Source organism: Apilactobacillus sp. EABW-1NA (genome assembly GCF_030398685.1).
GTDB lineage: Bacteria > Bacillota > Bacilli > Lactobacillales > Lactobacillaceae > Apilactobacillus > Apilactobacillus waqarii.
Window position 1 is genome coordinate 1 of sequence record NZ_JAPDKO010000006.1, and the last position, 57,671, is coordinate 57,671.

The 57,671-nt window shown below is 38.2% G+C and carries 56 protein-coding genes and 6 other annotated features (1 of these 62 running past the window's edge); of the genes, 23 read left to right on the forward strand and 33 right to left on the reverse strand.

The features are described from left to right. Window positions 1-3: 3 nt before the first annotated feature. Window positions 4-96, forward strand: coding sequence for an IS3 family transposase (locus OEZ61_RS08135; protein ID WP_080719905.1), 93 nt, complete (start codon window positions 4-6; stop codon window positions 94-96). Window positions 97-146: 50 nt separating this feature from the next. Here the strand turns inward: OEZ61_RS08135 and OEZ61_RS02660 are convergent, their stop codons facing one another. Then, window positions 147-599, reverse strand: coding sequence for a hypothetical protein (locus tag OEZ61_RS02660; RefSeq protein ID WP_290046854.1), 453 nt, complete (start codon window positions 597-599; stop codon window positions 147-149). A 481-nt stretch (window positions 600-1,080) separates the two neighbouring features. Between OEZ61_RS02660 and OEZ61_RS02665 the strand changes: the two genes are divergently transcribed. Continuing rightward, window positions 1,081-1,569, forward strand: a complete 489-nt coding sequence (locus OEZ61_RS02665; protein ID WP_034532351.1) for a hypothetical protein — start codon at window positions 1,081-1,083, stop codon at window positions 1,567-1,569. Between the two features lie 43 nt (window positions 1,570-1,612). Here the strand turns inward: OEZ61_RS02665 and OEZ61_RS02670 are convergent, their stop codons facing one another. Together OEZ61_RS02670 and OEZ61_RS02675 are read right to left on the reverse strand one after the other, a co-directional pair. Next, window positions 1,613-1,963, reverse strand: a complete 351-nt coding sequence (locus OEZ61_RS02670) for a CrcB family protein (protein WP_034534179.1) — start codon at window positions 1,961-1,963, stop codon at window positions 1,613-1,615. Next, a complete protein-coding gene (locus OEZ61_RS02675) occupies window positions 1,960-2,343 on the reverse strand; it encodes a CrcB family protein (RefSeq protein ID WP_034534177.1) in 384 nt (127 codons plus the stop codon). The genes OEZ61_RS02670 and OEZ61_RS02675 overlap by 4 nt, the downstream gene beginning before the upstream one ends. A 250-nt stretch (window positions 2,344-2,593) precedes the next feature. On the opposite strand from OEZ61_RS02675, the gene scrK reads away from it, so the two are divergent. The 3 genes from scrK to OEZ61_RS02690 all read left to right on the forward strand — a co-directional run bounded on the left by scrK (window position 2,594) and on the right by OEZ61_RS02690 (window position 5,152). Beyond that, on the forward strand, window positions 2,594-3,478 hold the full coding sequence (gene scrK, locus OEZ61_RS02680) for a fructokinase ScrK (RefSeq protein ID WP_034534175.1): 885 nt from the start codon (window positions 2,594-2,596) through the stop codon (window positions 3,476-3,478). Between the two features lie 261 nt (window positions 3,479-3,739). Beyond that, a complete protein-coding gene (locus OEZ61_RS02685; protein ID WP_034532357.1) occupies window positions 3,740-4,741 on the forward strand; it encodes a zinc-dependent alcohol dehydrogenase family protein in 1,002 nt (333 codons plus the stop codon). 18 nt (window positions 4,742-4,759) lie between these two features. After that, window positions 4,760-5,152, forward strand: coding sequence for a VOC family protein (locus tag OEZ61_RS02690; protein ID WP_160185017.1), 393 nt, complete (start codon window positions 4,760-4,762; stop codon window positions 5,150-5,152). Window positions 5,153-5,200: 48 nt separating this feature from the next. On the opposite strand, the gene lepA is transcribed toward OEZ61_RS02690, so the two are convergent. The 6 genes from lepA to OEZ61_RS02720 form a co-directional block, all read right to left on the reverse strand. Next, the gene (gene lepA, locus OEZ61_RS02695; protein WP_160185004.1) at window positions 5,201-6,994 is read right to left on the reverse strand and encodes a translation elongation factor 4; all 1,794 of its coding nucleotides are present in this window, start codon (window positions 6,992-6,994) and stop codon (window positions 5,201-5,203) included. 13 nt (window positions 6,995-7,007) lie between these two features. Next, window positions 7,008-7,652, reverse strand: coding sequence for a TetR/AcrR family transcriptional regulator (locus OEZ61_RS02700; RefSeq protein WP_160185003.1), 645 nt, complete (start codon window positions 7,650-7,652; stop codon window positions 7,008-7,010). Window positions 7,653-7,755: 103 nt separating this feature from the next. Next, entirely contained in the window at window positions 7,756-9,033 is a 1,278-nt protein-coding gene (locus OEZ61_RS02705) for a GH25 family lysozyme (RefSeq protein WP_290046864.1), read from the reverse strand. A 132-nt stretch (window positions 9,034-9,165) separates the two neighbouring features. Further along, a complete protein-coding gene (locus OEZ61_RS02710) occupies window positions 9,166-9,867 on the reverse strand; it encodes a hypothetical protein (protein WP_034532361.1) in 702 nt (233 codons plus the stop codon). Between the two features lie 76 nt (window positions 9,868-9,943). Then, window positions 9,944-10,738 carry a metal ABC transporter permease gene (locus OEZ61_RS02715; RefSeq protein ID WP_034534243.1) on the reverse strand — a complete coding sequence of 265 codons (795 nt, stop codon included), beginning with the start codon at window positions 10,736-10,738 and terminating at the stop codon, window positions 9,944-9,946. A gap of 8 nt (window positions 10,739-10,746) precedes the next feature. Continuing rightward, window positions 10,747-11,415, reverse strand: coding sequence for an ATP-binding cassette domain-containing protein (locus OEZ61_RS02720; RefSeq protein ID WP_225349273.1), 669 nt, complete (start codon window positions 11,413-11,415; stop codon window positions 10,747-10,749). Window positions 11,416-11,543: 128 nt separating this feature from the next. Between OEZ61_RS02720 and OEZ61_RS02725 the strand changes: the two genes are divergently transcribed. The 3 genes from OEZ61_RS02725 to OEZ61_RS02735 all read left to right on the forward strand — a co-directional run bounded on the left by OEZ61_RS02725 (window position 11,544) and on the right by OEZ61_RS02735 (window position 13,683). Next, window positions 11,544-12,407, forward strand: coding sequence for an N-acetylmuramoyl-L-alanine amidase (locus OEZ61_RS02725; RefSeq protein ID WP_290046865.1), 864 nt, complete (start codon window positions 11,544-11,546; stop codon window positions 12,405-12,407). Window positions 12,408-12,563: 156 nt separating this feature from the next. Beyond that, window positions 12,564-12,881, forward strand: coding sequence for a hypothetical protein (locus OEZ61_RS02730; protein WP_217303957.1), 318 nt, complete (start codon window positions 12,564-12,566; stop codon window positions 12,879-12,881). Window positions 12,882-13,371: 490 nt separating this feature from the next. Next, a complete protein-coding gene (locus OEZ61_RS02735; protein ID WP_057198677.1) occupies window positions 13,372-13,683 on the forward strand; it encodes a hypothetical protein in 312 nt (103 codons plus the stop codon). Window positions 13,684-13,710: 27 nt separating this feature from the next. Here the strand turns inward: OEZ61_RS02735 and OEZ61_RS02740 are convergent, their stop codons facing one another. Then, window positions 13,711-14,628 (reverse strand): DMT family transporter, encoded by a 918-nt coding sequence (locus OEZ61_RS02740; protein ID WP_041153217.1) that lies wholly within the window; start codon window positions 14,626-14,628, stop codon window positions 13,711-13,713. A gap of 103 nt (window positions 14,629-14,731) precedes the next feature. Then, entirely contained in the window at window positions 14,732-15,952 is a 1,221-nt protein-coding gene (locus OEZ61_RS02745; RefSeq protein ID WP_041153218.1) for an MFS transporter, read from the reverse strand. A gap of 269 nt (window positions 15,953-16,221) precedes the next feature. On the opposite strand from OEZ61_RS02745, the gene pyrF reads away from it, so the two are divergent. Together pyrF and pyrE are read left to right on the forward strand one after the other, a co-directional pair. Then, window positions 16,222-16,941: an orotidine-5'-phosphate decarboxylase gene (pyrF, locus tag OEZ61_RS02750; protein ID WP_290046867.1), complete on the forward strand. Its 720-nt coding sequence runs from the start codon at window positions 16,222-16,224 to the stop codon at window positions 16,939-16,941. After that, window positions 16,941-17,567 (forward strand): orotate phosphoribosyltransferase, encoded by a 627-nt coding sequence (pyrE, locus tag OEZ61_RS02755; RefSeq protein ID WP_198178150.1) that lies wholly within the window; start codon window positions 16,941-16,943, stop codon window positions 17,565-17,567. Before pyrF ends, pyrE begins: the two co-directional genes overlap by 1 nt. A gap of 35 nt (window positions 17,568-17,602) precedes the next feature. Here the strand turns inward: pyrE and cls are convergent, their stop codons facing one another. Beyond that, a complete protein-coding gene (cls, locus tag OEZ61_RS02760; protein ID WP_041153221.1) occupies window positions 17,603-19,054 on the reverse strand; it encodes a cardiolipin synthase in 1,452 nt (483 codons plus the stop codon). Window positions 19,055-19,160: 106 nt separating this feature from the next. Here cls and OEZ61_RS02765 point away from each other — a divergent pair, with 106 nt between their 5' ends. Next, window positions 19,161-20,123 carry a hypothetical protein gene (locus OEZ61_RS02765; protein ID WP_041153222.1) on the forward strand — a complete coding sequence of 321 codons (963 nt, stop codon included), beginning with the start codon at window positions 19,161-19,163 and terminating at the stop codon, window positions 20,121-20,123. Between the two features lie 43 nt (window positions 20,124-20,166). Here OEZ61_RS02765 and OEZ61_RS02770 read toward each other — a convergent pair whose 3' ends face one another. Continuing rightward, window positions 20,167-21,789: a peptide ABC transporter substrate-binding protein gene (locus OEZ61_RS02770; RefSeq protein ID WP_290046868.1), complete on the reverse strand. Its 1,623-nt coding sequence runs from the start codon at window positions 21,787-21,789 to the stop codon at window positions 20,167-20,169. 12 nt (window positions 21,790-21,801) lie between these two features. Continuing rightward, a complete protein-coding gene (locus OEZ61_RS02775; protein WP_198178148.1) occupies window positions 21,802-22,989 on the reverse strand; it encodes an amidohydrolase family protein in 1,188 nt (395 codons plus the stop codon). A 218-nt stretch (window positions 22,990-23,207) separates the two neighbouring features. After that, window positions 23,208-23,459: a binding site (T-box leader), on the reverse strand. A 247-nt stretch (window positions 23,460-23,706) separates the two neighbouring features. Here OEZ61_RS02775 and OEZ61_RS02780 point away from each other — a divergent pair. After that, window positions 23,707-24,096: a hypothetical protein gene (locus tag OEZ61_RS02780; RefSeq protein ID WP_034530580.1), complete on the forward strand. Its 390-nt coding sequence runs from the start codon at window positions 23,707-23,709 to the stop codon at window positions 24,094-24,096. 36 nt (window positions 24,097-24,132) lie between these two features. On the opposite strand, the gene OEZ61_RS02785 is transcribed toward OEZ61_RS02780, so the two are convergent. Together OEZ61_RS02785 and OEZ61_RS02790 are read right to left on the reverse strand one after the other, a co-directional pair. Then, entirely contained in the window at window positions 24,133-25,326 is a 1,194-nt protein-coding gene (locus OEZ61_RS02785) for a homoserine dehydrogenase (protein WP_198178147.1), read from the reverse strand. Between the two features lie 38 nt (window positions 25,327-25,364). Next, window positions 25,365-26,549: a PLP-dependent aspartate aminotransferase family protein gene (locus tag OEZ61_RS02790; protein WP_198178146.1), complete on the reverse strand. Its 1,185-nt coding sequence runs from the start codon at window positions 26,547-26,549 to the stop codon at window positions 25,365-25,367. Between the two features lie 56 nt (window positions 26,550-26,605). Beyond that, window positions 26,606-26,866, reverse strand: a binding site (T-box leader). A gap of 492 nt (window positions 26,867-27,358) precedes the next feature. Between OEZ61_RS02790 and OEZ61_RS02795 the strand changes: the two genes are divergently transcribed. From OEZ61_RS02795 to OEZ61_RS02810, 4 genes are all read left to right on the forward strand, one after another. Continuing rightward, window positions 27,359-28,630, forward strand: a complete 1,272-nt coding sequence (locus OEZ61_RS02795; protein WP_198178145.1) for an O-acetylhomoserine aminocarboxypropyltransferase/cysteine synthase family protein — start codon at window positions 27,359-27,361, stop codon at window positions 28,628-28,630. Window positions 28,631-28,644: 14 nt separating this feature from the next. Then, window positions 28,645-29,427, forward strand: a complete 783-nt coding sequence (locus OEZ61_RS02800) for a homoserine O-succinyltransferase (RefSeq protein ID WP_263527644.1) — start codon at window positions 28,645-28,647, stop codon at window positions 29,425-29,427. Next, window positions 29,426-29,669 (forward strand) — a binding site (T-box leader). Its footprint overlaps the gene before it by 2 nt. A 70-nt stretch (window positions 29,670-29,739) precedes the next feature. Next, complete coding sequence (gene metE / locus OEZ61_RS02805; protein WP_263527645.1) at window positions 29,740-31,998, forward strand: 5-methyltetrahydropteroyltriglutamate--homocysteine S-methyltransferase; 2,259 nt, start codon at window positions 29,740-29,742, stop codon at window positions 31,996-31,998. Between the two features lies 1 nt (window position 31,999). Further along, window positions 32,000-32,908, forward strand: coding sequence for a methylenetetrahydrofolate reductase (locus OEZ61_RS02810; RefSeq protein ID WP_057198709.1), 909 nt, complete (start codon window positions 32,000-32,002; stop codon window positions 32,906-32,908). Between the two features lie 64 nt (window positions 32,909-32,972). Here OEZ61_RS02810 and OEZ61_RS02815 read toward each other — a convergent pair whose 3' ends face one another. The 9 genes from OEZ61_RS02815 to OEZ61_RS02855 all read right to left on the reverse strand — a co-directional run bounded on the left by OEZ61_RS02815 (window position 32,973) and on the right by OEZ61_RS02855 (window position 43,414). Further along, window positions 32,973-33,329, reverse strand: coding sequence for a YisL family protein (locus OEZ61_RS02815; RefSeq protein WP_041152689.1), 357 nt, complete (start codon window positions 33,327-33,329; stop codon window positions 32,973-32,975). 18 nt (window positions 33,330-33,347) lie between these two features. Next, entirely contained in the window at window positions 33,348-33,530 is a 183-nt protein-coding gene (locus OEZ61_RS02820; protein ID WP_034530593.1) for a DUF6440 family protein, read from the reverse strand. Window positions 33,531-33,650: 120 nt separating this feature from the next. Beyond that, complete coding sequence (locus OEZ61_RS02825) at window positions 33,651-34,385, reverse strand: amino acid ABC transporter ATP-binding protein (RefSeq protein ID WP_041152688.1); 735 nt, start codon at window positions 34,383-34,385, stop codon at window positions 33,651-33,653. Continuing rightward, entirely contained in the window at window positions 34,369-35,859 is a 1,491-nt protein-coding gene (locus tag OEZ61_RS02830; protein WP_232347942.1) for an ABC transporter substrate-binding protein/permease, read from the reverse strand. Before OEZ61_RS02830 ends, OEZ61_RS02825 begins: the two co-directional genes overlap by 17 nt. After that, window positions 35,849-37,246: an argininosuccinate lyase gene (gene argH / locus OEZ61_RS02835; RefSeq protein ID WP_290046871.1), complete on the reverse strand. Its 1,398-nt coding sequence runs from the start codon at window positions 37,244-37,246 to the stop codon at window positions 35,849-35,851. Before argH ends, OEZ61_RS02830 begins: the two co-directional genes overlap by 11 nt. Next, window positions 37,239-38,540, reverse strand: a complete 1,302-nt coding sequence (locus OEZ61_RS02840) for an argininosuccinate synthase (protein ID WP_290046872.1) — start codon at window positions 38,538-38,540, stop codon at window positions 37,239-37,241. Before OEZ61_RS02840 ends, argH begins: the two co-directional genes overlap by 8 nt. Window positions 38,541-38,588: 48 nt before the next feature. Beyond that, window positions 38,589-38,810, reverse strand: a binding site (T-box leader). A gap of 33 nt (window positions 38,811-38,843) precedes the next feature. Next, window positions 38,844-39,072: a binding site (T-box leader), on the reverse strand. A gap of 49 nt (window positions 39,073-39,121) precedes the next feature. Beyond that, window positions 39,122-39,345: a binding site (T-box leader), on the reverse strand. Between the two features lie 51 nt (window positions 39,346-39,396). Next, the gene (locus OEZ61_RS02845) at window positions 39,397-40,722 is read right to left on the reverse strand and encodes a C1 family peptidase (protein WP_290046873.1); all 1,326 of its coding nucleotides are present in this window, start codon (window positions 40,720-40,722) and stop codon (window positions 39,397-39,399) included. Window positions 40,723-40,736: 14 nt separating this feature from the next. Then, window positions 40,737-42,053: a C1 family peptidase gene (locus tag OEZ61_RS02850; protein WP_041152685.1), complete on the reverse strand. Its 1,317-nt coding sequence runs from the start codon at window positions 42,051-42,053 to the stop codon at window positions 40,737-40,739. Window positions 42,054-42,076: 23 nt separating this feature from the next. Further along, a complete protein-coding gene (locus tag OEZ61_RS02855; RefSeq protein ID WP_290046874.1) occupies window positions 42,077-43,414 on the reverse strand; it encodes an aspartate aminotransferase family protein in 1,338 nt (445 codons plus the stop codon). A gap of 228 nt (window positions 43,415-43,642) precedes the next feature. On the opposite strand from OEZ61_RS02855, the gene OEZ61_RS02860 reads away from it, so the two are divergent. Further along, on the forward strand, window positions 43,643-44,383 hold the full coding sequence (locus tag OEZ61_RS02860) for a hypothetical protein (protein ID WP_034530607.1): 741 nt from the start codon (window positions 43,643-43,645) through the stop codon (window positions 44,381-44,383). 25 nt (window positions 44,384-44,408) lie between these two features. Here the strand turns inward: OEZ61_RS02860 and lepB (OEZ61_RS02865) are convergent, their stop codons facing one another. Together lepB (OEZ61_RS02865) and lepB (OEZ61_RS02870) are read right to left on the reverse strand one after the other, a co-directional pair. Next, window positions 44,409-45,044 (reverse strand): signal peptidase I, encoded by a 636-nt coding sequence (gene lepB / locus OEZ61_RS02865; protein ID WP_041152682.1) that lies wholly within the window; start codon window positions 45,042-45,044, stop codon window positions 44,409-44,411. Between the two features lie 15 nt (window positions 45,045-45,059). Next, complete coding sequence (gene lepB / locus OEZ61_RS02870; protein ID WP_041152681.1) at window positions 45,060-45,701, reverse strand: signal peptidase I; 642 nt, start codon at window positions 45,699-45,701, stop codon at window positions 45,060-45,062. Window positions 45,702-45,897: 196 nt separating this feature from the next. Between lepB (OEZ61_RS02870) and OEZ61_RS02875 the strand changes: the two genes are divergently transcribed. Then, complete coding sequence (locus tag OEZ61_RS02875) at window positions 45,898-46,377, forward strand: hypothetical protein (protein WP_155368156.1); 480 nt, start codon at window positions 45,898-45,900, stop codon at window positions 46,375-46,377. A gap of 43 nt (window positions 46,378-46,420) precedes the next feature. Here OEZ61_RS02875 and mnmG read toward each other — a convergent pair whose 3' ends face one another. The 6 genes from mnmG to rpmH all read right to left on the reverse strand — a co-directional run bounded on the left by mnmG (window position 46,421) and on the right by rpmH (window position 52,185). Beyond that, on the reverse strand, window positions 46,421-48,349 hold the full coding sequence (gene mnmG / locus OEZ61_RS02880; RefSeq protein WP_053793141.1) for a tRNA uridine-5-carboxymethylaminomethyl(34) synthesis enzyme MnmG: 1,929 nt from the start codon (window positions 48,347-48,349) through the stop codon (window positions 46,421-46,423). 41 nt (window positions 48,350-48,390) lie between these two features. Further along, window positions 48,391-49,782 (reverse strand): tRNA uridine-5-carboxymethylaminomethyl(34) synthesis GTPase MnmE, encoded by a 1,392-nt coding sequence (gene mnmE / locus OEZ61_RS02885; protein WP_041152678.1) that lies wholly within the window; start codon window positions 49,780-49,782, stop codon window positions 48,391-48,393. 178 nt (window positions 49,783-49,960) lie between these two features. Continuing rightward, window positions 49,961-50,689, reverse strand: coding sequence for an RNA-binding cell elongation regulator Jag/EloR (gene jag / locus OEZ61_RS02890; protein WP_041152677.1), 729 nt, complete (start codon window positions 50,687-50,689; stop codon window positions 49,961-49,963). Window positions 50,690-50,794: 105 nt separating this feature from the next. Beyond that, complete coding sequence (gene yidC, locus OEZ61_RS02895; protein ID WP_034530614.1) at window positions 50,795-51,628, reverse strand: membrane protein insertase YidC; 834 nt, start codon at window positions 51,626-51,628, stop codon at window positions 50,795-50,797. Beyond that, window positions 51,628-51,990, reverse strand: a complete 363-nt coding sequence (gene rnpA, locus OEZ61_RS02900; protein ID WP_034530615.1) for a ribonuclease P protein component — start codon at window positions 51,988-51,990, stop codon at window positions 51,628-51,630. The genes yidC and rnpA overlap by 1 nt, the downstream gene beginning before the upstream one ends. A gap of 60 nt (window positions 51,991-52,050) precedes the next feature. Continuing rightward, window positions 52,051-52,185, reverse strand: coding sequence for a 50S ribosomal protein L34 (gene rpmH, locus OEZ61_RS02905; protein WP_034530627.1), 135 nt, complete (start codon window positions 52,183-52,185; stop codon window positions 52,051-52,053). 487 nt (window positions 52,186-52,672) lie between these two features. On the opposite strand from rpmH, the gene dnaA reads away from it, so the two are divergent. The 5 genes from dnaA to recF all read left to right on the forward strand — a co-directional run. Beyond that, window positions 52,673-54,016 (forward strand): chromosomal replication initiator protein DnaA, encoded by a 1,344-nt coding sequence (gene dnaA, locus OEZ61_RS02910; RefSeq protein ID WP_034530628.1) that lies wholly within the window; start codon window positions 52,673-52,675, stop codon window positions 54,014-54,016. A 166-nt stretch (window positions 54,017-54,182) separates the two neighbouring features. Further along, the gene (gene dnaN / locus OEZ61_RS02915) at window positions 54,183-55,319 is read left to right on the forward strand and encodes a DNA polymerase III subunit beta (protein WP_034530629.1); all 1,137 of its coding nucleotides are present in this window, start codon (window positions 54,183-54,185) and stop codon (window positions 55,317-55,319) included. A gap of 131 nt (window positions 55,320-55,450) precedes the next feature. After that, complete coding sequence (locus tag OEZ61_RS02920) at window positions 55,451-56,545, forward strand: Xaa-Pro peptidase family protein (protein ID WP_250232978.1); 1,095 nt, start codon at window positions 55,451-55,453, stop codon at window positions 56,543-56,545. Window positions 56,546-56,747: 202 nt separating this feature from the next. Further along, the gene (gene yaaA / locus OEZ61_RS02925) at window positions 56,748-56,966 is read left to right on the forward strand and encodes a S4 domain-containing protein YaaA (RefSeq protein WP_171819640.1); all 219 of its coding nucleotides are present in this window, start codon (window positions 56,748-56,750) and stop codon (window positions 56,964-56,966) included. A 9-nt stretch (window positions 56,967-56,975) separates the two neighbouring features. Continuing rightward, window positions 56,976-57,671, forward strand: the 5' portion of a protein-coding gene (gene recF / locus OEZ61_RS02930; protein WP_034533759.1) for a DNA replication/repair protein RecF. It continues 420 nt past the right edge of the window; only the first 696 of its 1,116 coding nucleotides appear in the window; the start codon lies at window positions 56,976-56,978; its stop codon lies beyond the right edge, outside the window.

Consider the following 57,671-nt stretch of genomic DNA (forward strand, 5'->3'; position numbering starts at 1 on the left):
TATATATCTTATTACAACAATTATCGTATAAAACAAAAACTGGGAGGAATGTCACCGGTTGAATACCGGATCAATTCCTCCCAGAAAATAGCATAACCATCTTCCAATTTTAGGGGTTCAGGTCAGGTCTCTTTTTTTATATTCATTCATAATTCATTTCGATAATTTATATACTTTATTATAGGACCAATAAATAATCCGATTTCTCTAAAATTACTAGAGTTAATTGAATCAACTTCTTTTGTTAAGAGTTTATGACCTCTTCGATGCTTGTGAAGAGGAAGCGAGTATGATCTAAAACTAATTTCATTTGTTTTATTCAAAGAAAAGTCAAATTGGACCTCTTTATAACTAAACGAAATTAAAACATTGATATTATTTCGACAATATATCTTTACATCATCGGCATCGGGCAATTTTATTTGGATAGTTTTTAAAATATTTTGAATAACATTAGCCAAACAAATCAAATTACTTTGATTATTTACATCTGGAACATATTTTTTTGTAACAACATAATCTCTATATTTTTCATAATTATCCTCAACGTTTTGCTCATATGGTTCCATCGAGGAAAGAACATCAATAATATTTTGCATTAAATCATCTCTTTCAAAAAAATAATGTAGATAAATAATCATCTACATTGCAAATTGTAATCCACATATCTTAAGGGAATTTAACAAACTCATTAAAAGCTTAATAACCTTAATATTTTGAAATAATTATCTAAACACTGATATATCAACAAAACCCAAATAATAAATTTCATATATATTTCATTTTTTATTTATTTTTTTGATTATATTTTTTTATAAAATAAAAAACCAAAATGTTAATAATAAGGAAATTTCCACTTTGATTATATAACAAAAGTATAACTTTTCATCAATTTGTTTATATAACATTTAGAACTAATTCTTGGTAACGGTGTTAGAATTCAATTGTTGATAAAACAACAAACCCTAAGTCTATGAATATAACACCATTTATGAACACTCCTCTCTATTTTATCAACAATAAGAACAATAACACCGATGTCATATCGGTGTTATTTATTATCTATCGAGGTGATGCTTTATGTCGGAATTCAATGAAGCTGATTACAACATTAGGTTATATGCTAATGGCGTTTACTATGATAACGATTGTATTAAAGATCCTCCACTAACTAGTACCGCCGTGTGGGTATTCCTTATCCTTAAGAACGATACTTTCTATCACGTTTCTACCAAACAGGATGTTCTCACAGATAATCGACTTGAACTTCTCGGAATAATAGATGGTTTAGAGGATCTACTATTCAAAGGATGGCAACATGAACACATACATGTTCACATTATGGAAGAACATCTCGCTAAAACAATTCGTTTGGGGTGGTTATCATCTTGGGAAAATAATGGATGGAAAACAAAAGATGGAAACAAAATCGAAAAAATAGAGCTTATGATGCGACTGCAATGTTTAATGAAACAATTCGACAACTTACAATGCACTTGGGATCCTTTACATGATGATTTTGCATATAACAAATTATCATTTATCCTTAAAAGACTAACTAATAGATAAGACATAAAAAGCCATAAAGCTTTTGCTTTATGGCTTATATGTTTTAAATAACATATCCTAAGAATGCCATGGTAATTCCAATCAAAGCACTTAATACATAATAAAAACATGCAACCTCTTTTTTCTTGGTGCTTAATTGTACTGTTTCGTTCATATAGGTAGAAAAAGTGGTGTATCCACCAAGAACTGCAATGGAGAAAGCAAGAATAAAAGTATTCTTAGGTAGTTGTCCATTAACCAATCCTAACAGAAATGATCCGGTGATATTGATGAAGAAAGTAGCTACCGGAAAGGCGTTTTTCGAAAACATCTTTTTTAGTCCGTTGGTGACACCATAACGGATTAGAGAACCAACTGCGGCACCCAAACCAACGATTAAAACACTCTCAATCATAGTTGATCCTCCTTATTTTCAAAGCTTTGGCCTAATTTAGTTCCAATCTGAGCTAATATTAAACCTCCGATTAGACTCACTAATACGTATAAAAGACCTATACCAATTTTATGGTTCAAAAGCAAATTGACACTGTCGAATGAAAATGTTGAAAAAGTGGTAAACCCACCAACTAAGCCAACACTTAGTCCTGTCATTAAATCATTAGATACCTCAATTAAATAAGGAAGTGCACCAGTGATAAACGCTAAGACAAACGCACCAATTAAGTTAATTATGATGGTTGCGATAAAGTGATCATCGCCAGCTAAAAGCGTGAAGTATCCACGCAAAATACCGCCAATAAAGGCTAGAATAAATATGTATAGTACTCTTCTCATCTAAAATTATCCTTTCTATTTATAAACATCCATAATAATAAATCTTATCATACGTCGTATATTTACTATACCAATTAGCATTTTTACTTTGACATTTAGTCTGTTAAAACTTATCATAATTAGAGAGTGATAACTAAAATTAAAAAACATTAAAAACAAAACTTAAAATCTTAGATAAAAAATTTTTAAAACCATTTTAAAACCGATTTATAGATAAGATAAGAAGATATAAATAAGGAGCAATAACTTTATGTTACTGGGAAGCATAGAGGCTGGAGGCACAAAGTTCGTTTGTGCTGTGGGTAACACTGACTACCAAGTGTTAGATAGTTTGGTAATTCCTACCACTACCCCTGCTGAAACTTTTAGCAAAGCTATCGACTTCTTCAAGCAATTTGAAGATTTAGCCGCACTAAGTATTTCATCATTCGGCCCAATTGAAATTAGAAAAGATTCCACCAAGTACGGTTACATTACCGAAACTCCCAAGCCTGGTTGGTCAAATGAAAACTTTTTGGGAGTATTTAAAGAAGAATTCGATATTCCAATGTATTGGACAACTGACGTTAACGGATCAGTGTTCGGAGAATACGTTAATCTAAAAAATAGCGGCCAAAGATTAGATTCTTTGGTTTATTACACTATCGGTACCGGTGTCGGTGCTGGAATCATCATTAATGGACAATTTGTAGGAGACATGGGTCACCCTGAAATGGGTCACGTGAAGTTAAAACGTCACGAAGACGATCTAGATTTCGATGGAATCTGTCCATACCACAAGGACTGTCTTGAAGGACTAGTCTGTGGACCTACATTCGAAGCTCGTCTAGGTATGAAGGGGCAAGAAGTTGCGCAAACTAACCACGTTTGGGACATCATGGCCTACTACGTAGCACAAGCTGCGTTGCAAACTACACTAACCTTCAGACCTGCCAAAATTATTTTTGGCGGTGGCGTAGTTAGTGAAAAATTTCTCAAAAAGGTTAGATTTGAATTTTCTAAGCTATTAAATGGCTATATTGACATTAAGAACTTAGAAGAATACATTTCAACTCCAACCCTTGATGGAAACGGCTCTGCAACCTACGGAAACTTTGCTTTGGCAGATGCTTTGATTAAGCACCAAGTTAAATAAGTTCAGTTTTACACAATCTAAAATTGAATTGATCGAATATTTTTATAAAAAAAGTTACACGGCGTAAAACGTTATTACATCAACGTTATACGCCGTTTTTTCGTGACTTTTAAATAAACTTAAGAATTAAATTTCATCAAAACACTTTCATTTTTTTAAAAATGAGTTATTATAATACTTGTAAGTTTGTGAAAGTCTTAATTAATTCACAGCTGCATAAAAAATAATACTTAAAATTCAATTTGGAAAGGATCTTGAATTATGAAAGCATTAGTTTTAACAGGCAAGAAACAATTAGAAATCCAAAACACTGAAATGCCAGAACCAAAGGCAAACGAAGTTGTTATCAACGCAAAATACGCTGGTATCTGTGGTACTGACTACGCACTATACAATGGTCTACCAGGTTCAGCTGACGCTGTTCCTCCAATCGTATTAGGTCACGAAAACTCAGGTGTTATCTCAGCTGTAGGTTCAGACGTTACTGATCTTAAAGTTGGTGACCGTGTTACTGTTGACCCTAACATCTACTGCGGTAAGTGTGACTACTGTCGTACAGCTCGTCCAGAACTATGTGACAACCTATCAGCCGTTGGTGTTACTAGAAATGGTGGTCTAGAAGAATACTTCACTGCCCCAACTCAAGTTGTTTACAAGTTACCAGACAACGTTGACTTGAAGTCAGCTGCTACTTGTGAACCAATCTCATGTGCCGTTCACGGTATGGACTTATTAAACATCAAACCTTACCAAAAAGCTCTAGTTATTGGTGATGGTTACATGGGTCTAATCTTTGCACAATTACTACGTTCATACGGTGTTAAAGAAGTTGACTTAACTGGTCGTCATGATGACAAATTAGCTGCTGAAAAAGAAAAGCTAAACATCGACCGTGTTATCAACACTACTAAGGAAGAAATTCCAGCCGAATACGACGTTGTTATTGAAGCCGTTGGTCAACCAGCTACTCAAGAACAAGCAATCGAAGCAACTGTTAAGGGTGCTCAAGTATTGATGTTCGGTGTTGGTGCTCCAGATCAAAAATTCAGCATGAACACTTACGAAGTATTCAAGAAACAATTAACTATCCAAGGTGCATTCATCAACCCTAACTCATTCGAAGATGCTATTGCCCTACTACAAAGTGGTAAAGTTAATGTTGAAAAGATTATTGACAACATCATCTCTCTAGAAGACGTTGAAAGTGTCCTAAACGGTACTTCAAACCTAACTGGTAAGTGTGTTGTTAAAGTTTCTGACTAATTTTTGGAGGCTTAAATTATGGCTTTAAACGATTACTTTGATGGTCTACAACACGTAGGTATCCCATCAAAAGACTTAGATAAAACTATCGAATTCTACAAATCACTTGGTTTTGACCAAGCTGGTTTATTCCACAATGGTGAAAACCGTTGTGCCTTCATGAGATACGGTAACCTAACCGTTGAAACATGGGAAGGCGATCCAGTTGCAATGGAAAATGGTGCTATCAACCATATTTCAATGAACTGTACTGATGTTGATAAAGCATTCGCAGCCGCTAAAGAACAAGGCTTCGATGTTTTAGACGACGAAATCCAATCAATCCCAACTTTCTGGGAAAACGGAATTCGTTTCTTCAACATTCAAGGTCCTAATCACGAAAAGATCGAATTTTGCCAAATTGTAAAATAATATCTTTCGATCATAAAAAGCACCCAAGCTTAAGCTTGGGTGCTTTTTTTATTCAATATTTAAGATGGCATCGAATACCGATTGTGGTAGTTGAATGGCTTCAATAGCACTCTTTCGTTTATTCAAACTTTGACGACGCAATAGTGCTTGTTTCTTTGAAACACTCTTTTTATCGCCACTAACTGCTGCATTCTTTCTCAATGGTGGTACATCGACTCTAGCCACCACTCTTCCCTCAATATATCCCTGTACAGGCATTGGATATAGTTTGCGGGGAATTACATACTTTAGTTTATGAATGATTTCTTGAGCCAATTTTTCGGCACTCAAGCGGTGAACGATAAAGGTTAGTTCATCCACCGGTGCATAGTTCACATCAATCGTGATTTTAACTATATCTGATTCAACATACTCCATGAATTGACTGTCATAAGTCGCAAAACCATGGGTAATTGACTTCAATTGATTGAAGAAGTTAAACGCGATTTCGGCTAACGGAACACTGTAGATCATCTTAACCAATTGATCCGTGTTATCCATATCCAATAGGACTCCGCGACTCTTACTTAGTAGTGTCATCACATCGTTAACCGTCTCGCTCGGTGTTTCAATGACAACCTTATTGAAGGGTTCTTCAATTGTCTTTAAGACCGAAAAATCAGGTAAATCAGACGGATTATTAATCGTCTTTAGTGTCGCATCATTCTTGGTTGTATAGCAATAGTTAACGTTTGGTGACGTGATAATCACGGACATCCCAAACTCATTAATTAATCGTTCGCGGACGATTTGGAGATGAAACATCCCCAAAAATCCACAGCGATATCCCGGTCCCAGTGAATTTGAAACATGTTCAACGAATTCAATTGAAGAATCGTTTAGTTTCAACTTCTCCATCGCTACTTTTAAATCATCAAAGTCGGCATCCTTGGGATAAATTCCAGCAAAGACGACACTGTGAGCAGGTTGATATCCGGCAACTGCCTGATTGGTTTGACGAGATTGTCCGGTGATGGTGTCCCCGACACGAACGTCGGATGGGTCCTTGATTCCCGTGATGACATAACCGATGTCACCAGGCTTTAATTCCTTTAATGGTAGTAATTGCGGGCTAAAGATTCCCACTTCTGGGGTTTCAAACTTCACCTTTTGGTTCATCGACATTAGTTTATCGTTAGCCTGAATCACCCCATCAATGACCTTCACGTACGCGACAACTCCTTGATATGAATCATAGTGAGAATCAAATATCATAGCCTTTAATGGTTTGGTTTCGTCACCCTTGGGACTTGGAATGCGGTTGACGATTGCCTCTAGGACTTGATCGACATTCAAACCGGTTTTTGCTGAGATATGGATAATGTCGTGTTCTAAAAATGATTCGTCTAATTCGTATAGTTGTTGTTCACACATATCGACTTGGGCGCTTTGGTTGTCGACCTTATTGATGACCGGAATAATCACTAGGTTGTTGTTTTTAGCGATACGGTAATTGGCAACCGTTTGGGCTTGAACTCCCTTGGTCGAATCCACCAACAAGATAACCCCGTCACTGGCTGACACACTCTTTTCAACCTCGTAGTTAAAGTCGACGTGCCCCGGCGTATCAATTAAGTTTAATTCGTATTCTTGACCATCGTTGTCACGATAAATATTGCGGACGGTTCTTGAGCGAACGGTTACCCCGTGGTCTTGTTCGACCTTCATGTCGTCTAAGACCTGTTCTTCATTGCCACGGAAAATAAAGGTGTCAGTCATCTTCATGATTTGATCGGACAACGTCGATTTTCCATGGTCGATGTGGGCAACAATCGAGAAGTTGCGAATGTTTGCTTGTTTCATAATAGTTACTCCTTTATTTACCAAGTAACCCCGTTAGGTAAAAGTCGAAAGTTTCCATTGAGTCGTTTAGGATACTAACTTTGAAGTCATCCATATTTCCCGGAATCGGTTCTTGGTTAAATGAATCCAAATTCGATAGATTAATCAATCCACTGGAAATGCTACTTTGAATAATGAAGATTTTGTTGGCAGTTTTGACATCGATTGATGGAAATGAATCTTGAATGAACTGTGCTAGTTGTTCATGGACTTCATATAACTTCTTGCGACCTTCAATCGTCTCTTCCCTAGATGCCTTTCCCTCTAAAACGGGTCCGCGTAGTGCGTTTAACTTAATTAATGTTAGGTGGTTTTCAATTAAGTCCTTAGTGTTAGCTAGTAGAAACGATTTTAGTTCATCTACGGTTGTTAGCTTGGCTTGTTGTAATTGGTTTAGTGTTTGTAAAAAGAAATCCTGATATCCCACCAAAAGTAGGTGCATGAATATATTTTCCTTGGTCTTGAAGTAGTTAAAGACCGTTCCCTTTGCGACGTGGCTTCTTTGCGCAATCGCGTTGATGGAGATATCATAAAAATCATTTTCTTCAAACATCTTGAGTGCAGTTTCTGCAATCAACGCTTGTTTTTGTTGCTTTTCATCAGCAGTTTTAATATTCATGATTGGCTCCTTTTTCTAAATTGACCGTTGGTCATTATTGTATACGAAGAAGAAAATTAATACAACAAAAAAACGCCTAATCGTTTCGATCAGACGTTTTATTTTAGGCTGCACGGTAAATCATTTTCTTGGCGTGCTTATGATGAATCTTCTTCACACTGTATTTGTAGTGTCTTTTAGCCTTGTTATGCTTCTTAGTTTTATAAGAATGATGTAACTTCTTGTGCTTTAGGTTCTTCTTAACCTTGTAAGTAAGCTTCTTTGCGTACTTGTACTTAGCATGCTTACGAGTCTTCTTCTTAGCTAACTTGTAAGTATATTTCTTCTTAGTATGCTTCTTGTACTTCTTAGCATGTTTTTTTGCAATACGTTTCTTTGTAGCATGGTTTAGCTTGTAGGTGTACTTACTATGCTTTTTAGCGTGCTTCTTGTAAGCCTTCTTGTGGCTCACCTTTTTAGTTGTAGCACTTGCATATTGGTAAGTATTGTTAGCAGTTGCAATCTTCTTTGTAGCTTGTTTTTTCATGCGATATGCACGTTTTACATGCTTCTTGGTGTGATGACTTACTTTATTAACAAGTGGTGTGTATTGGACCTTTTTAGCCTTTGCAGAGGTAGTCTTAGTAATCACTTGTGTCTTAGCGGCCTTATGTAAAACATTGGCTGTAGCATGTTTTTTGATGTGTCTAGCGGTTCCTGTCTTAGCAACAGTACGCTTGTGACCGTTAGCAGTCTTTTCGGTGGTCCAGAATGCTAACTTACGACCACCAACCGGAATAGTGTCGGCATCAAGTGCTTCACCTAGTGCCTTACTTTGGTACTTGTCAGTGTATTGCCACAAATCATAGTTGTACTTTGGATTTGGGGTGTAGTTGGTGTAATTAGCCAACCATACCGCACTGTAAGCATTCAAAGTACTTTGTTGGAATTGATCCAAGATTGATTGTGAACTGTACAAGATAACCGGTTGATTGGTTAGTTGTTTCATCGCGTTTGCCCAACTGACCGCATTTTGATCGGACGTGTTGGTAAAACCAGTTTCAAAGTCGTTTACATAGAATCTAGCGTTTGGGGCTAGTGAATGTAGACGTTGTGCTTCTTCTTGGGCTTGAGCAGAGTTGGTGTATCTACTGTAGCTGTATACACCGTATGGAATCCCATACTTGTCCATCAAGCTGATATTATTATTTACCTGTTGATCATGATATTGACCATCTTGAATTCTTAAAACAACGAATTTAACTTCATTCTTTAAATTCATTACTTGTTGATCATTTAATTGCCCCTGAAATTCAGAAATATCATAGGCCACTGGTGTGTATGGTTTAAATGATTGAGTTGTATCAGCGTGAGACTTGATACCATTCAAAGATAAGGCCATTGTTGATCCTAACGCCGCGGAAAATAATAAATGTTTTATTTTTTTAGAATCATACATTTTCCAATACCTTCATTTCGAATATTTTTTGTCACAATAAAACCAGGTCAAAATAACCTGGTTTTTTTAATGCATTTACTTAAGTGAAGTTACCATTTCTAATGCTGTGTTTAGAGAGTTAGCTTTAATTGAGTAAACGTCATTACCCATTTGCCAAGTAATAGTTGCTGAACCGTCAATTTCAGCGGTAATGCTACCCTTGCTTTCTGGAACTGGTAGGTTGTGGTTTTGGATGTAACTTACTACGGTCTTACCCTTAGTAGTTGCTGCACCCTTGTACTTACCGAAGTTACTACCGTGTGTTAGTAGTGACCAGTTACCAAAGTTTGCTTGGATGTATTCTTGTCCGGCACCCTTATCTGAGTGACCAACAACGTTGTAACCTAAGTTAACTGATGGTAGACCAGCAACGTTTGCAGCAGCTTGGTAGCCAACTTGTTGCATTGCAGCTGAATCACTTTCATAAGTGTGCTTAGTGTAAGTAGCGTATGTTGAACCATTGTTTAAGTAGCTAATTGTAAAGTTGGTCTTGTTTCCGTCCAACTTAGCATTTACGCTTTGGTTTGAGTCCAAACCATTGCTTTGTGGTAGCTTTTCATTTCCTAATTTGTTTGCAATTTTGTCATTGCTTGATGATGATGATGAGCTCATCTTGCTAGTTTGAGTAGTTGAAGTTGAACTTGATGCATCACTATTGTCGCTTTTCTTTTGTCCACAAGCAGTTAAAACTAATCCTAAAACTGCAACTGCAGGTAAAATTTTCTTCCATGCTTTCATAATGTAGGACATCTCCTTAAAAAACTATTTGAGAACAGTATAACAAAACATCAGTGTTACGTTAATAAAGTTTGTATTAAATTCTTGTTACTTTATCATAGATTACCGCAATAATATAAATGATTGTTTCGATTGTTGCGATAAAGAAACTCACTGGTAGGTTCGTTACAAAGCTTAAGTATAGACCAAACCAAGTCCCAATTAAAGAAAAGACAAATGTCAAAATGGTCATTGACCAGATACTGTGCACGAAGTAGCGTGCTGATGAGGCTGGAATGGTCAATAGAGCAAAGATTAGAAGTGATCCAACAATTTGAGCTGTCACGCTGACAGTACATGCCAATAGAATCAAGAAAATCACTGATACTAAGGTGTTGGCACGGGAGTTAAAACTAGCACCAACGTTATCAAATGAGTTGTATTTTAGTTTTCTGTAAATCAAAGTAGTAATTACAATGATGGCGATACTTAAGCCTACCAATGTTTGTACATTGCTGTAACTAATTCCGACGATACTACCAAATAAGATGTTCGTAGCATAACTGGATTGAGTATCGGCCAACGATAGGAATAAAATTCCTAATCCGATAAAGAATACCGAAAAGACACTGATTGATGATTCACGACGGCTCACCCTTGAACCAACGGTACCAATCATCAATGAACTTAAAACGGTGAATAATAGCATTCCTAAAATTGGATTGGTTCCCAAGAAAACACCAAATGATGCCCCTGAGAAACTGATTTCGGAAAGTGTGTGGGTGAAGAAAGCAGTCTTTCTAGCAACCACGAATACCCCCATCAATCCACATAGAATGGAGATGAAGAAACTAGCGACAAAGGCGTATTGCATGAATGGATAACTTAACATTTCTAACATTATTGGGCCTCCTTCACTGGTTTAATGGTGCCGGCTTGATTGGCAATGTTTAAATCATAGTCACCATATTGTTGTACTAAAACCGGATCGTGGGTGATGAATAGTACGGAAGCTCCGGTTTCAGCGATGACGCTTTTAACTACGTCTAATAGCATGAATTTGGCTTCCTTATCCAAGCTGGCGGTACTTTCGTCCAAGATTAGTAGCTTAGGTTGTGATACCAATGCTTGAGCCAAGTAGACACGTTGTTGTTCCCCACCGGAACAACTACCCAAAGGTGTGTTGGCCAAATCTTGTAACTTGGTCATTTCGATAACTTTTTGGACACTTTGTTTTTCTTTTTTGCTTAACCATGGCAATATTGAATGTTGTAACCCTAATCCGATAAAATCAAAGACGGTCAATGGATAGTCATCATCAATATTTCTTAATTGAGGAATGTATTGCATGTCTGATCGTTTGATTTTGGATTGGACGTGTTCATTTTTATTAAATTGTTTTAAAATAGTCTTTATTAATGTTGTCTTCCCAACACCATTTTCACCGGTAACGCAGGTTAAGGTCTTGGCGAAGATATCAAAAGACAAATCGTTAATTAATTTACGGTTCTTAACAGCTACGTCTAAATCGCGTACTGATAAGATTAAATTGGATTCTGTATTCATCATTAATCCTCACTGTCTCAATTATTTATATATCATTGTAGTCTGATTATGAAAACAATCAAACATCTGATATATATTAATTTTTGTTATATAATTGATTTTAACATACATAATACAATCGGGGTGATAATTTGGTTAATCGTTTTATAACTAGATTCAGGGAAACACCAAACAACAAGCTGATTTACCGCGGTGTCGTAACTTTTATCCTCTTAGTAATTTTAATAATCGAATTAGCCAGATTTTTATCATTACCTAAGGTTGATGCCGCTACTTTATATCTACGCGAACAACCCAATGACGAATCAAAAGTTGTCGAAACAATTCCACATGGTCGTCATTTGAGTATCATCAAGTCCAAAAATAATTGGTGGTACACCAAATATAACGGTCAAAAGGGTTGGGTGCCTTCATGGTTAGTCGGCGTCGATGATTACGACGTCAAAACCGGCGATAAGTTAGCCCAAAAAACAATCATTATTGATCCTGGCCACGGGGGTGGCGATTCAGGGACCCTTTCAGCCAACCAAAAGTACATGGAAAAAACGTATACCTTACAAACCGCTAAAAAGGTGGCCGCCGAGTTAAGAAAACGCCACGTCAATGTCGTGATGACTCGTACCGTTGATACTTACGTGACATTGAAAAAACGAACAGATATGGCCAGTGATTACCACGCCGACCTCTTCGTTAGTTTCCATTTCAATTCCGATAACGGATACGGTAGAGCCAACGGTTACGGGATCTACAACTACCACAAGAATGCGGTCAAGGTGGCTGACCAAGTCGCAGACGGTTTAGACAACCTCCCCGTTTCAAATCGTGGGGTATCATTTGGTGACTACTACGTTTTACGTGAAAACAAACGTCCGGCAATCTTGTGTGAAATGGGATTCATGGATAGCTCACACGATCTTCCATATATTCAAAGTTCTACTTACCAAGAACACGTCGCAAAAGATGTCGCAAAATCACTCGATAAGTACTTCAATTAGATGAAAAAATTATACATTGCGTCTAAATTTAGACGCTTTTTTTGTGCTCAAAACGTTAATAAGACAACATTTATAACTTTTTTATATTTTTTAGTTATAATACATTTAGGCTATAAAATACATATTAAGTAACATCAATGGAGGAAAAATACTATCATGAAAAAATCTACTAAGTTACGACTTTCCTTTCTCATTTTGGTCGGTCTCTCATTAGGATTTTTAGCAGAAGTATTTTTAACCATTTTTGATAACTGGACATCAAGAATAATTAGCTCATCAACAATAGATGTTTTCTTTTCCATCTGCGGAATTGCTATTTGTGGTGTCGTTTTTCTTTTTTCTTATCTTGGTATCGTAAAAAGTGACGAAAAGTGGCCTATTAAAGGCTACTTCACATCATTTGTCTTTTATGATGTCATGGTTATTTTGGGTGGAATGTTTGGTAAGTTCATCCTACAATTGTTTATCAATTAATGATTAAAAATGTTCTACTTTATTAATTTATTTCTATGATATTAAAATTTTATATAAGTTTAAACAGATTCCATAGTAAGATGTTTTTCCTACACTATAATTAGAATATTACTTAACTATTCTAGTTATGGGGGAAATATAGTGGATAATAAGACAAAAAATAGACTAATCAAATTAGCCAGTATTGGAATTGTCCTAGGGTTTACAGCGGAATTAGCACTAACAATTCTATATTCATGGCAAATTGATTTTATTAAATCTTCATATATATATTTTGGCCTTTCCATTATATTAATGGTTTCGATTGGCCTTCTAATCATATACATGTTCCTGAGAATAATTATGGTATATCCTTTAGGATCAAATTTTCGTTACTTGCTACATTTTGCAGTATACGATGTATCAATACTAATTGGTGGATCCCTGGGTAAGGTTATACTGACGCTAATTATCAATAACCTAAAATAATAATTTATAGGAGTATTTTTTAATGAAGAAGCAACATTTGTCTCAATTAGTCAATATGGCTTTAACTGGATTCGAAACTGGGGTCAGTTTATTAGTACTGGGTGATTTAACTCAATATATATTATTGGATCCCGAAGGAGCAAATCTGTTTGAAATCATATTTGGAGTAATTGCGATTATATTGTCATTAATCATTTTCTACGAATCCAACAAGAAATTTTATCCGCTAACGGATTGGCAATATCAAAAAAACTTATTAGTATTTGAAGTTGCATTTTTCGTTGGTATATTTCTTGCTAAAACTATAATTGATTTAATTATTATATTAATATAAAAAAAGAGACCCATCGAGGTCTCTTTTTTAATACAATTTGATAATCGCAACAGCGATTAACATCACGACTAAACCAATATATTTCATAATGCCAACCGGTTTTTTCGGTGAATTCAATAGGCCGTATTTGTCGACCATTACACTACCGAATAAGTTACCCAATAGGACTAAAACAACGGTAGTTCCGGCTCCGATTTGTGGACTTAGGAATGCGTTTGATAAAACAAAGATGGCACCCAAGACACCACCGAGCCAAATCCACCAAGGATTGCCCTTTCCAATCGCATCTTTGGCGTGAACGTAAGAACGATCAACTAGTCCGGTAATCACAAATAAGATGATGGTACCGACTAAAAATGAGATAAAGGCCGCATGAATTGGCGAGTGAAGCACTACTCCTAGGTGACCGTTAACTGGTGCTTGGGAAGCTTGAAACATCCCTGCGACTATTCCTAAAATCTGCCAAGGTAATTGTTTGGCCTTATCGGAACCATCGCTTGCCTTCTTGTCTAGGACAACCATCAAGATACCAACAACTAGTAGAATGACTCCGATTAATCTGATGATGGTAAAAGCATGGTGGTCAGCGTCAAACAAGGAGAAGTTATCGATAATCATCCCCATGATGATTTGACCGGTAATTGGCATAATCACCGTTTGCACCGCCCCTAGATAAGGGAAGATTAAAACGTTAGTGGTTAAACCAATGACACCAAACAATCCGCCCAACCAAATCCATGCTGGTTGGCTTGTAAACAAGTGACTAGAAAAGAATAGTGATTGGCCACTCAACAAAGTGGCGAAAAGTAACGCGATGGTTCCAATCGTAAACGATAGCATTGAAGCTAGGAATGGTGATCCACCAGCTCGATTCTTCAGGTTTGTATTGACCGAGGTCTGAATGGGTAAGACCAATCCGGCTAAAATACCGAGTCCGTATAACATTAAAATGCCCCCTCAGTTATGTACAATAAAACCTCCCGGCACGGGAGGTTTTTAGTTTATATATTATTATTACATGTAAAACCTAATTCGTCAGAATAAATGCTTATTCTTCAGTAGCTAGACCCTTCAATGCAGGAATAGTCATCATAGTGATGAAACTGATTAGGTATAGTACTGATAGCATTGCCATGATTACTAGTAATGAATGGCTTTCCATCAATAAACCAATAATGGCTGGTGAGAATCCACCGATTGCACGTCCGAATCCCATGATGAAGTTGTTTGCAGTGGAACGAACTTCGGTTGGGTATAGACGACTGATGATGGCACCGTATCCACCGTACATACCGTTTGAGAAGAAACCAAGTACGGTTGATGCTAGTAGCAATGTGAAACCATTGAATGAGAATGTAATTCCGTATACAGCTACAGAAGCGACTAGTAGGAATAATCCAAAGGCCTTTCTAGGTCCAATCTTATCTAGGATGGTCCCGAATGTTAACATCCCGGCACTCATACCGATAATAGTAACAATTGTCCATAGTGATGAGCCGGCAACACTTAAACCAAGTTTCTTTTGCATGATTGAAGGTAACCAGTTAATTAGACCGTAGTATCCGGCGATTTGCACAATTACCATCACGATTAATGCGATAGTTTGGTATGCCAATCTTGGTGTTGCGAATAATTTCTTTACAGAAACCTTAGGACGCTTGCCTGTTTCCATTGTATCGATGAAATCTTGGCTTTCGGTTAGGTTCTTTCTAATTACGAAGGCAAAGAATATTGGAATAATTCCGATTAGGAAAAGTGAACGCCAACCAAATGCTGGAATCATGATTGCGGCTAACACGGCTGCCATCATTGATCCAACTTGACCACCGATTGTGGTGATTGACACTGACTTTCCTAATTGCTTTTTCTTGAATGATTCAGCCACCATGGCAACACCTGAACCATATTCACCCCCGGCACCTAGGCCGACACAAAAACGTAAAATAGCAAAAGTAATAAAATTCTGGGCGAACATAATTCCGGCAGTTGAGATGGCGAAAATGAAGATGGTGTAGGTCAAAATACGTACTCGACCGAAACGGTCAGCTAAAAGACCAAATAAAATACCACCCAACAACGATCCAAAAGTAGTAACTGTTGAAAGCATTCCAGCAGCTGCAGTACTAATGTGTAAACCGATAATGATTGAAGACATTGCAAATGAGATGAATGAGATATCCATACTTTCTAGCATTTGTCCAATCGATGTCGATGCTAAAACCCATTTTTGAGCCTTAGTCGTTGAAGTGTGGTCTTGCGTGTTTTCCATTATTCAATTCCTCCAAAATGAACGCTCACTGTCGTTCCTTATTTTTTTGAAATATCTGTTTGAGATATTTTATAAAACTATACGCTTTAATTTTTTCTAATGCAAGTTTCATTTTTTGGTTGCTTTATTCTGAGAAAAGCGTATATTGTACTCAACATATGATTTTAAATTAGTCCAGAGAGGCTAGTAAATCGACGAACGGAATAAGTGGACCCTAATTTGTCGTATAGTCTCTGAGTCTATACGACTTTTTTGTTGGAGGGAAACGTATGAAACCAGTATTCATTGCACTAGATTTTGTCGATGCACCCAATGCTTTAAAATTTTTGGAGCCGTTTAAGGATGTCAAACCTTTAGCGGTAAAGGTTGGAATGGAACTATTCTATCGAGAAGGAGCAAGTATCATTAGAGCGCTGCGCAATCAAAATATCGATGTCTTTTTGGATTTAAAACTACACGATATTCCACACACTGTACAACAAGCAGCCAAGCAAATCGGCCAATTGAATGTTCAATTCACTACCGTTCATTCACTTGGTGGAAGCGAAATGATTAAGGCTGCCAGACGTGGACTAGACGAAGGTGCTAACCAAGCAGGTGTCGACGCACCACAATTACTGGCAGTGACTCAACTAACCTCAACATCAGAAGAACAACTCCACGATGAAGAATTAGTCCCTGTTTCAATGGCCGAATCGGTATCCCACTTGGCTAAAATGGCCAGTCAAAGCGGTGCCGATGGCGTCATCTCTTCTGCACTAGAAAACGACCTGATCCATCAATCCGTTTCCAATGAATTTAAGTGCATCAATCCCGGCATTCGCCTTCCCAGCAACAGTGTCGACGACCAAAAGAGAGTCGTGACACCAACAAAGGCGTTTGAATTAAACACCAGCGGAATCGTCGTGGGTAGAAGCATCACCCAATCAAACAATCCGGTTCAAACATATAAAGATATCTACAACGCAGTTAATGGAGGAATCAAATAATGAATACTAACCAATTAATCGCTTCAGACCTTTTAAAAATTAACGCAGTAACCCTATCACCAAACGAACCATTCACTTGGGCATCAGGTATCAAGGCACCAATTTACACCGACAACAGAATCACCATTAGTTTCCCAGAAGTCCGTACCCACATCGCGGATGGTTTAGCAGAATTAATCCGAAACAAGTTTCCCGAAGCAAAAGTAATCGGTGGTGTCGCAACCGCCGGAATCCCCCATGCAGCCATCGTTGCCGACAAGATGGACCTTCCAATGATTTATGTGCGTTCAAAACCAAAGGATCATGGTCGTGGTAAACAAATGGAAGGAAGCATCGACGACAACGCCCCAATCGTTTTAATTGATGACTTACTTTCTACTGGAAAGAGCGTTTTAAACGCCGCGCAAGCACTTAAGAACGAAGGTTACAACGTGATTGGTGTCGTAGCCATCTTCTCATACGAACTTCCTGACAGCACTAAGAATTTCAAGGAAGCTGGTATTGAATTTGATACACTAACCAACTACTCCACAATTATCGAACAAGCCAAAGCAGAAAACAGTATTTCAGACGATGAATTAGTCGTGCTACGTAAGTGGCGTGACGATCCATGGAACTGGATGTAAACAAAAAATCCCACATTTTGTGGGATTTTTTTAGTTTATAGAATTGGTGAGAATAAACGACTGAATACTTGTTTGAATTTCAACCAACGTGATTGTTTGTCAAAGTCCGCATAAGTCATTAATTTACTGCTTCTGATGTCGTTAACGTAGATTGAGTGTAATTGTTCAGCCAATCCTTCATCGTAGATAAACGCGTTAATTTCGAAGTTTAGTTTGAAACTTCTAAAGTCCATGTTGGCGGAACCAACTGACGCGATTTTACCATCGACCAAGACAGTCTTGGCGTGAATAAATCCATCTTCGTAGAAGTAAATTTTGACACCATATTTTGATAATTGTTTTGCATAGTATTGAGTTGCACGATATACGAATGGGTGATCGGGCATGCATGGTACCATGATTCTAATATCAACACCTGACATGGCAGCTGTTCTGATAGCATCCAAAGCACTATCGTCTGGAATCAAATATGGTGATTGAATCCAGCAGTAGTTCTTGGCATTTTGAATCATCTTGATGTAACCCAATTTGATTTGTTGTAAATCAGAGTTAGGACCACTGGATACCACTTGGATATTGGTAGAACCTTCTTGGTATACCTTGGGGAAGTAGAAGCCCTTGGTTTCTTCAACATCAATCTTGTGTTCCATGTCGGTAACATTCCAGTCCAAGATGAATTGGGCTTGTAGATGATGAACGGCAGAACCTGAGATTCTCAAGTGAGTATCACGCCAGTTACCAAACTTCTTCTTACGACCTAGGTATTGGTCACCAATGTTAAAACCACCGATGTATCCGTACTTACCATCGATAACTACAATCTTTCTGTGATCTCTAAAGTTCAAACGGAAGTCCATCACGGCTGAGTGGGTGTGTAGGAATGGTTCTACGAATCCACCGGCTTCACGCAATGGGTCGAAGAAATGATGCTTGTTTCCCATTGAACCCCAACTATCGTAGATAACGTGGATTTTGACGCCTTCTTTGGCCTTTTTAATTAGTTCTTTTAAGACGCGATGACCAATTCTGTCATCGTAGAAGGTATAAAATTCGATGTTAATTGAACTTTTGGCGTTTTTAATATCAGAAATAATGCAATCAAATAAATGATTACCTTCGGTGAAGACCTTAACGTGGTTTCTTCTAGATAAGTCAGTAACGTCTGAGGTTTTGAACAGCTTAACAAGTGTTCTGTATGAGTATGAGACCTCATCAGCTCTGATTTTTTCCGGATTGTTATGTATCTTGCTCTGTTCTTTTAGGATGTCATACATCAATTTATTGTCTTTGTATTGGAAACGGAATAAACGTTTTTTAGGTAGTTTTCTTCCGACGAATGCATAAATCAAAAATCCCAGCACAGGTAGGAATGAAAGCACTAATAACCATGCCCATGTTGCAGCAATATCACGTTCTTCTCTAAAGACTGTAATCAATGCCAAAATTTCATTAATTATAATAATGTAATACAGGATGTTTAAAAGCATAATTATCCCTCCTTTAAGCTTAATATAGCATAATTATAGCACAATATATTTCGCTTTTAGCTCATCATGATATACTATAAACATATAAATCTAAGGAGGTTAGACTATGACGTCGACAATCGAGCTTAGAAATACCCTAACTTTGGATTACGAAGTAGGGCCATTCATCTCACTAATTGTTTCATTTAACGAAATTAGTAACAAAAATGATTATTTAAATTTAATCGAAACTGTTAAAGAAGAATTCATTCAAAAACACGACGAAAATATCTGGCCAAGATACGAAAGAAAATTAAGAAGATTCAACTTTGATCGCGCAAAACACATCGGAAATGGTTCTGGTGTCGCACTATACGTTAGTTTTAAAGCTATCCATTCATTTGACTTAACTCAACCAGTTAAGACCCAAATCTCAATCGATGACACCATGAATGTGGCGCAACTAATCAAGGAAATCGAAAGTCAACTTCACTACCGCGTTTTAATCCTACGCGATACCGACTTTAAGCTACTAAGAGTTGATAATGGTCACTTTAGCATCTTAAACCTTGTGAACAAGCCAATTCCGGTCCTTGTAAACAACGACAAGAATAAGTACTTCATGTTGGTTAAAGAATACCTAAGCGATTTATTTGATGACGATGACTACTTACAAACTGTGGTGGTTGCCAGTGAAGAAAACCGTAAGTTATTCAACGAATTAGCTGACCAAAAGACATTTGCGAAGGACATCGTAAGCAAGGTTGATATGGACGATCTTGGTCCCGACAAGATTTCTGAAATGATTGATGAATTGAACCAACAATTCTTCGATAAGTTAGCAAACGACAACAAAATTAAATACGAAAAAGCTAGTGATCACCGTTTAGTCGCAACCGATTTACGCGATATTATTTCAAACGCACTATCCGGTAAGATTGATACTCTATACATTAGCGAAGAAAGTTACAACAAGACTTTAAATGATTTAGCAATCACTACCATTGGTTTCGCAGGAAACGTTCTACTACTTCCAAAGAGCCAAATGCCAATGAACTTGGACTACGCTGCAATCACATTGAAGTTTTAATGCAATAAAAAAAGACCTAGATTTCTAGGTCTTTTTTGTTTGGTTATTCTACATAACCATGTGAGAAGTCCCAACTACCAACTGGGTTAAAGGTAACACCCTTAACGTTGGTCTTTAATGCAACTGGGTTAGATGTTTGATAGAAAGGTACCGCACCTACTTCTTTATTTACTAGCTTACCTGCTTTAACTAAATCATCCCATCTCTTAGCTGGGTTATTAGCGTCGACAGCGTTTGACTTGTTGATGTAGTTATCAAATTCAGAATTTTGCCACTTACTAAAGTTGATTGAACTATTTGATGTTCTGATGTTCAAAGCTGAGATTGGATCAGCATAGCCTGGGTCCCATCCGGTTACTACTAAGTCAAAGTTACCGCTAAATAATCGTGAGATTCTTTGTTGACGAGGAAGGTTAACATTACTTACTTTCAATCCTGGTAATTTTTGGAATTCAGCTTGTAAGTATTCAGTTGTTGCCTTAGCAACATCAGTATCGTCATAAGTTAAGGTTAGGTTCAAAGAATTCTTACCGACTTCTTTTAGTCCTTCCTTCCATAGCTTCTTAGCTTTGTCTAAGTTGTAATCAGCAGTTCCTTTTACATAAGTTGCCGCAGCAAAATCCTTGCCCTTGTAGTTAGCTAGACCATCAGCAACAAAGCCTTTGGTTGGGTTTGAGCCATCCCCTAATACATCGGTTACATAGTCTTTTCTATCGATAGCTAATGATAGCGCTTCTCTTAGTTTTAAATTCTTAAATTCAGGATCTTTTTGTTCATTTAGTTCTAAATAGTTTGAATACATCGTTTTGTACGTATGTAATTCTTTAGAACCCTTAAAGTTCTTTACTTGTTGTTTTCCAGAAAGTGAAAGTTCGTCCAATGAACCAGTTTGATATTCATTTAATCCGGTTTGTTGGTCCTTAACAACCTTCATGTTTACCTTGTTCAAACGAACAGTTGAGGCATCGTAATAATTTTTATTCTTAGCTAATGTCCAAGAATCATTGGTTCCGGTCCAGCCAGTAACGGTAAATGGTCCGTTGTATACTTGTGTGCTGCTTGAAGTACCATATTTCTTACCGTACTTAACGGCGACCTTTTTATCTTGTGGTAAGAAGGCAGAGTCGGTTAGAAGGCTCTTAAAGTATGATTGTGGTGATGATAGTTTAACCACGAAAGTGTATTTGTTTGGTGCACTCACCCCTAGTTTGTCGGGACTTAGTTTGCCGGTGCTAACTTCTTTGTAGTTAAGTAAGTGATCCATTAGATATGCATCTTGAGAAGCAGTTTTTGGATCGACAGTTCTTTGGAAACCATAGACGAAGTCGGAAGCAGTAACAGGGTCGCCATTGCTCCACTTTGATTTTCTCAAATCGAATGTATATGTTTTTCCATCCTTTGATACCTTCATGCTCTTAGCCACGCCATATTCATATTTGCTGGATGATGGGCTAAAAAAAAGGCCCCTGTCAACATTGTTTAGTGTCGTAGAACTAATAGTATCAATACATTTAGATGGATCCAAAGTAATTAGATTTGCGTTTTGCATCCAGTTTAGTGATTGAGTTTTCGCACCCTTTGATTGGGTTGATGAATTACCACATGCTGCAAGTGATAATGTGACGGTTGCTAAAAATGGTAGTAGTAATAATTTTGTTTTTTTCATATTTAATTCCCCCTAGTACACCTTTTGACCAAGTTTATATACTGATTTATCAACTTGTTGAACGGCTTTAACGTCTGCCAATGGATCGTCTTCTAACACTAAGAAATCGGCATATTTACCAGCTTCCAATGTTCCGTAATCATCCAAGTGCATTAGTTCAGCTGAATGTCTTGAAGTAGATAATGCTTCAAAATTAGTGAAACCTTCTTTTTCGACCATCAATTGAAATTCAACCGGTGTCTTAGAAAAATCGTTGTAAGGTGTACCAGCGTCTGTCCCTAAGGTAACCTTTACACCACTTTCCTTAGCATGGCGAACATTTTTGTAGATGTCGTTTAGGGCATTCAAAAGTTTGTTTAGTTCCCACTTTGGTAGTGTGTCCTTACCGTATTCGGCAATGCACCAAGCAGAAACTAGTGTAGGTGTTAAGTAGGTATTGTGTTCTTTCATCAATGCGATTTCTTCATCATTAACATAAAAACCATGTTCCACTGAATCAACTCCCGCCTTGATGGCGTTCATGATTCCAGGATTTCCTTCGGCATGAGCTGCAACTACAGCATGCTTGTTATGGCTTTCGTATACAGCAACCTTTAGTTCTTCTAAGGTTAATTGGGCTTCATCCATGTAGTCTCCTGGTGACATCACACCACCGGTAGCCATGACCTTGGTACATTGAGCACCATTTTTAAAATTATTTCTAACTGCTTTTCTCATTTCGTCTGGAGAATCGACGGTCACTCCACTATGAGGTGCATCACCGTGTCCACCAGTCATAGTCAAAGCTCGACCAGATGCCATCATTTCAGGCACCTTAGTCAACTTATTTGTTCTTTGTAGTTTAGCTAATGTTGCATCTAAACCATAAAGGCTACCGCATTCTCTTACATATGTAACCCCTGATTTAAGTAACGCTCTTAGACTGTCTACCGCGCGCACAGTTGCGGTAGTTTGATCAGCGTCAGGATTTCCGTCGGCTGTATCAGAGTCTAAAGTGATGTGGGTGTGACAATTTACCAATCCTGGCATTACAAATTGACATTTTAGATCAACTTGTTTGTCACTGTCTTGTTTTGTCGCGTCTTCACCGAATGCTAAAAACTTTCCGGTGTCTTCATCAACTAACATTGATGTGTCTTTGTATGTCTTATCTTCAAATCCGTTAAATAAATTGAAGTTTGTATATAGAGTTTTACTCATGATTAAATCCTCCTAAAGTTAACACCTCAAGGGATAAATCATAGATAGCAACTGCAGTTTTCTTAAAACTATGTATGTTTACCGCCTGATATTGGCGTTATTGTAAAAATTTAAACTAGTTACGATTCGCATTTAAAATGCCACTAATGTCTGATTTCATTTCCATCACCTCCTTAAATTGAGCAAATAAAAAAGCGCCCCAATTTCGCATACACGAAATAAAGGGCGCTTGCGCGCGGTACCACCTTTTTGTTATACCGATTCAAAATTAATTTCATAAAGATAAACGATATATCTCAAACAAACCCGTTGATTTGCAGATTCTGTAATGGGAATTCCCAGCCGAGACTACTTTATTTGCCTGGCAGCTCATAGATGATTTTCGTTTCAAACATTGTTAATCCCTTTCACCAAACGGGATCTCTCTAAAAACGTGGTCCGAAATTACTCTTTCTATTCTTCGCTTTTCTATTTATCTTTAATCGTATTCTAATCCTTTTATAATGATTGTCAAACTAAATGTCTAATTTTTCGTAAATATTTCTATATTTTTGCAATTAGTATCCCTTATGTGAGATACTATCATAGGTGTTACATGAATTTTTTCGGTAACCCCCATTTAATGACATTATAAATGAAAAAACTACACACGTTTTTAGATGTTTGTACTAGAATAATCTAAACGCATTATCTGAATTAGGAGAGGATTTTTTAACAATGTCAGACATACAACTAAGACCTATTATTAACGAATGGGCAAAAGACTTTAGCGATGAAATCGTTGATTTACATTACGTTAAAGAACAATTATCAGATGCACAATTTGATAACTTTATGAAACAAGTTAAGGCATTAGATTTATTAACTAATACCGAAGCTTACAAGATTATTTACGATGCAGCTAAGAACGATTTGGAACTAAACCACATCGATGATTTAGCAAACCGTACCAATCAACTACAACGTTTGATTGAAATTACTGGTGAATACAGCGATCAACCAAAATATGTTTTATTCGCAAACATGTTCGAAAACGCTGGTGTATCAACTGATGATACTTTCGCCCGTCTAACATATGCAGAACTTGCATTACAAGATTTTGAATAAGAAAACAAATAAGAGCGCCTAATATAGGCGCTCTTTTTATTTTTCAATCCATGGATTGGATGCTCCACCACTGATGCAGGCAAAGAAAATGCCCTTATCTTTACTGGATAATTCGTTAACAACATCATGAATCTTTTGAGTATCAATTGCGGCAATATGGTAGTAATTACCGTCTTTTTGAATGTCATATTCTGGTAGTTTTGATTCTAGATCTGCACTGGTTCTAACGACATAATTCTTTTGCTTGGTAGTATTATCCAAAGAAAATTCTTCGTTAAAATCACGTTTTAAGTGCACATTGTTGGCCTTTAAATCTAAGATATCTTGCACTAACGCGTGGGCAGTTGGGAATTCACCCGCACCTTGGCCATTAAAGGTTAGTTTACCGATGGTAGTTCCACGTAACCCAACGAAATTGTAGTTATCATGGATTCCGGATTCAATTTGTCCGGGAGTATATAAAGTTGGTTCAACCACAAAGTTAAAACTGTTGTTTTTCTTAAAACTACGACCTAGTAATTTCACGATTAAATTGTGTTTCTTGAAGTACTTAATATCTTCATCGGTAATATTTCTAATCCCAAATTTTAATAGGTGGTCACCTGGTTTCACAAAGGTGTTGTAGGCAATGTCCACACTAATACATAATTTATTTTCGATGTCGTATCCATCGATATCTGCACTTGGATCGGCTTCTGCGTATCCTAAGTCTTGAGCATCTTTTAGGACTTTATCGAAACTTTGACCAGTCTTAGTCATAGTATCCAAAATGTAGTTACTAGTTCCGTTTAGGATTCCGTGAATTGAATCGATTTGGTCGATGCGAAGTGCCCTTTCCAAATTAATAATCCAAGGAATTCCACCACCAACGGCTGATTCAAAGTAGAACTTTACACCATTTTCTTCAGCGATTTCATCAAATTCCTTCAAATTTCTCGCCACGACCGCTTTGTTAGCTGTCACAACGTTCTTGCCATGTTTTAATGCATCGATGATCATTGTCTTAGCTGGTTCTAGTCCACCTAGTACTTCCACGACTACATCGACTTCTTCATCATTTAAAATCGTTGCGTAATCATCCACAAATAATTCGTTTTGATCAACTTTTTCTGGACGAACAAATACATATTTAACTGATAAATCTTTTTCAAATGGATGCAAAGCGCTGTCTTGAATAATCTTTAAGACTCCACTTCCGACGGTACCGTGACCTAAGATTGCAATTTTCATAGTGCAAGCCTCCTTTTTTGCTTTGGCTTTATTATATCTTATTTCGCAGATTCTACCGCGGTTAATTTTTTCGCCTTAGCAAAAGCTTGCTCCAAATCAGCAATCAAGTCCTCTGGATCCTCTAGTCCAACTGACAAACGAACTAGGTGAGGTGTGATACCAACTTTGTTTCTTTCTTCGACCGGTAATTCGGCATGGGTCATGTAGTATGGAAGTTCGATTAGACTTTCGACGGAACCTAGACTGACCGCTAACCAGATTAATTCTGCACTGTTGACGAACGCCTTTGGATCAACGTTATCGTTTAGTTCAAACGTGATCACACCACCGTATCCCTTTAGCTCGTTTCTAGCGATTTCATCGGTTTCATCACCGGCACGACCTGGATAATAAATGTGTTTGATTTCGTCAGTCTTGGAATCTAAATATTGCAAAACTTTTTGGGCATTTTGAATATGTCTGTCCAAACGAACTGATAATGTCTTAATTCCACGAATTACCAACATACAGTCCTCTGGTGCTAGGATGCCACCGACTGCGTTTTGACAAAAATATAATTTATCGGCTACTTCTTCATTGTTGGTAACAACGAGTCCGGCAATCACGTCTGAATGACCGCCAAGATATTTAGTAGCTGAATGGATGACAATGTCTGCGCCCAAATTCAATGCTTGTTGCAAATATGGGGTTAAAAATGTGTTATCAACGATGGTGAAAACACCGTGTTTGTGGGCGATTTCAGCAATATGCTTCACACTAGTAACCTTCATGAATGGGTTGTCGATAGTTTCGAAGTAAATCGCCTTAGTATTAGGCTTAATCGCACTTTCGACGTCTGCTAAATCCTGTGTATCCACTTGGGTAAATTCAATATCCAAGTTTTTCAAATAGTCGTTAATCAAACGGAAAGTTCCACCGTAAATATTCTTGCTAACGACGATGTGATCACCCGGTTTAAATAAAGTGAAAACCGCATAAATAGCGGCACTTCCGGATGCATAAGCAAAGCCATGTTTGGCATCTTCCAAGCAGGCAATTTGATCTTCTAAGTACTCTCTTGTGGGGTTCAAAGAACGTGAATAATCATATTTGTTTTCCCCATCGATATCTTTAAAGGCATATGTAGTGGATTGGTATAATGGAACATTCACTGCGCCCGTACAGTTATCGTGAAGATTATTTAGCCCTTTTCCATAGACTAATTTGGTGTTAAATCCTGTCATAATCAATCATCCTTTCTAAATCTGAGAAATAAAAAAATCCCGCAGTCTCTTTTAGACTACGGGACGTCGGTACGTGTTACCACCCTGAATTCAAGCAGCCATCACTGGCTACTTCTCAACAAGTACGTTAATCATAGAGGTCAGATGATTAAGATACTCTGACGCGGTAACGGGCGCACCCGAATTAGACTTACCAAAGATCGCCTAATTACTGTAATCAAAGACCATTTTCAGATTCTCCACCACACCGAATTTCACCATCCATCGGCTCTCTTATTGAGGCTTATAAATCTTACTCATCTCTGCAAAGTTTTTTGGTTGTTTTGATTGTCTCGAAGTTTACTCGTTAAAATTTGTTTGTCAAACCAGATATTTTAATTTTCGGTACACAAAAACGGTCTAAAAGATAGTATATAAACTTTTTGAAAAATATTTTTATTAATCTTTTTCTAATAAAATTTTAATTTATCTGTTGACATTAGAAAATACTAGGACTATCATTCAAAACAACTTAAATAATTAAGACGTTGAAGAGAAGAGTAACTCAAAACGATTGATTCAAAGTGAGCATCGGATAGTGAAAAGGTGCAATTAATTGTGAGTCACAGATGAGCTCTGAGTCATGATCGATAGTGCAAGCTAGAAATCCGGTAGGAACCGATACCTTCCCAGACATGTTAGTGTCGTTGAGGCTTTATTAGCAATAATAAAGCGAAGTTGGGTGGTACCGCGGAAGCTTTCGTCCCATGTATTTAGTTATATATGGAGCGAGAGCTTTTTTTGTTACCAAAATTTAGGAGGAATGTTTTATGAGTACAGATAAATTTGAAACTTTACAGATTCACGCAGGTCAACACATTGATGAGACTGGTGCCAGTGCCGTACCAATTTATCAGACCAGTTCATATATCTTTAAAGATGCAGCTCAAGCTGCTGGTCGTTTTGCCTTAACCGATCCAGGTAACATCTACACTCGTTTAACCAATCCAACCACCGACGTTTTCGAAAAACGTGTGGCTGCACTGGAAAATGGAACTAGTGCCGTTGCTTTAGCATCTGGTGCAGCAGCAATTCATGCCACCATCACCAACATTGCTGGTCAAGGCGACGAAATCGTTTCAGCCGGAACATTATATGGTGGAACATACAACCTATTTAACGCCACATTACCTAAGTTAGGAATTACCACTCACTTCGTTGATTCTGACAATCCAGAAAACTTTGAAAAAGAAATTAACGACCATACCAAGGCGTTATACCTAGAAACAATCGGTAATCCGGATATCAATCTAAGTGATATCGAAGCAATCGCAGACATCGCTCATAAACATGACCTGTTATTGATTGTCGATAACACATTCGCATCCCCTTACCTATACCGTCCACTGGATCACGGTGCCGACGTCGTCGTTGAATCCGCAACTAAGTTCATCGGTGGTCACGGTACCACAATGGGTGGGATTATCGTTGAAAATGGTAAGTTCGACTATCGTACAAGCGGTCGCTATCCTGGTTTCACAACCCCAGATACCCACTACAACGGATTAGTATTTGCCGACTTAAAACCAGGTGCATTCACCACCAAGGTGAGAGCAGAAATCCTTCGTGATACCGGTGGTGCAATTAGTCCATTCAACTCATTCTTATTAATTCAAAGTCTAGAAACATTGTCACTTAGAGTATCAAGACACGTTGAAAACACCCGTAAGGTCATCGACTTCTTATCTAACAACGATAAGGTCGCTTGGATTAAGTACCCTGAACTACCATCCAGCAAGTACTACGAACAAGCCAAGAAGAGTTTCCCTAAGGGTGTCGGATCAATCTTCACAATTGGACTAACCGGTGGCGAAGAAGCTGGTAAGAAGTTAATTGAAAACTTGAACCTATTCTCACTACTAGCCAACGTTGGAGACGCCAAATCACTAATCATTCACCCCGCTTCAACCACTCATGCTCAACTAAATGAAGAGGAATTAAAAGAAGCTGGAATTACACCTGATTTAATCAGAATTTCAATTGGAATTGAAAACGCTGACGACATTATTGACGATTTGAAACAAGCTTTCGCGAAAATTTAAAGGAGGTAAGGCCTATGGGTTGTATCAACATCCTATCTGGCTATTCACAAAATAGTCATCAAAAAATTGATGATGCCCTAAATATTTTAGTGCTAAATCTAATGCCCAATCGGCTTGAGACTGAACACCAAATTATCGATTTGCTTCAACAAACCGACCTAAACATTAATTTGAATTTCTGTCGCATGGCCAGTCACCACATCAAACACTTCGATTCAGAGATCATCGAAAAATACGTCACAACCAAGGATGTTTTTGATAATCATTTTGATGCATTAATCGTGACCGGCGCCCCACTAGACAGAAAATACTTCAATGAGGTCGATTACTGGAACGAATTCGTTGATTTTATTAACTGGCGTAAGACCCACGTCGACACATGCCTATTCAGCTGCTGGGCCGCCTGGGCTGCCGGAACAATCGACGGCATTCTAACCGGGCAACAGTTGGACCAAAAGATTTACGGGGTCTATACAACCGATGGCATTACAATGCCTCAATCACGTTACTTCACGATTCCGAAAAATAACGTTAAGGCAACAGTGCTAGCTGGAAACGACACCATCGGCGCCACCTTAATTTTCGATTCAAACACTAATTCATACTACGTCACTGGTCATCTTGAATACGGGACGAAAACTTTAGCTGATGAATATTTCCGCGATGTCAAAAAAGGTTTGGATACTAAAAAACCAAGTAACTACTTTGACAATCAGGATCATCCCATCAACTCCTGGCATACAGATGCCACCACCTTTTACATCAATTGGTTAAACCAATTTACATCATCTAAATAAATAGATATTGAGCAGATAAGTAAGTTTTTTTAACGTTCACAGAGAGCTTTGATTACGATGAGACAAAGTACGTAAGGAAACTGAAAATGGTCTAGGAATTATCTATCATCGTAAGTCTTTGACAAACGATGTTCGGGTACGCCCGTTATCGCGTAGAAGTATTTTTTAGGAAGTACTTATTGAGTGTAATGCAGCGATGTATTACAAAATCAGGGTGGTAACACGAAGATTTCGTCCCGTAGTCTACATAGACTGCGGGATTTTTTTATTCACCCGTTAAATTAATTTTTATTTACCCGAGGAGGTAACATTATGAGTACAAGCATTATTGGATTCCCACGAATTGGAGAAAACCGCGAATTAAAACGCGCTACAGAAAAATATTGGAAGAAAGAAATCAATCAAGAAGAACTACTAAAAATTTCAGATGAACTAAAAGAAAAGAATTGGCAAATTCAAGAAGACGCCAAGTTAGGTCTAATCAGTGCCGGTGATTTTTCATTCTTCGATAATGTCTTAGACGCCGCTACCCTATTGAACATCACACCTAAGCGTTATGCCGATTTAGCTTTAAACCAATTAGACGAATACTTCGCCCAAGCCCGTGGTTACCAAGACGATAGCCATTCCGTTAAGGCGCTACCAATGAAGAAATGGTACAACACCAACTACCATTACATCGTCCCAGAAATCGACGATGATACAGAAATTAAACTAGTGGAAACTAGATTCTTCGACGATGTGAAAAAGGCAGCTGCCAAACACAGTAACGTTAAGGCATCCTTAATCGGTCCATTCACCATCCTAAAGCTAAGCCGCTACGTTGGTAAAAAATCAGCCGAAGACTTTATTGAACCAATCGTTGAAGCATACAAAGATATCTTTGCTCGCCTAAATGCAATCGACATCAAGTGGCTACAAATCGATGAACCATCACTAGTATTTGATCTAAGTGCTGACGATAAGAAGCTATTCGATGACCTATACACTCGAATCCTAGCTATTCCTCATGACTTCAAGATTAATCTTCAAACATACTTCGGTGATGTTCGTGATATCTATGAAGATTTAGTTAAATTACCATTCGACGGTATTGGTTTAGACTTCCTAGAAGGTAAACAAACCGCTGATTTAATTGATAAACACGGTTTTGACGACAACAAGGTCTTATTCGCCGGGGTCGTTAATGGTAAGAACATCTGGCGTAACGAATACAAGAAGACCATCGAATTACTAAAGAGCCTACCGGTTAAAAACATCGTCATTTCAACTTCTTGTTCACTACTACATGTTCCATACACCGTTGATAACGAAACCGATTTAGACCCTGAACTAAAACAACACCTAGCCTTCGCATACCAAAAGCTAGACGAATTACACGACCTAAACGAAATCTTCTTTAATGGCAACACCGAACTATTGAATACAAACGAAGCATTATTCAAGAACGTTAACCATCCAAAGGATCCAGCCGTTACAAAACGTATCGCTGACTTATCTGATGACGATTACACCAGATTACCAAGTCGTGTAGAACGTGAAACCATCCAAAAAGAAGAATTCCACTTACCAGATTTACCAACTACTACCATCGGTTCATTCCCACAAACAAAGGATGTTAGAAAGAACCGTTCGCTATACAAGCATCATGAAATCGATAAGGATCAATACGATCAATTCAACAAGGACAAGATTAAACGAATCATTGAATGGCAAGAAGAAGCCGGTTTTGACGTCTTAGTCCACGGTGAATACGAACGAAACGACATGGTGGAATACTTCGGTGAAAACCTAGCTGGTTTCGCATTTACCAAGAAGGCTTGGGTTCAATCATACGGTACACGTGCTGTTAAACCACCAATCATCTGGGGTGACGTTAGCCGTAAGAACCCAATTACAGTTGCCGCTTCTACCTACGCCCAAAGTTTGACCGACAAACCGGTTAAAGGAATGCTTACAGGTCCCGTTACTATCTTCAACTGGTCATTCCCACGTGAAGATATCCCTGCAAAGGAATCAGTAACCCAAATCGCCTTAGCAATCCAAGACGAAGTATTAGACCTTGAAAAACACGGCATCAAGATTATTCAAATCGATGAAGCCGCCCTACGTGAAAAGCTTCCACTACGTAAGAGTGACTGGTACAAGGAATACCTAGACTGGGCAATTCCAGCATTCAAATTGGTTCACAGTAAGGTCCAACCAACTACTCAAATCCACACTCATATGTGCTACAGCGAATTTAACGACATCATCAAGGCCATCGATAACATGGATGCCGATGTTATTTCATTCGAAGCATCACGTTCTGATTTATCAATCATCGATAAATTAAAAGCAAATAACTTTGAAACAGAAGTCGGCCCTGGAGTTTACGATATTCATTCTCCACGTGTCCCTAGTCAATCTGAAATCTACAACGTTATCAGTGACATCCTAGCTAAACTTCACGAAAGTAAGGTTTGGATCAACCCGGACTGTGGTCTAAAGACCCGTGGTGAATCAGAATCATTCGCTAGTCTAAAGAACTTCATCGCCGCTGTTCAACAAAAACGCGGAGAGTTGGGATAACATGAGTTTAAAAGATACATTCAAGAACAAAACGGTGTTCTCACTTGAGGTATACCCTCCCAAGACACCGGAAGGAACCAAAAAATTAGTGAACGCCCTTACCGGGATTAAACGAATCAAACCAGATTTCATTTCCATTACCCTAGGTGCCGGTGGATCACAAAATAACAATGCTTTGGAGCTATCCAGCATGATTCAAAATGATTTGAACATCCCTGCGATGGCCCACATTCCAGGAATCTATCGTTCCAAAAAAGACGTTGCTGATTTCCTAAAACAATTAAAGCAACACAACATTAATAACGTATTAGCCCTTCGTGGTGACATTAATCCGGACGAAACACCGGTTGGTGACTTTAACCACGCTTCAGAATTGGCAGAATTCATCAAAACCCAAGGTGACTTTGACATCACGGGTGCCTGCTACCCTCAAAAGCATCCCGAATCTATCGATTTGGTCGATGACACCCTTCATTTGAAGGAAAAAGTAGGCAACGGTGTCGGTCATTTAATCACCCAAATGGTCTTTGATAACCAAGCATTCTATGACTTTCGTCAACGTTTGAAACTGGCCGGAATTAATGTGCCGGTCGAAGTCGGCATCATGCCCTGTACTAACTGCAATCAGATTAAACACATTACAGAATTGTCGGGACTAGAAATGCCGAAAAAATTCGTCGACATCATGAACAAATACGCCAACAATAAAGAAGCAATGAGAGATGCCGGAATCGCCTATGCGGTCGATCAAATCGTTGATTTGGTCGCCAACGGCGTCGATGGCATTCACCTATACACCATGAATAACACCTACGTCGCTAAAAAGATTTGGGAAGCAACCCATTCCTTATTTGAAGCAACAAGCTATCAACTCCAACATCCATCCCTATCTGGCAGCGACAACCAATAAAAAAAGAGAGTGAACATATTTGTTCACTCTCTTTTTAGATACGCAGAATCTGCGATAATAATATTTAAATAAAATGAATGAAAGGACGACCGCCAGCAACGATCAATCCAATCACAATCACTAGTGCGAAAACTAGAATTAGGCTCATCACCAATCCAACAGTTAACGACTTTTTAGTCTTTTGGGCATAGGCCATTTCAATCAAGCCAATTAAGAAGATGGCTGATAAAACCTTCAAAATCGTGAACATGGCATCGCGTTCAAAGGCTTTGCTAAATAGTACAATTCCCGTCACGATGAAGACTAGATAAGACACTCTAGTGGCCATCATGTAAGGCTTAAAGTTATTCTTTTTGCATAGCGCGGTAATCACCAAAGCGATTAGTAGTACCGCAAAAATTAAGTGAATCCATAAAAACATGGTTTCATATTCCCCCGTTTATTTTTCTTTGTGTTCGTAATCTTGATCAATTTCAGATTCATCTACAAACAAAGTTCCGTCAGGGTTGCGTAGTGGAGTTAATGTACTTCCGTATCCACCGTATTCAACACCGGTTCTTTGATCGATGTAAATGGATACTCCTGTAAATGATTCTTCTACTAGTTTAAAACGTTTAGACAATTGATTTCCTCCTCGGATTAATTCAAAAAGTGTCATGTTTAGCTTTATTGTACAAAATAAAATGAGAATAATCAAAAAGACCAACATTTATGTTGGCCTTTTTACGTATTTATAAACAGATTAAATCATTTTACTTAAAAAACGTTGGGCGTTAGGGGTTTTAGGATTTGCGAAGAAGTCTTGTGGAGCTTGTTTTTCTTGAATCTTTCCTTCATCCATAAACCAAATTTCGTCTGACACATTCTTAGCGAATTCCATTTCATGAGTAACGATAATCATGGTCATGTCCTTCTTAGCTAAGTCTTGCATTACACTTAGTACTTCACCGACCTTTTCAGGGTCCAATGCTGAAGTTGGTTCATCGAATAGGATTACTTCAGGATCCATGGCTAGCGCACGTACGATTGCGATACGTTGGGCTTGTCCACCTGATAGGCTATCTGGGTAAACGTTTGCCTTGTCATCTAGGCCAACGGTCTTAAGCAATTCGTGAGCCTTATCTTCAGCGTCTTCCTTACTAATACCCTTAACCTTGATGGGTGCTAGTGTGATGTTATCGATGACTGTCTTGTTTTCAAACAAGTTAAAGCTTTGGAACACCATTCCGATGTGGGTTCTTAATTGAATTAGTTCCTTTTCAGAACTGCTTACTAGGTCTTTACCATCCAATAGAATCTTTCCAGAAGTTGGTTCACCTAGCATGTTAATGCAACGAAGGAAAGTACTCTTACCGGCACCAGAAGGACCTAAAAGTGAGATTACTTCGCCCTTGTGGACTTCAGCATTGATGTCAGAAAAGATGGTATTATTTTTAAATTTTTTGGTTAAATTTTCAATTTTAATCATTGGTTCCATGGCTAATCTTCCCTTCTAAGTGTTTCATGATTCTAGAAATTGTAAATGTGATTACGAAGTAAATGACCATAATGACAGCGATTGGTGCGACACCTAGGTAGGTATCAGCTTGAACAGCTCTCATTTGATACATTAGTTCTCCAACCCCAATTACGGATGCTAGTGAACTATCCTTGATCAATGTTACTAGTTCGTTACCAAGTGCAGGCCAGATATTCTTGAAGGCTTGTGGTAACACGATGTATTGCATTGATTGTTTCTTGGATAGACCAAGTGATAATGCGGCTTCGCTTTGACCATCAGAGATAGAATTAATTCCCCCTCTAATGATTTCGGCGACGTAGGCCCCAGAGTTAATGGAAATAGCGATGATTCCTGAAGTTAAGGCTGGAACGTTAACGATGGTACCTAGACCAAAGTAGATGAACATAATTTGTACTAATTGAGGTGTTCCACGAATGAATTCGATGTAGCAAACGGCGATTGAATGTAATAGCCAGTTATGACTTAATCTCATTAGCGCAAATATAATTCCTAAGATGATACCGAAGAATACTGATACTACTGAGATGATCATTGTGTATTCAATACCTGAGATAAAGAAGTTCTTGTATTGCCACATTGTTTCAAATTGTGATTGTGACTTGTTGTTAGTAATGTGTTTTGCGGCTGCTGGAACGAATTTCTTGGTGTATAGGTTATCCTTGTTAACCTTATCAATTGTCTTGTTAGCAGCGTTTTCTAGGCTAGTAGCACCCTTGAAGAATGCAATCTTGTTTGAGCTTTCTTGCCCAGGCATCTTAGCGTCAATAATCTTTAGACCTGGGTTGTGGGCTGCGTAAGCTTGAGCTACAGCAGTATCTAGTGGAATGGCTTGAATTTTTCCCGACTTCAAAGCAAGAATTAAATCGTTGATGTTTTCCATTCCCTTTAGGTTAATGTTCTTGATACCCTTCTTCACAGCGTCGTATTGTACTGATCCGATTTGAGCACCGATAGTCTTACCTTGTAAGTCCTTGTATGACTTGATTTTCTTGTCGTCGGCACTGTTTAATACCAAACTCAATCCAGATGAGTAATAAGTCTTACTGAAGTCGACACTCTTGGCTCTTTCAGGGGTTTCGTTCATCCCTGCAATAACCATATCAACTTTTTTAGTTTGAAGCGCAACTAGTAGTGAGTCAAATCCCATTGATTTAACCTTTAGTTTTACTCCTAAGTCCTTGGCGATGGCCTTACCTAATTCGATATCGGCACCGTAAACCTTTGAACCACCGTTATCTTTTCCAATAAATTCGTATGGAGGATAATCTGGTGCAGTTCCCATTACGATGTAACCTTTTTGCTTAATTTGTTGTAGTGAGTTATCAGAAGCTGATGCTTGAACACTTGGAACAGTGAATGCTGTTACGAATAGTGTTGCAATCATTAGCAACATGGTAATTAACACGGAATGTTTCATTTTATTCTTCATGATTCATTTCTCCCTTTAGTTTTTCTTTCGCTTTTTCAATCTGTTTATTGACTTCATTAAAACCGGTTGACCCATAACTCTTTCTTCTTTGAATTGCGACATGTGGTTTCAAATCTTCGTATATGTCTTCTTCAAACAAGTCTGAATAGTTATGTAGTTGTTCTAATGATAGATCCTGTAAGTAACAATTTTCGGTTATGCATTTGGCAACTAATTCACCGGCGATACGGTGAGCTTGCCTAAATGGTAATCCTTTGGCTGATAGGTAATCAGCTAATTCAGTTGCGTTTGAAAAGTCCTTTTCGACCGCTTGTAGCATCAGGTCTTTATTGACCTGCATTGTCGCAATCATTTCGGTCATTAATTGTAGGATGGGTTCGATATTTTCGACTGTATCAAACACGCCAGCCTTGTCTTCTTGTAAATCCTTGTTGTATGCCAGTGGCAATGATTTCATCGTTGCTAGTAATGCATTTAGGTGACCGTATACCACTCCGGTTTTACCTCTAATTAGTTCACACATGTCAGGGTTCTTTTTTTGTGGCATGATTGAGCTTCCAGTACTGAATGCGTCTGATAGTTCGACGTACTTGAATTCGTAGCTAGACCATAAGCAAATTTCTTCGCAGAGTCTTGATAAGTGCATCATTAGAATGGAAGCATTACTTAGAAATTCAATGGCGAAGTCCCTATCTGATACAGCATCGATGGAGTTGTTGTAAGGTGCATCTAAACCTAACTCGTCGGCGGTGAAATGAGGATCGATTGGAAACGTTGTTCCCGCAAGAGCGGCAGCACCAATTGGTGACATATTGGTATGCTTTTGGTTGAATTCGAACCTGTCGTAATCACGGTCTAACATTTCGTAGTAGGCCATTAGGTAATGGGCAAATGAGATTGGTTGAGCGTGTTGTAAATGGGTATATCCTGGCATAATGGTTTCTAAATTTTCATCGGCTAGGTTAACCAATTCACTTTGAAAACTCCTAATTAGTGCCATGATTTGTGGTAGACGTTTCTTTAGGTATAAATGAAAGTCTAGTGCCACTTGATCGTTTCTTGAACGTGCGGTGTGGAGTTTTCCAGCGACAGCACCGATTTTTTCGGTTAGCACTGTTTCGACATTCATATGAATGTCTTCGTTTTGGTAGCTAAAATGAAGGTTTCCTTCATTAAATTCTTCCTTAATTTCTTTTAAACCATTCACGATTTGGTCTTTTTCGGCCTCTGTGATGATACCAACGTGGCTTAACATTGTGGCATGAGCAATTGATCCCTCGATGTCTTCGTTTGCCATCTTGATATCAACATTGATTGAGGCGCCGAGCCTCAAGAATAAGTCATTGGCATCGCCATTAAAACGACCGCCCCATAGTTTCTCACTCATCAGATTCACCTTCTAACTTGTTTTCAACTAGAACCTTTTCCTTTGTTTGAGTCTTCATAACATCTTTCATAAAATTCTTTTGTAAATTCTTTTGTTTTACTTGTGATGCAACTTGAGTAGGTAGTCCCCATAGTTTGATGAAACCAACTGAAGCATTTTGATCGAATGAATCGGCTGCAGTGTAAGTAGCTAGGTCTTCGTCGTATAGTGATTCTTCTGACTTAGAAGCGACTACGTAAACGTTACCCTTGAACAACTTCACTTTAACTGTTCCACTCACAGTGTCTTGTGATGATTGGATAAATGCCTTTAGTGACTTCATCAATGGTGAGAACCATAAACCGTTGTAGGTAAGGTTAGCGATTTGTTGTTCAATCATTGGCTTGAAGTGAGCTAAATCTCTTTCCATAGTTAGGTCTTCCATTGCCTTGTGGGCCTTTAGTAATACGGTAGCACCTGGTGCTTCGTATACTTCTCTGGATTTGATTCCTACTAGACGGTTTTCGATGTGATCGATACGACCGACGCCGTGTTTGCCGGCAACGATATTAACCTTTTTGATAACGTCAACGAAGCTCATTTCAACGCCGTTAACTGCGACTGGCTTACCTTGTTTAAAGGTGATGTCCATAAATTCTGGTTGTTCTGGAGTTTCTTCGATTGGTTTAGTAATATCGAAGGCGTCTTCTGGAGCTTGGTTCCATGGATTTTCTAGGACACCACATTCATTAGCACGTCCCCAGATGTTTGCGTCGATTGAGTATGGAGAATCTAAATCAATTGGAATATCGATGTTGTGTTTCTTAGCAAATTCGATTTCTTCTTCTCTGTTCCAGTGCCATTGACGAACTGGAGTAACCACTGTCAATTTTGGATCTAGAGAATGGATAGCTACGTCGAAACGAACTTGGTCGTTCCCTTTACCGGTACAACCGTGACAGATGTATTCGGCACCTTCTTGGTGAGCAATTTCAACTAGCTTTTGACTCATTAAAGGACGAGATAGTGCTGAACTCAATGGGTATTGCCCTTCATACATTGCGTTAGCGTCTAATGCAGTTAGTAGGAAGTCTTCGGCGAATTCGTCTAGTGCATCAACAACGTATGACTTGATGGCACCAACCTTTAATGCTTTTTCTTTAATTTGGTTTAAATCTTTATGTTCCCCGTAATCTTCACCTACGTTAATGCAGCAGGCAATTACGTCAAAACCTTGTTCGATTAACCATGCGATTGAAACTGATGTATCTAATCCTCCGGAATATGCTAAAACGATTTTCTTTGATTGTTTCATGTGAAACATCCTCCTTTTTTGTATATAAACAATGAAATTTTAATTTCTATAGAGGACGATGTATTCGCGGTACCACCTCACTTTCTAACACCCTCACGAATGCTAGCTCATAAAGTCAATGACTTCCGCGTTAACGCCGCCTACGTTTGCTTCTACTCGTTTCGAAGCTCACTCACAAGTACGATTAATCAAATGTCATTATTAACTCTCATCAACGTTAATTTCTCTGTAAATGATTGGTTTGATTAAATTCTTGATCATCATGCAAATATTTATATAAAAAAAGTCCCCTAGGAATAAATCCTAGAGGACGACTAATCGTGGTTCCACCTCAGTTTCTGACATTCTCACGAACATCAGCTCATAAAGTTTTTTCAAACTTTAACGATAACGTGTTAACGGTGAATTCTACTCATTTCGAATTCAAACTCATAGGTACGATTTAATTAATGTCATCCTTAGCTCTCACCCGGCTTTGCTAAGTTCTCTGTAAATGGCTGAATTAACTAAAATTCCTAATCACTGTTTTTAAAATTGATATTTATTTTTGGGTATAAAAAAATCCTCTTGGATAAGATATCCAAGAGGACGAATAAAATCGCGGTGCCACCTCAATTCCTAGCATTCTCACGAATACTAGCTCGAGAAGTTATAATAACTTCAGCGTTAACGCCGCCTACGATTTTTTCTACTCATTTCGAAAAATGACTCTCAGGTACGATTTAACTACCGTGTTACTCACTCTCATAACCGTGAGCTCCCTGTGAAACACTCAATAATTAAAATTCCTGTTCAACGTCTTATTTGATTGTCACTTATATTAATACCTTCTCAGAAAAATTGCAATGCTTTAATTTTATTCTAATGAATCCCAAGGGGTTAATTCGACCGGAGATTGGCTTAATAGCGCGGTTTTATCATCAGATAAATATTTTTTATTTATTACAATTTCGTATACATATTCGTTCATCCAACCATCATCCATGATGAAATATCCGTTGACACCATTCTTTGATCCCCATGAATTTTCCACTTTCCATTTAGTTGGTTTGTCATCGACTAAATCAACACCGGTTAATGCAGTGGCATGTGAAACGTTAGCTTCATGGTATTGTAGACGTTCTTTTTTGCTCATTGATAAATCAACGTCAAAAAGTTCGTCGTAATGGTATAGGTTTTCAGCTAAGAATCCTTTTTTACGGTCAGATTGACGAGCAATGTCGTTAGCAAACCAAACAGCTTGACCATCTTTTAATTGCGCAATTGCAGCATTTTTTAGGTCTTCCATTGGTAGATTCAAGAATTCAATCTTTCTTCCATCAACCACGTTTTCTTGCGCTGATAATCGATACATCTTGTCGTATTCCTTGTCAGGAGAGTTACTTAGGACGACGTAATCGTCTAAGTCAGCATCTGATAGGTACTTTTCATAGAATGCCTTAGGGGTCAAGTCACGATCAATGTGATAGTTGTCGTTATCATCCCTGTATTCAAAGTCAAAAGTCTTTGGCGGCACGCCAAGTGAGTACGCAGCAATCTTGTAAACTTCAGCTAGCATTTGTTCTCTAGCGTCATGGATGTCTTCTTCAGACACACCGTCGTTTACCATGTTACGTAATTTGAACGCATCGTTTCTTAGTTTGTAATTCAAAATTGATTTCAAATCACCGGTACTTTCAGAAACGTTGGTTTCACTAAACGCAGTGGTTGGCACAACCCCGTATTTTTGGACTAATGCTACGGCCATTGCCCATTGACCACCATCTGCACCTGGTCCAACTTCTAGGAAGTATTGAACGGTACGGTCATCTAGTGGCTTGTCCGCAGTGTTTACGATGCGGTCGTAAAAGATGTTAGCACGTTCAATCTTATCCCAGAAAAATAGATAGTTTTGGGATAATTCGAAATCTTTAACGTTGTATTTAGCGCCAAATTGGTGCTTTAAGGTGTTTAATAACGCAAACATCCAGCAACGACCTGATTGTTTTTGGTTTGACACCTTACCCGTCTTCACTTCAACAGAAAAGACGGGATTTAGTTTTTCAGTGGCTGTTTCATCGTATGAAACATTGCCAATTCCATTTTGTGTTACGGTTCTTTCCAAAATTGCATTGGTAGGATTTTTTTCGTAGGCCGCACGTAATTCTTTTAGATCTTGTTCGGTAATTTTTGTTTCAGTCATTATCTACGTCCTCCTTATACTGCTGCCCAAGGTTCTAAATCGACTGGGGTTTGTTCTAATAATTGTCTTTGTGAATCGGTTAGGTACTTCTTGTTGACGATTACTTCGAAGACATTATTGTCCATCCAGTTATCTGCCATTACGAAGTAACCCTTTTCGCCGACCTTTTCACCCCAAGAGTTTTCGACCTTCCACTTAGTTGGTTTGTCGTCGACAATGTCGACACCAGTAAGTGTCATCGCGTGGTTAGGAATGTTGTCGTAGTAATCCAAACGTTGGGCCTTATCCATGTTCATGTCGATATCAAATAATTCAGCACGACGGTATAAATCGTCGTCTAATAGACCGTTTTGGCGGTCTGATTGTTCAGTCACGGTGTTGGCAAACCAGACAGTTTCACCATCCTTTAATTGTGCAATCGCAGCATCCTTTAACACATCCATTGGCATGTTTAAGAATTCAACTTGGCGACCGCCAACAACGTTTTGACCGGCCTTGTTACGGAATAATTGTTCCATCTTACGGTTAGGATAATTACCTAAAACAACGTAATCATCTAAATCGATTTCGAAGTATTTATCGAAGAATTGTTTAGGTGTGATGTCTGCATCTACATGGTAGTTTTGCTTGTCATCACGGTATTCAAAGGTAAATGTTTCACGTGGAACACCACATGCAAAACCAGCAATTTTGTAAACTTCTTTTAGCATTTCCTTACGTTTTTCAGCGATTTCGGCATCACTGTTTCCGGCATGAATCATGTCACGTAATACCATTGCGTCACGACGTAACTTACGGTTCAATACTTCCTTTAAATCGGATGTATCTTCAGTTACGTTGCTTTCAGGAAAGGCAGAAGTTGGCATTACACCGTACTTTTGTACCAATGCAACGGCCATCCCCCATTCACCACCATCTGCACCCGGTGCAGCTAAGTAGCAGCGAAGTTCACGATCGTCGAAAGGCTTGTCAGCAGTATCGATAATGCGGTCGTAAAAGATGTTGGCACGTTCTACCTTATCCCAGAAGAATAGGTAGCTTTGTGATAGTTCAAAGTCCTTTACGTCGTAGCGTTTCGCAAAGTCATGTTTTAAAACGTTTAACAATGAGAATAGCCAGCAACGACCAGAACGTTTTTGGTTTGATACCTTACCAGTATCGATTTCTACGGAGTATGTGTGGTTTAATTTAGCCACTACTCGGTTATCTTTGGCGGTATTGTTAATGCCGTTTTTCATAACGGAACGTTGTAATACCTTGTTTTTTGGATCATTGTCATATTTTTCGCGCATTGCATCAAAGAACTCTTGCGTTAACTTAGTATGAGCCATTAATTACACCCCTAATTAGCTTATTAATCAGTACTCCAACCGATAGTCTTATCGAATTGAATGCGACCATTTTCTTCATCATCCATCGATTGGTCGATAACGTCAAAGGCCTTTTCTAGTTGTTCTTCGGTAATTACCAAAGGTGGTTGGAATCTAAGTACGTTTCCCTTAACGGTAATCATGATTACCCCTAGTTCGAACATACGATAGATTAGTTTTGTCGCTACTTTAACGTCAGCTTTTCCGGTCTTAGGATTAATGATATCAATTCCACCGTCAAGTCCGTACATTCTAACGTCACCGACAAAACTGTACTTCTCTTTCATTCTATCAAAGAATACTTTGGATTTAACGCCTAAACGCTCACTACGTTCTAGTAGATGTTCGTCTTCGATGACGTCGATTGTGGCCATGGCAGCCGCTGTGGTAACAGGGTTTCCCGCGGTGGTGTACACGTTTGCTGGTGCTTGAAGTGATTCGATAATTTCTTTTTTACCGATGACCGCACTTAGTGGCAAACCGGAAGCGAGTGACTTCCCAACGGTCATAAGGTCTGGATAAATACCGTCGAATTGTTGAATTGACCACCATTTACCAGTACGTCCCATCCCTTGATTGACTTCATCAATCGCAAATAAGATGCCGTGTTCGTGGGCAAATTCGTATACTTTCTTTAGGTACTTTTCTGGTGCTTTGACGATTCCACCATCACCTTGAATTGGTTCAATCAAGATGACCGCAACTTCGTCAGCAGGTAAATATGTATCAAATGGTAGCTTAAATTCTTCAAACATGCGGTCTACGAACTCATCTTCTGTTTCATATGATTCGCGATACCATGGGCTTGGGAATGGCACCTTGTAGAATCCACTCATTAATGGTCCCATCTTACGATTCATATTCAAACTAACGCCAGAAGCACTCATTGAACCATATGTAGAACCGTGATATGCTCCAGTAAAACTGACAACGTCTTGGCGACCAGTGTATCCGCGGGCAAACTTGATTAGCGCGTCATTGGCGTCTGATCCAGAGTTCCCCCATGACAATTCAGCCGGTCCATCGATTGGTGCTAAATCGGTCAATCGTTTGGCCAGTTGGGCTGCCGGTAAATTAGCGAAGTATGCCGGAGTATATTGGATTAACTTTTGAGCCTGTTTGGTGATTGCATCAACCACATGCGGATGGCTATGACCAGTATTGGTTGAGGATGCGCTCGCTAATAAATCAATGTATTCGTTTCCTTCGACGTCCGTTAAAATCGCACCCTCACCCGATTCAATTACCATATCAAAGTACTTGATACGTGAAGCTGATGCGAAACTTTCGTCTTCGTCATGCAAAATTTCTTGATTTTTCATATTGAACACCTCATTCCATATATTTATTAGAAAACGATTAGTTTCTAATCGTTTTCTAATTTAATTGTCATTAATTATAGCTTACTGATTAAAGTTGTCAACATGTGGATAACTGAACTGAAGGTTACATTTAGGTTAAATCCGTCTATTTAGCTTGATATTTCTGTATTTACTGGTAAATTATTATATATATATGAGAATTTTTTTACATTCCCGGGAGGAAACGATATGAAAAAGAAAGTCGCCGCTGCATTTGCAGCTGTAGGTGCCGTATTTTTAATCGGTACTACCGTCCATGCATCCGCTAAACAAACATACACTAACCGAAGCGAATTCGTTAATGTCTACAAATATGGAAAGTTACGTCACGGTCGTCACACAATGATGAGATACCGTTACTTCAAGAGAATTGGCCACATGCACGTGGGTAACCGCGTTCGTTTCAATGGATCAAACTTCCTATTCTTACCAAAACTAGGTGGTTATGTTCCTGAATACCAATTAAAGCTTGTAAAGCCCGTTAAAAAGGTTAAAAAAGCTAAGAAGGTCGTTGTAAAACCTAAAAAGACTACTACTAAAAAGAAAAAAGCTACCAAAAAAGTTAAACGCATGGTTATCGCCGATACCAGCGCTTCAGGTTTCAGCCTAAGCAACCGTATGCTTGATGATTCAGCAGTTGCTCAAACAAAGCAAAACGTTACTGCTCCTAAGCAACAAGCAGCTCAAGATGTTGTAAAACCTAAACAAGAAATAGTTAAACCTGAAGAATCAAGACGTTCATTCATCGATCAACACGATGATTTCAATCAATCACATGATAACGGTCAAAAGGTAACTCAAAACGTTACCACAGATGGTTCAGGTGCTGCTCTAAGCAATAACAGTGCAGCTGCTACTACCACTTCATCAGTAAGTGACGGTGCAACTACTACCTTTTCTACAACTAGTATCGCATCAAACAACAAATAAGTAACCAACAAAAAAAGCGTTGAATTTAATTCAACGCTTTTTTATTTTGTAAATCATTAATGTTGTAACGCTGTGTGGTATTTCCAGACCACGGGAATGCATACACAACTCCTAATACTTTTCTTTTTTCAACAAATCCCCAATAACGGCTGTCATTTGAGATTGATCGATTATCACCTAAAACGAAGTACATCCCTTTAGGGACAACCTTTTCATCTTGGTCATCTACCCATTTTTCTTTGGATAACTTGGTAATATCCCAGTTCTTAATGACATCAGTTTGAAATTTGTAGCGTGTTCCCACGCTCACCTGTTGCTTACTAATATAGTTTTGCTTATAGAGCTTGTTATTGATGTATAGCTTCCCGTTTTTATAAACGATTTTATCGCCAGGCATCCCAACTACACGCTTTACGTAGTATGTAGTGGCGAGTTTGGTAGGATCCTCGCCGAACGCGTCAAAAACAATCACGCTATTGCGTTTAATCGCAGCTTGTTTCATCACCAAGACTCGTTGTCCCGTATGTAAGTTTGGGTCCATCGAATGACCATCAACCTTAACTACGGTCGCAAAACTCTTGATAGCAAACCAGGCCAGTACCAAGAATAACAGGTAGATAACCCATGATAATAAACTCTTTTGTTTCGCAGTTAATTTCATGGATTAAATTCCCCTCTACTTAGCTAAATCATTAACGTTATGACGGTGCTTAGCAGTACCTGACCATGGGAATAACTTGGCTACTCCCAATACCTTAGATTTCTTTACGAATCCCCAGTAACGACTATCGTTTGAGATACTTCTGTTATCACCCAATACGAAGTATTCACCCTTTGGTACAACCTTTGCATCTTGGTTGTATACCCATTTAGTGCTGGATAGGCTTGAGATGCTCCAATTTTTAATCATACCACCATTAAGGGGATTATAACGTGTTCCTTCACTTAACTGTTTCTTAGATATAAAGCTTTGGTCGGCAACCTTGTTGTTAACGTATAACTTACCATCTTTGTATGAAATGGTGTCACCTGGTAGACCGATAACACGTTTTACATAGTAATCATTAGCAGTTGCTTCAGGATCTTCTCCATGGGCATCAAAAATGATAACACTGTTACGTTTAATGTCGGCTTGCTTTAATACCAACATCTTTTCTTTATTGTATAGGTTAGGATCCATTGAATGACCATCAACGGTTGCCATTGTAAAGAAATGAGTAATTGTTAGGTAGATTGCCCCTAACACGACTAGGTAGATTAGCCAGCTAAGGCATTCTCTTAAAAATTTGTTTTTAGTATTTTTGGTAGATTTTTCCATTTTTTCGTTGCTCCTAATTTTGATAATCCCATTGTATCATTATTTCACAATTTGTTTTAAATAATTTCCTTGTGATAATTCGTACTTATAAGTATAATTTAATTGTTAATATTTTAATTATATGATAAAGGGAATGACGAGTATTAATAAAATCGGAAAACTTAAGATCCATAAAAATATTCTTGCTGCATTTCTGGTGTGGTTTTTAATATCTGTCTTATGGGGAATCTTCAACATCAATATGGAAGCAATGTCACTACATATTATTTTAAAGACAAACTTCCTTTCAGCTTTACCTCAAATGCTAATCTTTATCGAGGTTGCAGTCTTATATGCAATCATTTCAATGTTGCGTACCAGAATCTTCTTAGCATTTTTGTCCATTTATACCGTCTATATAGATGCTTTAAACATGTCAGCAGTAATTATATACATAATATACGGAAACTACTTCTATGCTATTTTTTGGGCGTTTATGTGGATACTACTAACTACATCCATCATTTGCTTCACTATATCTGCAAATCACTCTATTTTAAAACATAGATTAGTAAAGATTAATCAACAAAAATCATCTGAATACTTTAAGTATCAATTTAAACTACTTAAAAATGTTTTAGTTCCAGGAATTATCTCATCATTCCTATATACCATTTTAAATAGCTGCATTCGATAATAAAAAAGCCGTCTAAACCATGTTTAGACGGCTTTTGTTTTACCTATTTTTTGATTTTAGCGATTTTACCTTGTTGGATGTAAACACCTAAGATGGCAACATCTGAAGGGTTAACCCCTGAAATTCTAGAAGCTTGAGCCACAGTACGTGGTCTAATCTTTTCTAGTTTTTGACGAGCTTCGGTAGCTAAACTGTCGATTGCATCGTAATCGATGTCATCTGGAATCTTCTTAGCTTCCATCTTCTTCATACGAGCAACATTTTCTTCGGCCTTCTTAATATATCCGGCGTACTTAGTTCTGATTTCAACTTGCTCTACCACACGACGACCTAGTGGCTTTTCAGCAGGTTCGATGAACTTCAACAATGTGTTGTAAGTTACGTATGGACGACGTAGGAATACAGATGCCAAGATACCATCCTTAAGTGGCTTGTCACCGTGAGCTTCAACGAATTCGTTTACTTCATCACTTGGTTTGATACGAGTGTGATCTAGACGGTCTAGTTCCTTGATAACGGCTTCTTTCTTTTCTAGGAACTTGTTGTATCTTTCGTCTGAAATTAGACCTAATTCGTGACCCTTTTCAGTTAGACGGAAGTCAGCATTATCGTTTCTAAGAAGTAGACGGTATTCGGCACGACTGGTTAGTAAACGGTAAGGTTCGTTAGTTCCCTTAGTTACCAAGTCATCAACTAACACACCGATATATGCTTCGTTACGTTTTAGAACCATTGGGTCCTTACCTTGGGCACGTAATGCAGCATTGATTCCGGCGTATAGTCCTTGTCCAGCAGCTTCTTCATATCCTGAAGTACCGTTGGTTTGACCGGCAGTGTATAGGTTCTTAACAATCTTAGTTTCAAATGTTGGTTTTAATTGGTAAGGTGCTACGACATCATATTCAATGGCGTAACCAGGTCGCATCATTTCAGCGTGTTCTAGTCCAGCAACACTGTGTAACATCTTTTGTTGTACTTCTTCTGGAAGAGAAGTTGAAAGACTATCACAGTAGTATTCGTTTGTTTCACGACCTTCAGGTTCCAAGAATACTTGGTGTCTGTTCTTGTCAGCGAAACGAACAATCTTATCTTCGATTGATGGACAGTAACGAGGTCCAACCCCTTCGATCACACCAGTAAACATAGGTGCACGGTCTAGGTTGTCACGAATGATTTGATGAGTGTGTTCGTTAGTATAAGTTAACCAACATGATAGTTGATCCTTAACTGGAATGTACTTGTCATCAGGAGTTTCAAAACTGAAGTGGTTAACTTCTTCATCCCCTGGTTGTTCTTCTGTCTTAGAGAAGTCAATTGTACGACCGTTAACACGTGGAGGTGTACCAGTCTTGAAACGTTTCAATTCGAAACCTAATTCTTCTAGGTTTTCTGACAATTTCAATGCAGGTTGAGAGTTGTTGGGACCTGAAGAGTATCTTAGTTCACCAATAATGATTCTTCCACGAGCTGCTGTTCCGGCACAAATAACAGTAGTCTTTGAGTAGTACTTAGCACCTGTAAAAGTCACGATACCCTTGCAGACACCGTCTTCAACGATTAATGAATCAACAATTCCTTGTTTTAAATCCAAGTTAGGTTGTTTTTCGATAGTTTCCTTCATTGCACGGTGGTAAGCGTGCTTGTCAGCTTGTGCACGTAATGCACGAACGGCTGGACCCTTACCAGTGTTTAACATTCTCATTTGCACGTAGGTCTTATCGATATTTCTACCCATTTCCCCACCTAGTGCATCGATTTCTCTAACCACAGTTCCCTTGGCTGGTCCACCAAGTGATGGGTTACATGGCATAAATGCGACCATGTCCAAGTTGATTGTGATTAGCATTGTTTTGTTTCCCATTCTGGCTGAAGCAAGCGCAGCTTCACTACCAGCATGTCCGGCACCAACGACGATAACGTCGTATTCACCGGCATCGTATTGGATATTTTCTTCGCTTACGATTTGGCTCATTTGTTTTCCTCCATTAAAAATGTTTCACATGAAACAATTAACTATTTTCCTAGACAGAATTGGCTGAATAGTTGATCTAATAGCTCACCGTTGTAGCTATCACCGGTGATTTCACCAAGTGATTCCCAACATGCGTGCATGTCCATTTGAACTAAATCAACCGGTAGACCTTCATCCAATCCGTTAATTACGCTGTTTAATGATTCTTTGGCATTGTGTAACAAACTAACGTGTCTGGCGTTTGTAACCATAACGTCGTTTTGTGAACTTTGAATTCCTTGGGTAAAGAATAGCTTAGCAATCATTTCCTCAAGTGGTTCAGTTCCATTGTCTTGAATGGCAGAAGTAGTAATCACGTTTTCTGCACCGACTAAGCTCTTAACTTCATCAACATCGATTTGTTGAGGCAAGTCGGTCTTGTTCAATATTACGATTCGTTTGGAATCGTTAGTTAATTCGATTAATTGACGATCTTCATCAGAAAGTTTTTCAGAGTAGTTCAATACCAATAGCACTAGGTCTGAACTTGCGATGGCCTTTCTTGAACGTTCCACACCGATTTTTTCAACCTTATCTTCGGTTTCACGGATTCCGGCGGTATCGACTAATTTCAAAGGAACACCCTTAACGTTAACGTATTCTTCCAACACGTCACGTGTGGTTCCCGGAACATCTGTAACGATGGCCTTATCTTGGTGTAACAAGTGGTTTAAGATACTTGATTTACCAACATTGGGACGACCAACGATAGAAGTAGCAAGTCCATCCCTTAGAACTTGTCCCTGCTTGGCAGTTTCTAGTAGTTTTTCAACCTTAGCTTTTAAATCAACCGCATTTTCCTTCAATAACTTAGAAGTCATAACTTCGGCATCGTCATATTCAGGGTAATCGATGTTAACTTCGACATTTGCTAAAACGTCCAAAATTTGTTGTCTAAGCGTTCTAATTAGTCTTGAAAGGTTTCCTTCAAGTTGGCTTTCAGCAGCCTTCATAGAGCGGGTAGTTTTGGCGTCAATAACATCCATGACCGCTTCTGATTGTGAAAGGTCAATTCGTCCATTCAAGAATGCACGTTTGGTAAATTCACCCGGTTCAGCAAGACGGGCACCATAACTTAAAATCAATTGAAGAATGGTGTTAGTGGCTAAGATACCACCGTGACAGTTAACCTCAATCACGTCTTCACAAGTGTAAGTCTTTGGCGCTCTCATTACTGATACCATTACTTCGTCGACGTCTTCGTTAGTGTCTGGATCAAAGACGTGTCCGTAATTAATGGTGTGTGAGGCAACCTTGTTTAAGTCCTTGCCTCGATAAATTTTACTAATTACCTTTAAAGCGTCATCCCCACTAATTCGAACGATGGAGATTCCCCCTTCACCAGGTGGTGTTGAAATCGCTGCGATTGTATCAAAATCTGTAGTCGTTGCCATGTTCCTCTTCCTTTCTTAATTATCAAAATCCGTTTTGTGGTCTAACGCACAAAAAAAGTGCCCACTCCACGCCAAAAAAACTCAGCATGGATAAAGCACTTTGACTACTTCATCTATCTCTGATAAGAATGATACTTTATATAATAAAAACTTTATCCGGTTTTGTCAATTTATATGACTATCCTTGTGGTTCTATAACGACCGCACGGTAAGGTTCGCGACCTGATGAGAATGTGTTGACGTATAGATTGTCTTCTAGTTGGTTATGAATAACCTTTCTTTCGAAAGAAGGCATTGGATCTAAGTATACCGGTTGTCCTGTAGCGACCGCTTCTCTAGCTGTTTTTTCAGCCAATTTCTTCAAAATTTCAGTACGGCGGTGACGGTAATCGGCTGTATCTAGTTGAATTGATAAACGGCTGTAACCGATGTGGTTCAAGTAGATTTGTGCCAAGTTTTGTAAAGCATTGATGGTTAGACCATGTTTACCGATTAATAGACCTTCTTGTTCGGTCTTGAAGTTAATACGAGCGAACTTTCTGTTAATAATCTTAGGTTGTAATTCGGCTGAAACGCCCAATTCTTCGATGATTGGCTTCAAATAAGCCACTAAATCTTCCATGGCTTGTTCATTTGAATGATGACGTTTCTTTGTTTCAGTTGTTTCTTCTGGTTGATTGTTAATCTTAATGTTTTTTGTTGGTGTTGCTGCGATTTCTTGAGAGTTTGATGCATTTTCATTGTTTTTAACGTCAATTTCGACGATTGCATCACGTTTTCCGATTCCAAAAAAGCCTTTACGGTTTGTTTGAACAATGTTGATATCAGCATTGCTCTTATCAACGTTTAGTGACTTTAGTCCTTCCTCGATCGCTTCACTGACTGTTTTAGCAGTAAATGTTGACATGTTGGGACTCCTTTTAAAAATAAACTATGTTATTAATAATATCACAAACTAGCGGTCCAATGATACACAAAAAAAGCGTCTGATTATAAAATCAGACGCTTTTTATTATTTACGACGAGATTTTTTAGCTTTGCGAATTGCTTTTTCAACATTACGCTTGTGTTGTTTTTCAGCACGTAGCTTTTCTTCTCGTTCTCTTTGAATCTTCCAAGGGTTTTGAATAAACAATGTTTGTACAGCTTGGAAGGCATTTGTTACTACCCAATAAATTGAGATCGCAGCAGGAATATTTAGTGCCATGAAGAAAATGATAACGGGCATTCCGAACATCATTCCCTTTGTCATCCCATTTTGCTCAGGTTGTGACTTCATTGCTAGCCATGAACTAATGAAAGTAAATACGGCGGCTAGAACCGGCATAATAAAGTATGGGTCTTTGTGTCCTAATTGTAACCATAGGAAATGACCTGACTTCAAAATATCTGTACGCCAGATAGCTTGGTATAAGGCCCACAAGATTGGTAATTGAACTAATAGTGGCAAACAACCAGCGACAGGGTTAACACCCGCTTCAGCGTAAAGCTTTTGTTGTTCTTCACGAAGTAACTTAACAGTTTCAGTATCCTTTGATGAATACTTCTTTTGAAGTTCCTTTAACTTAGGTTGTAGTTCTTGAGTCTTCTTCATACTCTTGGTTTGATAGATCATCAAAGGCAAGATAATGATACGAACAATGATGGTGAAAGCAACGATACCCATTCCGTAGTTAGAACCGAAGAATTTGGCTAACCAAATGATGGCTCTTGAGAAATTAAGTACGATGACTCCATCCCATAGACCGGTACTGTGTGAAGTAATTGGTTTATTACTACATGCAGTCAAGAAAAATACCAATCCTAAAATTGAAGTAAGTGAAAGATACTTTTTAAATTTTTTCATTAGTCTTCTCCCTCAACATAATCAGAATCAAGCAAGTTTGCTAATTTTAAAACATGCACCATATTCTTCTTAACTTCTTCCATTGATAATTGATCTGCTCTTGGACGAGCGATAACCAAGAAATCAACGTCTTGTCTTAGATATGGCTTTAATTCAGTCAAACTTTGTCTAACTCGTCTTTTTACCCAGTTCCTGTGAACGGCATTCCCAATCTTCTTACCAACTGAGATACCTACTCTAAAATGGGGTTGATCAGGCTTTTCCATTTGATAAATAACAAAAGTCCGATTAGCAACTGAATTATGTTTTTCAAAAACATTTTGGAATTCTGCTTCTTTTTTGACGCGATATGACTTACGCATAATCCATCTCCATTAAATTTTGTTCAATATAATGAAAAAGACCACTGAATGGTCAGTGGTCTATACAGTCAATGACTTTCTACCTTTTTTACGACGGCGAGCTAAAACTTTACGACCGTTGCTAGTGCTCATACGACTACGGAAACCGTGAGTACGTGCGTGCTTACGTTTCTTTGGTTGGTAAGTTCTCTTCATTACTAACCCTCCCTTATATATTTTGTATGTTTCTTTTCTATGTCAAATACATTTCCTAAACATAATACCATAAAAAAATTAATGATGAAACATAAAAATCAAATTCTTTCCCTAAAGGGATCCATTTTTTATCCACATTTTAATTTGTTTCATACACATTTTGAGATTTTTCTTGTTGATTAAAATTTTGCAATTAACAGGCTTTTCCACAAGTTTTCCACAAGTAAACAGCCTGTTATTAGAATTATTCACAAGTTGTGCATAACTTTTTGTTTTTATTGATATATCGGTTATACTTACCTGTGGATTATTAACAATTTTCTGTGGAAAACTAAAAAATGAGAGATTTTTAATCGACTTATCAACAGGGTGTGGAAAATGAAATCAACAGGGTGTGAAACAATTATACACAAGTAAATGTGCTTGTGGAAAACTTTTTTTTAAAATGGTAAAATTACTAAAGATTTTTAACGGGAGGAAATGATTCATGGATAAAGACTCATTATGGGAAGCAATCAGTGAAGCTTTTGAAAAAAATTACTCCACTACAACCTATTCAACATGGATTGCTACAGTTAATCCCATTAGCTTAGTCGGAAATGAGCTAACGCTTGAACTTCCATCTCCTCTCCATCGTGATTATTGGGAAGATAAGTTAGAAGACTCTTTAGTAGAGTATTCATACCAAATAACTAAAAGAGATATCGTTCCAAAATTCGTTGTTGAAGGAGAACTTGGTAGTTCAGCTAAGAAAGATGATTCTGTTAAAGAGAATTCTAGCAGCGCAAATGACAATGAATTCTTACAAAACAGCCATCTAAATCCTAACTATACATTTGAATCCTTCGTTATCGGCAAAGGTAACCAAATGGCGCATGCAGCGGCGCTAGTTGTTTCCGAAGATCCAGGAAAAATGTATAACCCACTTCTTTTATACGGAGGTGTTGGATTAGGTAAAACCCACTTGATGCACGCAATTGGTAACAAGATTCTAAAAGACAATCCAACTGCAAACATTATGTATGTAACTAGTGAGTCATTCACCAACGATTTCATTAATGCGATTCAAAATAATGAAACCGAAGCATTCAGACAAGAATACCGAAATGTTGATGCACTGCTAGTTGATGATGTTCAGTTCTTCGCTGATAAGGACGGAACTCAAGAAGAATTCTTCCATACTTTCAATGATTTGTATGAAAATAAAAAACAAATTGTTTTAACTTCTGATCGTTTACCAAAGGAAATTGCCAAGTTGCAAGATCGTTTGATTTCTCGATTCGCCTGGGGACTTCCGGTAGATATTACCCCTCCAGACTTAGAAACAAGAATTGCTATCTTGCGTGCTAAAGCAGAAGCAGACGGGATTCAAGTTCCCCCAGATACGCTTAATTACATAGCTGGTCAATTTGATTCAAACGTTCGTGAACTGGAAGGTGCACTATCTCGTGTACATGCATTTGCTAACTTCAAAAAGCTTCCAATTACAACTGACTTAGTTTCAGAAGCCCTACGCGGCCTTAACAATGGTGATTCCAAACCCGAAATTACGGTTGAAAACATCATCAAATCAGTTTCAAATTACTACAACGTTTCTATAGACGATTTAAAAGGGAAAAAACGTGTCAAAACAATTGTTATCCCTCGTCAAATAGCGATGTATTTAAGCCGTACCTTAACTAATAGTTCTCTTCCAAAGATTGGTAACGCCTTTGGCGGTAAGGATCATACAACTGTTATCCATGCTTACGATAAAATAGCCGATGCAGTTCAATCTGATTCAACAATCAAAGAACAAATCCAAGAACTAAAGGAAACATTAGAGAGATAGAGGTGTGGAAAAACGTGGTAACTTATCCACAAGTTATCCACATGTGCAAAACTTTATGTCCGTAAGAGTAAATCGAGTTTTCCACAGTATACACAGGCCCTACTACTACTGTTTTAACTATATATATTAATTAATATTAAATACTACATGCGAGGAGACTTTCAAAATGAAATTTTCAATTAAACGATCAGCATTCATTCAAGGAATAAACATGGTTTCAAGAGCAATTTCATCAAAAACCACTATTCCTATTTTGACTGGTCTAAAGTTAAGTGCATCAAACGAAGGTTTGATCTTAACTGGTAGCAATGCTGATGTTTCTATCGAAACTGTTATTGACAGAAACGATGCAGATAACGAACTAATCATCGAAGAAGAAGGTTCAATCGTTTTACCTGCTAGATTCTTTAGTGGAATCGTTAAGAAATTACCTAGCGATAAAATGACACTTTCTGTTGCAAATGGTTTCCAAACTGAAATCACTTCAGGAACCTCATCATTCACTATCAATGGTTTAGATGCTGCTGATTACCCTCACTTACCTGAAATCGAAAACGATAACGAAATTTCATTATCAGGTGACGTGTTCAAGGAAATCATTAACCAAACTGTTATCGCAGTATCAAACCAAGAAAGTCGCCCTATCCTAACTGGTGTTCACTTTGTGCTAAAAGACGGTACTTTATTTGCTGTCGCAACTGATTCACACCGTCTAAGTCAACGTAAAGTTGCACTACCAGATAACCAAGGCGAATACGACGTTATCATTCCTGGTAGCAGTCTTTCAGAATTATCAAAGATGATCTCAGACGATACTGAAAACGTTAAGATGAAAATCACCGAAAACCAAGTTCTATTCACTATTGGCAACACTTACTTCTACTCAAGACTTCTTGAAGGAACATACCCTGATACTTCTAGATTGATTCCAAAAGATTCAGAAACTAATGTTCAATTCGATGCCTATGAACTACTTGGCGCGATTGAAAGAGCTTCTCTTCTATCTCACGAATCAAGAAACAACGTTGTTAAGCTAACTATCAAGGCAAATGTTAAACAAGTAACCATCTCTGGTAACTCTCCAGACGTTGGTAACGTTGAAGAAGAAGTTGAAAGCAAGGAAGTTGCTGGAAATGACTTAGAAATTTCCTTTAACCCTGATTACATGAAGGACGCCCTACGTGCCTTTGGACACTCAATGATCAATGTGTCATTCACATCATCACTACGTCCATTCACCCTTGTTCCTTCTGAAGATGCTGAAAACTTCATCGAATTAATCACCCCAGTACGTACTTTCTAGGGATTTTAATAATTCATCTAATAAAACGCGACCCCCGTCTAATAAAGGGTCGCGTTTTTTTAATTTACGAATTAATAATTGTTTGAAAATTTGTCATTATAGTCTAAGATATATTAAAAGGAGGGGTTTGCATGTCTAAGATAAAGTCAATCCAGGACTGGACCTACAACAACGGATTAGATTTCACATATCTAAGTGATCCGAAAACAATTCAATACTTAACTGGGTTTTACAGTGATCCGGTAGAGAGGGTATTAGCATTAATCGTATTTCCTGAAAAGGATCCGTTTATGTTTGCACCCGCATTGGAAGTAGAAGCAATTAAAGATACTGGTTTTCCATATGATGTTTATGGATACTTAGATCATGAAAATCCATGGCAAAAGATTGCTGCTCATATCCAACAAAGAGTGGCAACACCAAAATCAGCAGGAATTGAAAAAGAAAGTCTAACAGTTGCTCGTCTAGAAAATTTACACAGAGAGTTGCAAGATGTAACTTTTGAAACTGACGTCACTGATTACTTGAACACAATGCGTTTGATTAAGTCTCCAGACGAAATCGAAAAGTTAAAGGAAGCGGGTAAAGAAGCTGATTTTGCTTTTGAAAAAGGTTTCGCAGCATTAAAAGCAGGGAAGTCTGAAAAATCAGTCGTCGCTGAATTGGAATACGCACTAAAACAAAAGGGTGTCATGGAAATGAGTTTTGATACCTTAGTTCAAGCAGGGGCACATGCTGCTGAACCACATGGTGCAACCTCTGATAATTTAGTAAAAGAAAATGAAATGGTGCTATTTGATCTAGGAACAGTGCATGATGGATATATCTCTGATGCCACCAGAACTGTTGCCGTAGGTGAAATTAGCGATAAACAAAAAGAAATCTACGATGTCTGTCTAGAAGCTCAATTAGCTGCGATGGATTTCGTTAAACCAGGTGTAACAGCCGAAGAAGTCGATAAGGTCGCAAGAGACATTATCGAAAAGGCGGGCTATGGAAAATACTTCATTCACCGTCTAGGCCATGGGATGGGGATGTCTGAACACGAATTCCCATCAATCATGGAAGGAAACAAGATGGTATTGAAACCAGGGATGTGTTTCTCAATCGAACCCGGAATTTATGTCCCAGGATTCGCTGGTGTCCGCATCGAAGATTGCGTTTACGTAACCGAAGATGGATGCGAACCATTTACCCATACACCTAAAGAAATTAAATATTTATAAAATAAGACCCCTTAGAAAGTTATCTAAGGGGTTCTTTTTGCGTTTAAAGTGATTTTTTAAGGATATGAGCGATTTTGGCATGGATTTAACAAACTAGTAAGCACTTTTATATAATTGCTTAGAAAGGCGAAAATCAGCTTATAAACTATACTTTTGACGTCCAAAAGGGTATAATAATACATAGGAAAAGGTGGGTGAAGTTTTGAAAAAGAATGTTTTCATCGATACCGAATATATAACATTAGGTCAGTTGTTGAAGGAAGAAGATATCGTATCTTCCGGTGGTCAAGCTAAGTGGTATTTGAAGGACCATGCAGTGAAACTAAACGACGAACCTGAAGATCGTCGTGGTAAGAAATTATACGACGGGGATAACGTTGAAGTTATTGATGTTGGTTTGTTTTTTATTCGCAAAAAGTAGGCTTTATTTATGAAATTAAGAGAACTCAAATTACGTAATTTTCGTAATTATAGCGATGTAGAGGTGCAGTTCTCACCTTCAATCAACGTCTTGTTGGGGAACAATGCCCAGGGAAAGACCAACATGCTAGAGGCAATCTATGTTTTGGCATTAACGCGTAGTCATCGTACCAATAACAATCGCGACTTGATTAATTGGGAAAATGAAAATGCGCAGGTCTATGGCGAGGTTGAAAAAGAACTAGGCACCACCAAATTGGAAATCGATTTGGGAAAGAAAGGCAAACGTGCAAAGGTAAATCAACTCGAACAGGCTAAATTGTCCTCTTACGTGGGTGAACTAAACGTGATTTTGTTTGCTCCGGAGGACTTATCCATCGTTAAGGGAGCACCAACGGTTCGCCGTCGTTTCATGGACATGGAATTTGGTCAAATGAGCAGTCAGTATTTATACAATAATTCTCAATACAGAAAGATTCTAAAGCAACGAAATAATTACTTAAAGCAGCTTCAGCTAAAAGAGGCTTCGGATAAGCTTTATCTAGATGTCTTATCTGATCAATTAGCTGCGTATGGTGCCAAGTTAATTTTTCAACGTTTGGAATTGTTGAAGAAGTTGCAGGGATGGGCAGCAAATATCCATGCTGAAATTTCTCAAGGCAAAGAAGAATTGAAGTTTAAATATGTTTGCGCATTAAAGAAAAAA

What these genes read in the sequence shown, in the direction of transcription:
- OEZ61_RS02660 (WP_290046854.1), bottom strand. Translation starts at nt 599, where the DNA reads ATGCAAAATATTATTGATGTTCTTTCCTCGATGGAACCATATGAGCAA.
- OEZ61_RS02665 (WP_034532351.1), top strand. Translation starts at nt 1,081, where the DNA reads ATGTCGGAATTCAATGAAGCTGATTACAACATTAGGTTATATGCTAAT.
- OEZ61_RS02670 (WP_034534179.1), bottom strand. Translation starts at nt 1,963, where the DNA reads ATGATTGAGAGTGTTTTAATCGTTGGTTTGGGTGCCGCAGTTGGTTCT.
- OEZ61_RS02675 (WP_034534177.1), bottom strand. Translation starts at nt 2,343, where the DNA reads ATGAGAAGAGTACTATACATATTTATTCTAGCCTTTATTGGCGGTATT.
- scrK (WP_034534175.1), top strand. Translation starts at nt 2,594, where the DNA reads ATGTTACTGGGAAGCATAGAGGCTGGAGGCACAAAGTTCGTTTGTGCT.
- OEZ61_RS02685 (WP_034532357.1), top strand. Translation starts at nt 3,740, where the DNA reads ATGAAAGCATTAGTTTTAACAGGCAAGAAACAATTAGAAATCCAAAAC.
- OEZ61_RS02690 (WP_160185017.1), top strand. Translation starts at nt 4,760, where the DNA reads ATGGCTTTAAACGATTACTTTGATGGTCTACAACACGTAGGTATCCCA.
- lepA (WP_160185004.1), bottom strand. Translation starts at nt 6,994, where the DNA reads ATGAAACAAGCAAACATTCGCAACTTCTCGATTGTTGCCCACATCGAC.
- OEZ61_RS02700 (WP_160185003.1), bottom strand. Translation starts at nt 7,652, where the DNA reads ATGAATATTAAAACTGCTGATGAAAAGCAACAAAAACAAGCGTTGATT.
- OEZ61_RS02705 (WP_290046864.1), bottom strand. Translation starts at nt 9,033, where the DNA reads ATGGCCTTATCTTTGAATGGTATCAAGTCTCACGCTGATACAACTCAA.
- OEZ61_RS02710 (WP_034532361.1), bottom strand. Translation starts at nt 9,867, where the DNA reads ATGAAAGCATGGAAGAAAATTTTACCTGCAGTTGCAGTTTTAGGATTA.
- OEZ61_RS02715 (WP_034534243.1), bottom strand. Translation starts at nt 10,738, where the DNA reads ATGTTAAGTTATCCATTCATGCAATACGCCTTTGTCGCTAGTTTCTTC.
- OEZ61_RS02720 (WP_225349273.1), bottom strand. Translation starts at nt 11,415, where the DNA reads ATGATGAATACAGAATCCAATTTAATCTTATCAGTACGCGATTTAGAC.
- OEZ61_RS02730 (WP_217303957.1), top strand. Translation starts at nt 12,564, where the DNA reads ATGAAAAAATCTACTAAGTTACGACTTTCCTTTCTCATTTTGGTCGGT.
- OEZ61_RS02735 (WP_057198677.1), top strand. Translation starts at nt 13,372, where the DNA reads ATGAAGAAGCAACATTTGTCTCAATTAGTCAATATGGCTTTAACTGGA.
- OEZ61_RS02740 (WP_041153217.1), bottom strand. Translation starts at nt 14,628, where the DNA reads ATGTTATACGGACTCGGTATTTTAGCCGGATTGGTCTTACCCATTCAG.
- OEZ61_RS02745 (WP_041153218.1), bottom strand. Translation starts at nt 15,952, where the DNA reads ATGGAAAACACGCAAGACCACACTTCAACGACTAAGGCTCAAAAATGG.
- pyrF (WP_290046867.1), top strand. Translation starts at nt 16,222, where the DNA reads ATGAAACCAGTATTCATTGCACTAGATTTTGTCGATGCACCCAATGCT.
- pyrE (WP_198178150.1), top strand. Translation starts at nt 16,941, where the DNA reads ATGAATACTAACCAATTAATCGCTTCAGACCTTTTAAAAATTAACGCA.
- cls (WP_041153221.1), bottom strand. Translation starts at nt 19,054, where the DNA reads ATGCTTTTAAACATCCTGTATTACATTATTATAATTAATGAAATTTTG.
- OEZ61_RS02765 (WP_041153222.1), top strand. Translation starts at nt 19,161, where the DNA reads ATGACGTCGACAATCGAGCTTAGAAATACCCTAACTTTGGATTACGAA.
- OEZ61_RS02770 (WP_290046868.1), bottom strand. Translation starts at nt 21,789, where the DNA reads ATGAAAAAAACAAAATTATTACTACTACCATTTTTAGCAACCGTCACA.
- OEZ61_RS02775 (WP_198178148.1), bottom strand. Translation starts at nt 22,989, where the DNA reads ATGAGTAAAACTCTATATACAAACTTCAATTTATTTAACGGATTTGAA.
- OEZ61_RS02780 (WP_034530580.1), top strand. Translation starts at nt 23,707, where the DNA reads ATGTCAGACATACAACTAAGACCTATTATTAACGAATGGGCAAAAGAC.
- OEZ61_RS02785 (WP_198178147.1), bottom strand. Translation starts at nt 25,326, where the DNA reads ATGAAAATTGCAATCTTAGGTCACGGTACCGTCGGAAGTGGAGTCTTA.
- OEZ61_RS02790 (WP_198178146.1), bottom strand. Translation starts at nt 26,549, where the DNA reads ATGACAGGATTTAACACCAAATTAGTCTATGGAAAAGGGCTAAATAAT.
- OEZ61_RS02795 (WP_198178145.1), top strand. Translation starts at nt 27,359, where the DNA reads ATGAGTACAGATAAATTTGAAACTTTACAGATTCACGCAGGTCAACAC.
- OEZ61_RS02800 (WP_263527644.1), top strand. Translation starts at nt 28,645, where the DNA reads ATGGGTTGTATCAACATCCTATCTGGCTATTCACAAAATAGTCATCAA.
- metE (WP_263527645.1), top strand. Translation starts at nt 29,740, where the DNA reads ATGAGTACAAGCATTATTGGATTCCCACGAATTGGAGAAAACCGCGAA.
- OEZ61_RS02810 (WP_057198709.1), top strand. Translation starts at nt 32,000, where the DNA reads ATGAGTTTAAAAGATACATTCAAGAACAAAACGGTGTTCTCACTTGAG.
- OEZ61_RS02815 (WP_041152689.1), bottom strand. Translation starts at nt 33,329, where the DNA reads ATGTTTTTATGGATTCACTTAATTTTTGCGGTACTACTAATCGCTTTG.
- OEZ61_RS02825 (WP_041152688.1), bottom strand. Translation starts at nt 34,385, where the DNA reads ATGGAACCAATGATTAAAATTGAAAATTTAACCAAAAAATTTAAAAAT.
- OEZ61_RS02830 (WP_232347942.1), bottom strand. Translation starts at nt 35,859, where the DNA reads ATGAAGAATAAAATGAAACATTCCGTGTTAATTACCATGTTGCTAATG.
- argH (WP_290046871.1), bottom strand. Translation starts at nt 37,246, where the DNA reads ATGAGTGAGAAACTATGGGGCGGTCGTTTTAATGGCGATGCCAATGAC.
- OEZ61_RS02840 (WP_290046872.1), bottom strand. Translation starts at nt 38,540, where the DNA reads ATGAAACAATCAAAGAAAATCGTTTTAGCATATTCCGGAGGATTAGAT.
- OEZ61_RS02845 (WP_290046873.1), bottom strand. Translation starts at nt 40,722, where the DNA reads ATGACTGAAACAAAAATTACCGAACAAGATCTAAAAGAATTACGTGCG.
- OEZ61_RS02850 (WP_041152685.1), bottom strand. Translation starts at nt 42,053, where the DNA reads ATGGCTCATACTAAGTTAACGCAAGAGTTCTTTGATGCAATGCGCGAA.
- OEZ61_RS02855 (WP_290046874.1), bottom strand. Translation starts at nt 43,414, where the DNA reads ATGAAAAATCAAGAAATTTTGCATGACGAAGACGAAAGTTTCGCATCA.
- OEZ61_RS02860 (WP_034530607.1), top strand. Translation starts at nt 43,643, where the DNA reads ATGAAAAAGAAAGTCGCCGCTGCATTTGCAGCTGTAGGTGCCGTATTT.
- lepB (WP_041152682.1), bottom strand. Translation starts at nt 45,044, where the DNA reads ATGAAATTAACTGCGAAACAAAAGAGTTTATTATCATGGGTTATCTAC.
- lepB (WP_041152681.1), bottom strand. Translation starts at nt 45,701, where the DNA reads ATGGAAAAATCTACCAAAAATACTAAAAACAAATTTTTAAGAGAATGC.
- mnmG (WP_053793141.1), bottom strand. Translation starts at nt 48,349, where the DNA reads ATGAGCCAAATCGTAAGCGAAGAAAATATCCAATACGATGCCGGTGAA.
- mnmE (WP_041152678.1), bottom strand. Translation starts at nt 49,782, where the DNA reads ATGGCAACGACTACAGATTTTGATACAATCGCAGCGATTTCAACACCA.
- jag (WP_041152677.1), bottom strand. Translation starts at nt 50,689, where the DNA reads ATGTCAACATTTACTGCTAAAACAGTCAGTGAAGCGATCGAGGAAGGA.
- yidC (WP_034530614.1), bottom strand. Translation starts at nt 51,628, where the DNA reads ATGAAAAAATTTAAAAAGTATCTTTCACTTACTTCAATTTTAGGATTG.
- rnpA (WP_034530615.1), bottom strand. Translation starts at nt 51,990, where the DNA reads ATGCGTAAGTCATATCGCGTCAAAAAAGAAGCAGAATTCCAAAATGTT.
- rpmH (WP_034530627.1), bottom strand. Translation starts at nt 52,185, where the DNA reads ATGAAGAGAACTTACCAACCAAAGAAACGTAAGCACGCACGTACTCAC.
- dnaA (WP_034530628.1), top strand. Translation starts at nt 52,673, where the DNA reads ATGGATAAAGACTCATTATGGGAAGCAATCAGTGAAGCTTTTGAAAAA.
- dnaN (WP_034530629.1), top strand. Translation starts at nt 54,183, where the DNA reads ATGAAATTTTCAATTAAACGATCAGCATTCATTCAAGGAATAAACATG.
- OEZ61_RS02920 (WP_250232978.1), top strand. Translation starts at nt 55,451, where the DNA reads ATGTCTAAGATAAAGTCAATCCAGGACTGGACCTACAACAACGGATTA.